Origin of the sequence: Paenibacillus dakarensis (genome assembly GCF_001373415.1) — a bacterium.
GTDB lineage: Bacteria > Bacillota > Bacilli > Paenibacillales > Paenibacillaceae > Paenibacillus_AQ > Paenibacillus_AQ dakarensis.
Genome location: NZ_CDSE01000007.1, coordinates 230,687 through 288,357 on the forward strand (window position 1 = coordinate 230,687; position 57,671 = coordinate 288,357).

Sequence of the window (57,671 nt, forward strand, 5' to 3'; positions counted from 1 at the left end):
CCAGCGAATCCGTATACGATCGACATCCAGGTTCCGCCCATGTTGGCCATATGAAGGCCGTCTTTTGTATTTCCATGCGTATTGTCCAGATCCAGGCGAGCTGTTTCGATGAAGTACTCATAAGCCTTGTCCATATTGCCGATCTTCGAAGCCATGATGCTGAAGATACAGGAGGACAGGGATGAGTCATGGGTTGTGATGCTCTCATAATAATCGTAAGAGCGTTTAATCGTTTCAAGGCTCTGCTCATCTTCCAGCAGGAAGTGTGCCAGAACGGTATCTGCCTGCTTGCACACCTGATAACGGTAAATAGTCAACGGGTGGTAGTTAAGCAGCAGCGGATATTTTTCCTCCGGCGTATTGTCGAAATCCCATACCGCTTTGCGAAGGAAGGTATCATCCTGCGGGTTGATGCCGAGTTCTTCATCATAAGGAAGCAGCATGGCATCCGCCGCTTTTGCCCAAGCTGATATTTCGTCCTCGGTTACGCCAAGGCGGTCACACAGAGACTTGAAGCCGGAAGCATTATAGGACTTCAGAATGGAGCAGCTCTTGGCAGCCCACTTCAAGTTATGTTTAGCCATCACGTTGGTGTAGTAGTTGTTGTTCACGCAGCAGGTATACTCATCGGGTCCTGTAACCTCATCAATATGGAATGCGCCATTGTAATAATGACCCATATCCGTCCATAGGCGCGCCGTCTCGATCAGCACCTCAGCGCCGTAGGATAAGAGGAATTCCTGATCCTGCTCAGCCAGGTAGTACTGAATATAGCTGTATGCGATATCCGCACTGATATGGTATTGAGCCGTTCCTGACGGGAAGAACGAAGAGCATTCCGTTCCGGAAATGGTCCGCCACGGGAATAGTGCGCCTTGGCTGTGACCCATCTCCCGTGCTCTTGCTCTGGCTTGATCCAGCTTGGAGTATCGGTACAGGAGGAGCTGGCGTGCAATGTCCGGCTGTGTCATCAGGAATACAGGGAACATATAAATTTCTGTGTCCCAGAAATAGTGGCCTTCATATCCTTCACCGCTAAGGCCTTTGGCGGCAATATTGCTGTGCTCGTCACGCCCTGCGGATTGAAGCAGCTGGAACAGATTGAACCGGATGCCTTCCTGCAGCTTGTCATCGTTCTGAATCATGACATCCGCCGATTTCCAGTACAGGTTCAAATATTCGGTCTGCTCGTTAACCAAATCCTCGAAGGAAAGGTCCTTCATGCGTTCTTGCAGCTGAATCCCCTGTTCAACTAACTCTTTTCCATGACGAAGGGTGTCCGTATACACATTGAATTTCGTGAAATGGATCGCTTCCGTTAATGAAAAAGCAGCGGTATAAGTCACTTCGCCGTCGCCAGCTTCGATCTGAATGTCTGCATCCGCAGTATCTACGCGATGACGGGATACACAAGCTGCCTGCAGCTTCGAAGCCATCGTCTCATCCATGACATATCCATCGTAGCCTTTCACGCCTGCGTCAACGACTGTCATTCGCTCAGCATGTCCTGCGGCAACCCGTGGGTCATTCGGATTGGTGTAGTTCTTCACTTTACCGTTAATGGTAGAAACGATACGCACTTTGCCATTGAAGTTGATCGGCTCGATCTGGACATCAATTGCGAACAACTCACGGTGCGTAAAGGAAACCAGGCGACGAAACGTCAATTTAATTTCTTTGCCTGCGGGCGATTTCCAATGTACAATTCTCTCGGAATAACCCTTGTCCATGTGCAGGTAACGTTCCTGTTTCGTAATGACGCCATGGTCCAGACGGAAAGGCTCCTGCTCACCCTCCAGGTAGATCAGGATCGTTTGGGCATCAATATTGTTAAGAAGTTTTTGCTGGGTATCAGGAAAGGCGAAGAGCTTCTCGCCGTAAGGGATCTCAATCACATCGTGAAAGGCATTCAGATAGGTGCCGCGAATCGAGGTCATGTTCTCGCCGTAGCCTTCCTCAAAGTTACCGCGAACGCCAAGGTAACCGTTTCCAAGCGCAAAGATACTTTCCATATTAAGTAAATCCTGCTGTGATAATTCAGGATTGGATAATTTCCAAGTCATGTCTTGTCTTCCCCCTTGATCATTATGCTTGAATTTTAGTGCCAAAAAGGGTTATCTTATACTAAAATATTAAGGTTTTTATCATTATTTTTAGGTGGTGCGGTAAAAATGAAACAATCTTCTCCGCCAGCGAATCAGGCTTATTATCTGAACTCACGTATGCAGTTTTTGCGAGAGAATTTTATCCATCCGCCGTTTGATTATGAACATGAGCTGCTTGAAGCGATAAGATATGGTGATGAGAGCAGGGCGATGGACATGCTGCGCAAGATTAACGAGCTGGAAGCGGCTGTGCTTGCGACATATCCCCTAAGGTCTAAAAAGAATGCGCTCATAGCATCATGCACCTTATTCACTCGTGCCATCATTAAGGGAGGGGTGGATGCGGAGTCTGCTTTTCACTTAAGTGATACACTCATTAATGAGATTGAGAAGATTGGGGATGTTGAGCGGCTCATTCATTTTGAATATGAAATGCTGGTTCAGTTTGTATCGATGATCCGCCGTGAGCGAGAGGAACTGTCCTATTCCCATATTGTGAATCTGGCTGTATTTTATATTCGGGAGCATATTTTTGAAGAGCTGACCTTGCAGAGGGTTGCTGAATATTTGAAGGTTCATCCAAGTTATCTATCTGACCGCTTTAAGCGCGAAACGGGTGTATGCATTACAACTTTCATTAACCGGCGTAAGATTGAGGAGTCCAAGCATCTGCTGATCAATACAAATCAGCCGATTTCTGAGATTGCCTTTACCTTCAAGTTCTGCAGCCAAAGTTATTATACGCAGTTGTTCAAAAATTTCACGGGAGTAACGCCGAGAAAATTTCGGATGACCAGAGGCACTTAAGATAACAACTTAGACGATAACAACTTAGAGATGAGAGACTGTTATGAACAGATTAAAACAAAGAATACTTCACTGGAGCCTTGAGAAAAAGCTGATTGCGGCATTTTCCGCTTTCATTGTTCTGCCTCTGATTTTGATCGCCGTTGTCGTATCCTCGATTTACGTGGAGAATTACCGGAGTACGATGGTCGATGCTGTGATCGAGAATAACAGGCAAATTATGAAGAATATCGACACCTCCCTTCAGCCGCTGCAGCAGATGTCGATGCTTCCGATTCAGGATGAAGCGGTGTATTCGATTATGCGAAAAGATTACAACAAGGTATCCTACCCATTGCTTGAGAAGGGACGGGATTTCGATAAAGTGAACAACCTGATCCAGAGCGGCATCATGCTGTACTCCGATTTGATTGATTCTGTTGTCATTTATCATGAGAAGAGCCAGTCGATTATTGGACGAAGCAACAGGGAATATATGAACTTTACCTATTTTGAGGAGGAGTTCATTCAAGAGCCGTTTATTAAAGTAATCAGGGAAGCCTCCGGCGGTTTTGTCGCGGCAGGAGTTCATGAAGAAAGACTTCTTTCAAGGAATGGGATTGAGGTCGTTTCTCTTGGGAGAGCTGTCATGGACCCGTATACGAAGGAAGATCTGGGCTTCATCCTTTTTAATATTTCGGTGGATAAGCTAAAGACACTCTGGAGCAATACGTCATTTTCAGAGAAGACGAAGTTTTATCTGATTGACGAGAACGATTATATCGTTCACAGCACCGAGCCGGAGGAAATAGACACTCCTGCCTCCGCTGTGCTGAGTGGTGAATTCCGATATGATCCTGCCAGCAAACTGCATACTACGGTCAACCGGGAAGCCTATATCATCTCTTCTTTCTCAGATATGGCGAACTGGAAGACGTTAACGATTATCCCGAGGAAAGACCTGTTCTTAATTGTGTACCAGATCATAGCTATTTTAGCGGTGAGTTTAATCCTTCTGCTTGTATTGTCCATTCTGATCTCCGCGAAGATTGCCAAAACCATCATGAAGCCGCTGGCTGTACTGAAACGCAAGATGAAGCTCGTCTCGCAAGGAAACCTGGACGTAACCTTCGATACGACAGTGCATGGAGAGATTGGTGTCATTAACACTGCCGTTGACCAAATGCTGCGGGATATCAGGAGCTTGATTGAACGGATCTACGTGGAAGAGGAAGAAAAACGGAATCTGGAGATGACTGCACTGCAATCCCAGATTCGTCCGCATTTTATATACAATACACTGAATGTTATCAAGTGGATGGCTAAAATTCAGGGAGCATCCGGAATTGAAGAAGCGCTGCAGGCCTTCTCTTCCGTCATGAAGTTCACAGCGAAGAAAGAAGGCGACTATGTAACCATTGCAGAGGAAGTCGAGTTTATAGAGAACTATACGAAAATTCTCGATTTCCGGTACTTCAATAAATTTGATGTCATTTATGATATCGATCCTGAAGTGATGCGTTATAAGACGCTGAAATTTTTACTTCAGCCGCTGGTTGAGAATTCCGTATTCCATGGGTTTGAAGGTATTGATTACAAGGGAACCCTCGTCATATCCATCCATAAGGAACAAGATTCACTGATCATGAAGGTTACGGATAATGGCCGCGGCTTTCCGGATGACGGACAAGCGAAGAAGGAAGCCGCCGGTGAACGGGATACCTTCAATTCCATAGGACTTAATAATATTCGAAGCCGGATCGACCTTCATTTTGGCCCTGAATACGGGCTCTGGATCGATAAGGGTGAGCAAGGCGGAACGGTAGCATGGATTAAAGTACCCATCATAGAAGAAACGGCAGGGTGATAGAAATTGCGAATACTCATAGTAGACGATGAACCTCTTGTTCGGATTGGTATCAAATCAGCCATTGATTGGGCAGCCCATGGCGTGGAGATTATAGGAGAGGCCGGGGACGGTGTAGAGGCTCTGCGAATGATTGCCGAAAGTCTTCCGGATGTCGTGCTATTAGATATAAAAATGCCAAAAATGGACGGCATCGAAGTGCTCACGGCGATTCGGGACAGACAGATCCCTGTGCAGACCGTAATCCTCAGCAGCTTCGATGATATGGCTTATGTGAAGAAGGCCTTGAAGCTGGGAGCAATCGATTATTTTCACAAGCCGGATATTAATGAGCATGAGCTGACAACGATGCTGAAGAACGTAAGGGAGCAGTTTGGTACGGGCCGAGTCCCTGTGGCTGCAGCATCTAATACACCAGGTAATCGGAAGGAGCAGATTTTATATGATGCCCTTCAAGGCACTGTCCACGATATGGTGGAAACGGATCTGAAAGAGGGAAATATGTATGTCGTGCTGTTCAAGATCAAAGGCTACAACACGGTTATTCAAAGGTATACGAAAGGAAAAGAAGCCATACTTCCGAGTACGGTTCAGAATGTGTTGACGGAGATTCTCTCAACAGAGAAGGAAATCGAATATTTACAGCTAAGTGAACAGCTGAATGCCGTCATCATCAGCAACAGTGAGCATAAGAGCCTGCTGGCCTCGTTAACCCGGGTGAATAAAATGGTTCAGACGATCAGTTCAGCACTTAAGCGGTTTGTAAATATTGATATTGTGCTGGGCATTAGCGACTGGTTCGAACATTACGAAGGGATTGCTGCTGGCTATGATCAAGCCTCCAAGGCTTTATCCCATGATTTTTATCATCCGGAGAGCTCCATATTTTATTATCAGCATTTGAAGCAGAAGAGCGAGGCCGTCTATAAACAATTGGATGACTATTTAACTCAGATGAAGGCTGCACTTCGGGAAGAAGCGAGTGAAAGGTTCATGGAGCTGCTGAAGAAGTGGGAACAGTTTCTTGAGCAGGAAGAGTGTATGGAGGAGAAGGAGGTTCGAAAGGTGTATGAAGGCCTCCTGTTTATGCTCGGTCATGGAGAGGACATTCAAGGGGAAGAGCAGGAGGATAGCCCTGATGTGCTTGAGATTCATGATTTTCAGCAATTGTCTGGTCATTACCGAAGCTTATTCGAAGAGCACTTCAAGAAGCGGCACCAAATGGAGAATAAGGGGTACAGCCAGCTGACGCGCAACATCATGGAATACACGAAGGCGCATTATAACGAGAGCCTCTCCTTGAAGCTGTTCGGGGAATTGTTTCATGTCAGCCCGAATTACGTCAGCCGGTTATTTAAGCAGGAGGTGGGGCAAGGACTGTTCGATTACATTAACGAGCTTCGAATTGAGAAGGCGAAGGAATATTTGAAGGATTATCGTTACAAAATTTATGATGTTGCTGAAATGGTCGGGTTCAGTAATCAAGCCCATTTTGCGATTGTATTCCAGAAATATACGGGCCTATCGCCTAAGCAATATAGAAAAGAAGAAGTTTGAGTGTGATTATATATAAAAAAGTGCAATATCGCATAAAAACTACTTTCTATAGCAAAATAGACAAAAAGATAATAGTCAATTTTAAAAAATTAATCATGATTTGATTAATTTTTTTTGTGGCCTTAATTCCTTATGATTTAGGAGCAGGATAAAACAATAATTTATTTAGGGGGTTACACCATGAGAAAAGTGAACAAGAAGATTACTTCCATGTTATTACTGTGTTTGGCCCTTGTTGTTGGTTTAACTGGGTGTGGCGGCAATGAAAGCGCTGACAGTGCTGAGGCAAAAACTGGAGAGAAGGTAACTATTAATTTCGGTTTTTGGGGTACGGCTCAGGACCTAGAAATTTATCAGAAAGCAGCGGATAACATTTCTAAACAATATCCAGAGATTGAACTGAAAATTAAACAATATCCAAGCAGTGAGCAGTTCTGGAACACGCTTCCTGGTGAAATTGCTGCTGGTGTTGCCCCTGATTTCATCAAGCTCTCTAACGAAGGTGCTTATGAGTATATTAACAAAGGGTTGTTCGCACCAATCGATGACTTGGTTAAGACAACTGGTGTAGACATGAATCGTTTCCCTGAAACTTCGAAGGAAATCTGGAATGTAGATGGCAAGCAGTATGGTATTCCGAACAGTGACATGCCTGCTATGTTCTTCATCAACGAGCAAATGTGGAAAGATGCCGGCCTTGGCGAATATCCAAAGACTTGGGATGAAGTTGTTGAAGCAGCGAAAGTGCTGAACAAAGGAAAAGTAAAAGGAATCATTATCAACCTGGATGCATTCCATATTACCAACTACGTGAAGAGCTTCGGCGGCGGCTGGGGTAACGGTAAGACAATCAACTCCCCAGAGAACGTAAAAGCATTGGAATTGATTGTTGACATGTATAAAGAAGGCCTTGCAGTAACACCGAAGTCCCTTGGATTTGGCTGGGATGGTGAAGTGTTCGGTAATGAGCAAGGAGCAATGAGTACTGGTGGTTACTGGTACAAAGGTTACTTGAAAGATGCAAACCCTGACTTGAAATATGTCGCTATTCCAGTTCCTAAAGGCACTACGAACGGAAGCACAATGAGCTCCGATGCTTACATGGTACTGAAAGATGCGAAGAACAAGGAAGCAGCACTGAAAGCGGCTTACTATATGACAAATGATGAAACACAAACCGCATTTATGGATCTTGGCTTCAACCCGGCAGTTACGGCTCTTTCCGAGCAGTATTTTGAGAAAAATCCTGAGTTTAAAGCAATTCAACCAGCACTCGAATACAGCTCCGACTATGGATATCCAACAGATACGAAGCGCTTCACTGATGAGCTTGTCAAGCAGCTTGAAGATTTGGTTCTTGGCGGTTCCGGTAAATCCGCTCAACAGATTCTCGACGATATTCAAAGCCAGTTTAAGTAAGATGTAAGACCACAAGTGCTCCCGCTCCTTGTTTCTAGGGGGGCGGGAGTCTTTGTTCTTCATCCAATCAATTTTACTATGGGAGCGGGGGATAGATTATGTCCGATTACAGCAGCAAGCCAGCAGACCTGAATGGAAAAAAGATCAGGCAATCGCGGTTTCGTTCATTGGCAGATTCCGACAAGACCCTGGGCTGGTTGTTTACACTGCCCTTTTTGATTCTGTGGGTATGGTGGTTTCTGTATCCATTTATCCAGTCTTTTGTAAGAAGCTTTCAGGATGCGAATTTCGCGGCCCTGGATCAGGCCAAATTTATCGGTCTGGACAACTACGTGAACATCCTTCATGATAAGGAATTTTTCCGTGCATTACTTCATTCCTTGCAGATTGTTGTTATTTCGATTCCAATTCAGACCGTGCTTGGTCTCCTTTTAGCTATCCTGGTTAACCAGAAGCTGAAGGGTAAAGGGATCTTCCGGACGGTATTCTTCCTTCCGTATATCACTTCACAGATCGCGATTACAACCGTGTTCATGATGCTCTTCAAGCAAGGGACCTTTTTAACTGAGTTTTTCGGCTGGTTTGGTTTTGGCGATGTTACCTGGTTTGCGGATACGAAATATGCGCTCTTGTTCGTATGTATCCTCTTTATATTCCAGCAAGCCGGATTTACGATGATTGTTTACTTGTCCGGTCTGCAGGAGATTCCGAATGATCTCTACGAAGCAGGCGAAATTGACGGTGCATCCAAGTGGAATAAATTCCGCTACATCACCGTGCCATATCTGAAGCCGATCACTTTCTTTATCGTGTCGGTATCTACCATTGCAGGGTTCCAGATCTATGACCAGATCGCGGCGATCTCCCGTTATGGTGCACTAGGTTCACCGGCTGGCGCTACCAACACGGTTGTAACTTACTTCTATCAGCATGGTATTCGTTATATGAATATCGGTTATGGTAGTGCGGCGGTTGTTATGTTCTTTATCATCATTATGTTGATAACGTACCTGCAAAAAAAATTCTTGGATGAGAAGGAGTGAGAGCAATGAAGACCCGTATGAAGCTAGGTCGACCGTTTCTGTATATCGGTACGATTATCCTTGGGCTTTTATTCGCCCTTCCTTTTCTCTTTACGATCTATACGTCGCTCATTACGATGCGGGATGTCAACACGCTGACATCACCAGCCAACTGGACGCTCGATAACTTTAAGATATTCTTTACGAATGATGCCTACAACGTGCCAAGATGGTTCATGAATACCGTCATTATGACGGGGGCCGTTGTACTTGGTAACTTGATTATTAACCCGATGGCCGGATTTGCGCTTGCCAAACTGAACTTCCGCGGAAAAGCAGTTATCTACTGGATTGTTGTTGCTACAATGATGGTCCCTTACCATATGATTCTGATCCCGGTTTATGTGAACGTTGCGCAGCTTGGATGGCTGAACACATTCTGGGGCTTGACCGTGCCATTCCTGTATCAAGGCCTGTATATCTTTATGCTTCGTCAGTTCTTTATTTCGGTACCGAATGAGTTTATGGAGGCAGCCCGTATTGACGGCTTGACCAAGATGGGCTCTTTCTGGCGGATTGTCTATCCACTGGCTCGTTCGTCTCTGATCACGATGTCTATCCTTGCCTTCGCAGGTACATGGAACAGTTACCTGATCCCGAGTACGCTTGCGAATACACCGGATATGTACGTACTCGTTGTTGGTCTGAACAGTGTGAAGGATATGTTCTTTGAGAATACACCGATGATTATGGCGGGGGTTGTGTTATCTACGCTGCCAATTATCCTGTTCTTCTTCATGTTCCAGCGCCAGTATATTGAAGGTATTTCGAACGCAGGCGTTAAGGGTTGATTTAAATACCTGGGGAGTGAGGGAGGGGGCCAGCGAGCTGTAGCGCTTGCCAAGGAGTGTGATGCTGCAAGCTCTACTCGTCCCGTCAAAGAGCTGAAAGGTCCAGAAGGTACAGCTTCAGCCAGGGGAAAGCAGGATCGTTCATTTTACAGTAAGACAAGAACAGCTGGGGCTTTTGGATGAAAGACTTCAGTTCACGGTAGAGCCCGGAAAGTTTCATTTATGTATTGGACCGCATTCAGAGGATGGGCTCTTAGCCGAACTGATCGTTGTTTAATCTGGATATTATGGGGGATTAAGATATGGACTATCGTGTCATTAAAGAGGGAAATTATTTCTTTCTGACAGGCCTGAATGGGGATATTGCTTTAAGTGATGATCAGGGTCATGGACTGTATACGAAGGATACGCGGTTTTTAAGCCGTATGGAGATATTCATCGATGGGAAGAAGCCGACGCTGCTAACCTCTGCGGGAGATAAGAGCTACTTTTCTACTTTCCGTCTGATTAAGGATACCAAGGATGAGGGTGCAATTGAGGTTGTTCGGGAGCGGTTTATTTACAATGGCATATTGTATGAGCGCTGCACACTAACCAATTATTTCATGAATGATTCAAACATCGAATTTTCTGTCGCTTTTGATGCCGATTTCCAGGATATGTTCGTGGTTCGTAAATACCGCAGCGGGAATGTCGGGAAGATGGAGGGTATCACTTTTGGAGCTCAGGATCTGACACTCAGTTATATCGGAGCGGATAACCTCAAGAGACAGACGCGTATTTCCTGGGATGCTCATGGAGGTAAAGCGGATGAATTCGGAATGGTATCTTTTTCCCTATCTCTGAAATCGAGGGAGCAGAAGGTCATCACATTCTTTGTTATACCGACTATAGACCAGAATTCGAAAGTGGAGCCGCTGACCTTTGAAGAAGGACTTAAACAGCTGGAGAACTCCTATGAGCAGTGGTATACGAATAACACCCGGATCGAGTCTGATTCCGCTCTGTTCAACGGACTATATGCTAGAGGAATGCAGGACCTGCGCATGATGACCATGGATGTGGGGTTCGGGGATACAACCGCGGCGGGATTGCCTTGGTTTGCCGTTCCATTCGGCAGAGACAGCCTAATCACCGCAGCCTTCATGCTTCCGGTGAACCCGCAGATCTCTAAGGGAACGCTGAGAACACTTGCTGCTTACCAAGGGGAAAAGGTCGATCCTTGGAGAGATGAAGAACCGGGTAAGATCATGCATGAAATCCGTTTCGGTGAGCTCGTAACGACAGGGCAATCGCCATTCTCGCCTTATTTTGGCACGATAGATTCAACACCGTTATTTCTGGATCTGATCGGCGAATATTATCGCTGGACAGGCGATCTTTCCTTAGCGGAAGAGCTTAAACCTAATATTCTTCGCGCGCTGGCGTATATCGATAGATCGCTTGAAGCAGGCTCCGGATTTATGGCATATAAGCAGGAAGCCGAGAAAGGCTTCCCGAATCAGGGCTGGAAGGATTCGGCCAACTCGGTTATCCATGAGTATGGTGAGTATGCGGAAACACCAATCGCGCTTGCCGAGGTTCAAGGGCATGCATACCAGGCAAAGAAAACACTCGTCCCGGTATTCAACGCAATGGGAGAAGCCGAGCTTGCCCGTAAACTGGATGAAGAAGCTGAAGCGCTGAGAGCCAGATTCGAAGCGGCATTCTGGATGGAAGATGAGCAGTGCTATGCGATCGCGCTGGATAAGGATCTGCGTCAAGTGCGCAGCGTTACCTCGAACCCAGGGCATCTTCTCATGACCGGATTGCCTGAAGCTGCCCGGGCCAAGGCGCAGGCGGAGCGAATGATGAAGCCAGATATGTTCAACGGGTATGGTATTCGCACGATGAGCACAGGCTCTACAGGTTACTACCCGATGAGTTATCATAACGGTAGTGTGTGGCCGCATGATAATGCAATGATCCTGCTGGGCCTTGGCAAGATGGGATTCAAAGAGGAAGCAGGCAAGGTCATTTCCGGACTGCTGAAGGCCTCGGAGCACTTTGAATATCAGCGGCTTCCGGAACTGTTCTGCGGGTATGACGCGGAACTGGGTTATCCGGTTCCATATCCGACAACATGCTCTCCGCAGGCGTGGGCAGCGGCAACGTCGATTGTATTCGTTCAAGCGATGCTCGGATTGTATCCGAATGCAGCGAATAAGGAAATTGTGTTGTCTCCATTCCTTATTGAGGGTATGAATGAGCTGAAGGCAGAGCATATTGCGATCGGAGAGGGACATTTGTCCGTTCGGGTTGTACGTGTTGGTTCTGCCGGAGACAATACGTTTAACGTGGAAGTGCTTGAGAACACGACCGGATTTGTGTTGAAATCCAGGGACAAAGGCGTTCTCCAGAATAATTCCGCCTTCTCCGTTGCAGCAATAGGATCTTAAGTTCAAAGCTTTCTAATAGCGATAACAGGGTATTCCAAAGGTCTGAGGATCTGAGGGTTACCCTGTTTTTGTGATTTTATTAACGAATATGGCGGACTGTAAATTGTCCGGTTTAATATGTTTATTCCTTTACAATAATAGAAAATGAGGTACCGTTTGCAGCGGAAGGTTACTCATCATAAACACAGCTTAGTTGGTTTCATGCAACATCCTGAGAGAACGATGCGTCAATAGACAAGAAGCAACCAAGAAAGGATGATGAACATGAAGAAACGATTGAAGAAGTCGGCTGCAGCACTTCTGGTCTCTGCGATGGCCGTGTCCGGAGGTGCAGCATATGCAGCACCTAATGCGGATGTGCAGCAGGATCAGGAGATCCAAGCGGAGCTGATTTCAGCTATTACGAATTATGGTGTAACCATTAACGGTGAGAATGCAAAAAACAACGGGTTCATGAACCAGGAGAGCAAGCAGGTCATGCTTCCACTGCGTGAAATTGCAGAAGCTTTGGGATATGACCTCAAGTGGAATAAGGAAGCGCGTTCCACAGAGCTGACGAAACCGAATACACCCGTATGGAGTCTCGTACAGACGGACAAAGACGAGTATAATGAGAATAAAATGCTCGTGAAACTCGGAGCGGCCCCCGTAAATATTCTGGGCACTTTGTATGTACCTGCACAATACTTCAGTGACGTGCTTCACCATGGTGTTGTTATTGAAGGTGCGCAAGTATCCGTTACAACCGGGGAATCGGAAGCAGAGGATGCGAAGACCGTGAAAGCTAGTGGTGTAATTACAGCTGTCTATAATGAAGAGGACCGCAAGGCTGCACATATCAATGGTGCAGGCCCAGACGGTATTATTCTGAATGTGGACGAGAATACCGTTATTTTGAATGCAGCCGGCGAGAAGATTGAGCTTAAAGATCTGTCTCTTGGTCTGGATATCAATGTTGTACACAGTTTAGCGATGACGATGAGTCTGCCGGGGCAAACGTACGCTTATGAAATCAAAGTAAAGCAGGATTCTGATCGGAAAGACTTGCTTGGGACGTCAGGCACCATTACTCCGAATGAGGATGGGTCGAGAATTAAGGTGACAGGCATAGGGATGACAGAGGCTTCTCCAAAAGAAGTTGTGCTTAACCTGTCTGCTGATACCGTGATCGTAGACCAAGATGGTAAAGACGTGAAGGCAACCGACCTGAAAAAAGATGACAAAGTGCTTGCATTCTATGGCCCGATGCTGACCAAGAGCCTGCCGCCCATCGGCGGCGCTGTTAAAATCGTTGTCATGAAGTAATCATAAGCAGGACAAGCCAGAAGCCTTACCGCATGCGGTAAGGCTTTATTTATCGTCTGGAGGGTTAGAACTTTCTTCGTGTGCGTTTACAAAAAGGAATAAACTGGATGCGGGGCGAATACTGTACACCATTATTAATCATCGATATTACCGTTAGGGGGAAGTCGCATGAAGCGCAGCTGGATTAATTCGCCGTATGCATATTCACTCGGCATGTTCGCTATGATGGTTCCCAGTCAGGCATTCAGTTCGTTTTACAGTTATTTTTATGTGGATAAGCTGGGGCTCGGCATCGGTCTGGCTACGCTGGCAAGAACGATTTTTCTCATCTGGGATGCCCTTAACAACCCTCTATTCGGATATTGGTCGGATCGGACCAAGACGCGCCTTGGAAGACGCAGGCCTTGGGTGTTTGGTGCGATTCCGCTGTTTATGATTTCATTTGTAATTATTTTTTCACCGCCGGAGAGCCTTTCGGAGAACGGATTATTTATCTGGTTTCTTGCAGCGCTCATTCTGTATGAAGCTGTGGCAACGGTGCTGTGGGTTAATTACGGTGCGCTATTTCCAGAGTTATACCGCGGTGATCGCGTCCGTGCTAAAGCATCGGCAATCCAGCAAGGCTATCAGGTTGTTGCCCTGCTGATCGGAACAGCACTGACACCGATATTGTTTGGCTTGATGGGTTTCTCTAATATGTCGATCCTGTATGCACTGATCTTTGGTGTTTTTATGTTTCTATGCATGATGAGCGTGAGAGAGCAGCCAGATCTGTCCCAGAGTGAGCCGTTAAAGCTCGTCGTGGCTTTTCGCGAGACGCTGAAGAACAAGAAATTTTGGGTTTTTAATATTTCAAATTCGTTTGCCCAGACGGTCAATGGATTGATCAGCTCCATCATCCCGTTCTATGCGAAGTATGTGCTGAGAATTCCGGAGGAGCAGGTGTCGATTCTGCTTGCCTCCGTATTCGTGTCAGTTATTCCGCTTGTATTTGTCTGGTACTGGATCATCCGCAGAATGGACGGGGTAAAGGCGTGGCGTCTTTCACTTGCCGTGTATGGCTTGTCTGTTATTCCGCTGTGGTTCGGCTATGATCTGGCCAGCGGCGTGGCTGCCGGAGTTGCTGTAGGCTTCGGACTCGCGGGATTTCTGGTGACACCGGCAATGGTGAGCGGCAGCATCATCGATGAGGATGCGGAGAGAACAGGACAGCGAAGAGAAGGAATCTATACGGCGGTCAGCGGTTTTATTACCCGCTCCAGCGGGCTGATCTCGGCGCTTGCTTTTTCGTGGTCGGCATTATCTTTGGCTATGAGAGCGGAGAAAACCCGGGATCTGATCCTGAATCGACGTTCCGGTATTTGATGAGTGTGGTCCCGCTGGGTCTTCTGGTCATTTCATTCCTGATCTCTTTTGCCGCTAAAATCGGATTTCATACCAAGACAGGAGGTGTATCAGGTAATGGGCAAAAGGTTGATTATAAACTGTGATGACTTCGGTCAGAGTGCGGCGACGAACAAGGCGATCATGCATATCCTGGGGGAGGGCAAGGCATCGTCCGCGACGATTATGGCTCCTGCTCCCGGGTTCGAAGAGGCAGCAGCATGGAGTGCCAGGAGGAAGCAGCCGAATGTGGGGCTTCATCTTACATTGACAAGTGAGTTTGAGGCTTTGCGGTGGAGCAGCTTGACTGGGCATCCTTCGCTTCACGATGATGCAGGATTTCAGTATCGTACGGTCAAGGAGTTTGAACAGGGGTCCGAGACGAGGGCGGTCATGAAGGAGATTGATGCCCAGTATCGGCTTGTGCAAAAGGCCGGCATCCGGATAAGTCATGTCGATAACCATATGGGCAGCTTGTACGGTATGGAAACGGGGCGAAGCTTCCTTCCCCGGACGTTTTGGAAAATATCGAGGTGGGGTCTGCCATCACGCTTTTTCCGCTACATCGATAAGGAGGACCCTCTCCTCAGCACGCTGTCTGATATCGAACGGCCGGTAGCTCTTGCATCCGGGCTCGCAGATACATTTGGCGTACCGATTCCGGATTACCTGCTGTCCCATCCCTTTGTTAAACTGGAGGGAGAAACCTATGAGAGTTTTAAACAGAGCATCCTTGCGAAGCTGTATAGGCTTCCGGAGGGGGTTAGCGAAACCTACGTTCATCCCGGCGCTGACGATCTGTGGAGCTTTACGAACATTCCGAATTGGGAAAAAAGAGTATGGGAGTACCGGCTTCTGTTCGATGAGGACTTCGGGTATACGCTGCGTGATGCCAAGGTCATTCTGACCGATTACCGTTATGTGCAGGAGCATCTAAATCGCCCGCGTGTACGGTCGGCACTGAGGCTGGTAAGGGAGCTTTTGAGGAAGTAGATGAATAGTGTGATCTGCCTATAGAAGCAAAGCCCGATTAGTTATTTCGAATATGACAATAAAACTTGTTTGAATTTTAAATATATACATTGACCCGCGGACAATTGTCCGTTAGAATAAAAAACGCACTTGCGGACAATTGTCCGCAGGTTACATAGATACAAGGGAGGATAAGGTCTTGGATATGGGAGTGGGGCCAGGTTCGGCCAAAATGGATTTAAGCAAGATAAAGAGAGGGCCGATTGTAGCCGCACTGATTATTGGCGCATTCGTTTCCATCTTGAACGAGACGCTGCTAAACATCGCTTTTCCAAGTTTAATGGAACAGTTCGGCATCGTGGAGTCGACGGTTCAGTGGTTATCAACATCGTATATGCTCGTTGTCGGAATACTGGTTCCGATAACAGCGATGCTTCAACTGTGGTTTACAACGAGGCAGATGTTTATCGGTGCAATGGTGCTATTTTTAGCAGGTACGATTATATGCGGGTTCGCACCGACATTTGGAGTTCTGTTGACCGGTCGTATACTGCAGGCTTTCGGAACAGGCTTGATGATTCCGGTTCTGATGAACACCATTCTAAGTATTTACCCGCCGCAGAATCGGGGAGCTGCGATGGGGATGATCGGACTCGTTATGATGACCGCACCGGCAATCGGGCCAACATTGTCCGGGTTGATTGTGGATTCACTGAGCTGGCGCTGGTTGTTCTACCTCGTGATTCCGCTGGCGGTGTTCTCCATCGTATTTGCTGCGATATACTTGAAGAATGTGTCTGAGTTAACCAAACCAAAGGTTGATTTCATCTCGATTATTCTTTCAACGATTGGTTTTGGCGGAATTGTATATGGATTCAGCAGTGCCGGAGAAGGCACTTGGTCTGATCCTAAAGTGGTATGGTGCATTACCGCAGGAGCGATCAGCTTATTGCTCTTTGTATGGCGCCAATTACGTATGAAAGAGCCAATGCTCGATCTGCGTACCTTTAAATACCCGATGTTTTCACTCGTAACGGTGCTGATGCTGGTGCTGATGATGAGTATGTTCTCAACAATGATCATGCTGCCTCTGTTCCTGCAAAACGCACTTGGGCTAACCGCACTGTCAGCAGGACTTGTGATGATGCCAGGCAGTATTATCAACGGACTGATGGCGCCAATTACAGGCAGACTGTTTGATAAATTCGGACCCAGGGTCTTAATCATTCCCGGGCTCGTCATTCTATGTATTTCTATCTTCCTGTTCTCACGTGTTGAAGCTTCATGGACAGGTGGTTATGTGATCTTCCTTCATGTTATGATGATGATTGGAATCTCGATGGTGATGATGCCAGCCCAGACAACAGCTTTAAACCAGCTGCCGCGCTTGATGTACCCTCACGGTACAGCGATTATGAATACCTTGCAGCAGGTAGCCGGGGCGGTAGGCATGGCGCTCTTCATTAGTATCATGACTGCAGGCTCTAAGAATTATGTACTGTCAACGGGCGATATGAACCCGGTCGAGGGCATGATTGCAGGCCTGCACAACGCATTTATCACCGGCTTTGTTCTTGCTGTTGCTGCATTAGTACTAGGTTTCTTCGTTAAACGGTCAGCTGCACCTGCTGAACAGCAAAAATCAGCAGCATAACAGCTTTCGTGTTCTAAGAGAAGGGATGCACGCTAGATGAGCATAAAAGAAAATGATGCATTAGGGCAAAAGATTTTGGACACAGCGCAATCTTTATTTAACCAATATGGAGTTGAGGATGTCTCCATGCATCAGGTCGCGAAGACGGCAGGGATTGGTCAAGGCACCCTGTACCGGCGTTTTTCAAGCAAGGGGAAAATCTGCTTTACCTTAATGGAAGCGAAGATCGATCGGTTTATTGAGGAAGTGGATGACTATCTCCAATCCAGTGGTGAAGAGCGGATTGCCGTGCGCCTCCGAACGATTATGTATAAAGTAGTCCTTCTATTGAATGAAGATATGGAATGGCTGCGCGTCATGCTGACCTCCGATCGACTGGAGGACACCAAGAATACACTGTGTGAGAATCCGCCATTTATTTATTTTCGAACACAGATACAAAGTCTTCTGGAACATGCATCCGAGCAAGGAGAGCTGAGACCAATGGATCCGGTCTTCACATCCATATTACTCGCTGCACTTCCACGTGCGGATATTATTCTCTATCTGCATGATATGGGTTACAGCGCTGAGCAGATTGCAGATCAGTACTGCCGAAGTTTTGTGGATACTCTGTTTGTGGATCCATAAGCACTTAACGACTAATAATGAATAGGCTGTAAAGCCGCTTCGTGCCGGATGGAGTTCTGGTTGAAGCGGTTTTTTTGTATATAAGAATGTTGCTGCACAGGTCACCCAAAGGTTTGGACAGGAACTTCCGCCGGGGAGGGCTTCTTGGCACAACTCTTGGGGTAAACTAGGTGGGAAGGGAGGAGTTTCTTCTCCCTGATCTACAACTAGACTGGATGAGCAGGTGATGGTTTTTGAAAATCATGACGTTAAATACGCATGCATGGCAGGAAGAGAATCAGATGGACAAGATCAAACAGCTGGCTGACTTTATAAATAAGCACCAGATTGATGTGATATCCCTGCAGGAGGTCAATCAGTCGATGGACGAAGAACCGGTGTCTTTACCTGAGTTATCTCATTATTATAGTGCTGACCCTAACACGGTTATTAAACGGGATAACTATGCTTATGTGCTGCAAAAAGAATTAAAGGCATCTTATTACTGGACCTGGATTCCGACTCATGTTGGTTTTGTCACTTATGACGAGGGTCTTGCGATCCTGTCGAGAACACCCATTTCGAATTCGATTAATGAATATGTATCCCGATTGAGGGACTATAGGAATTACCGAACCCGAAAAATACTAGGCATTCAAACGGAGATTCAGGGGCGGGCAGCCTGGTTCGTGAACGGCCACTATAACTGGTGGAATGATGAGGATCCCTTTAAGGGACAGTGGGATGAAACGGAGCGGATTCTTAAGGATCTTAAACATACGCCGCTGTTCATTATGGGCGATTTGAACAATGTAGCTGAAATCCGGGATGAGGGCTATGATTACGTCATCAGTAAGGGCTGGCATGACTTGTATATGAACGCTGAGTCGCGGGATGAAGGAGCAACGGTGGTCAAGGCGATTGCAGGCTGGGAAGATAATAAGCGGCCGCTGCGCATTGATTATATTTTCTCCAGCCACCCGGTACAGGTGAAATCTTCAGCGGTGGTCATGAACGGGAAGAATGGACCGGTGGTATCGGATCATTTTGGCGTAATGGCTCATATATCCAATGGTTGACTAGACTTATAATACAATACCAATGGAAAGCACCCATAGAATAGACACTTCAAGCGTCTATATTCTACAGGGTGCATTTTTCATGCTACATAGCTGCGCGCACCTTCTCGAACAATACGTTATTCTCCAGATGAATATGCTCGAAGGTATCCTTTTCAAGCTGTGCCAGCCGTTGATATACCAAGCGGTACGTACCGCATGCTCCAGCAGGAGGTTCAAAGTCGCAGGTAATCTTGCGCAGCTCCTTGAGGAGATCACCGGCGTGTTCATGCTCTCCCTCGAGCTCCATGACATGCGGTTTAAGCGCTTCGGCGGCCTCAGCCGTAGGGTGATCAGCGAAATGCATAATCAGCGGGAACACGATCTGATCCTCATCCTCTGTATGCTCCAGCAGCTCGCGTTTCAAAAGCCCGTAAATTTCCTGGACACGCAGCAGGTGCGGATGATTCTCTCCGTGAACACGAGCCACCTTGGTGATGTATGGTGTAAGCTGAGGCAGCTCCTCTCTCAGATATGCATGATGCTTCTGCTGAATGTGGTTGATAAGTTCTTTTTCATCGAGTTCTGCGGCAGGTTGGTGTTCAGCATAATCCTTATGCTTCTGCTCTATATATAATATTTTAGAGAGAACCTGCTCTCCATCCAGATTTAGGTTTCGGGCGGCTTCTTCCAGCGGGATCTTTCCTCCGCAGCAAAAATCAATCCGCAGCTTACGGAACAGATCGGCTGTTTCAGGTATCGCTGTAACGATATCGGCAACAAGGGTATGCAGTGTAATTTGGCTCATGATAGGAACCTCCTGTTATTGAGTGGGAATTCGAATCGTAATATGCTGAACATGAAGAGTAAGAACTGTTTTATACGGTTAAGTATAGGGAACGGGAATGCGTGGCCGGGTGATTCCCGTCACTTGAAAAGTGTGGAAATGATGACGGATACAGCAGGGAAAATAACATGTACTCGGCATATTACAAAATTCGGACTCCTATGCAAAAAAAATGTTTAAATTAGAGGATAATTGTTGTCAGGAACGAATGAGTACAGTACCAGAAGGTGACTTACTGGAATTCGAAAGGTAATGGTGATGAAGACATGGACGTGAACTACCGGGTTGAAAAAGACTTCCTTGGCGAGAAGCAGCTTCCTGCTAATGCCTATTACGGAATCAATACAGTCAGGGCAGTCGAGAATTTTCCCATCAGTGGAGTTCCTATACATGCGGAGTTAATCTCTGCGCTTGCTGAGGTAAAGAAAGCCGCAGCTCTTGCCAATATGCAGCTCAGCCTGCTCCCGAAGGGGATCGGAAAGGCCATCGTCGAGGCAGCTCAAGAGGTGATTGAGGGGCAGTTCCGTTCGGAGTTTATTGTGGACTCGATCCAGGGCGGAGCGGGAACCTCCATTAATATGAATATGAACGAAGTGCTGGCAAACCGGGCACTGGAGCTGCTAGGCAAGGGAAAAGCCGAATACTTCTACTGCAACCCTAACAATCATGTGAATATGTCCCAGTCCACGAATGATGCCATTCCAACCGCAATTCGCATTGCGGCTTATCGTCTAACTCAGGATTTGCTGGTTGTATTCCGGAAGCTTGTAAGTGGCATTGAGGATAAAGCGAAGGAGTTTGACAATGTAATCAAAATGGGCCGCACCCACCTTCAGGATGCTGTGCCGATCCGCTTAGGCCAGGAATTCAACGCTTACGCCAAGGTACTCGGCAGGGATATTGGACGTATTGAACGCGCAGCCCAGGGCCTGCTCAAAATAAATATGGGCGCAACGGCCGTTGGCACAGGCCTTAATGCGCCGCTCGAATATATGGAAAGTGTGGTTAGCCTGCTGAAAGAACAGACCCAAACGGATCTGGTGCAGGCAGATGATCTTGTGGATGCTACGCAGAATACTGATGCATATCTGGAATTGTCGGCTGCGATGAAGGTATGCGCGGTCAACATATCCAAGATGTGCAACGATATTCGCATGATGGCCTCCGGTCCGAAGGCAGGCTTCAGCGAGCTGATCGTGCCGGCAAGACAACCGGGCTCCTCCATCATGCCGGGCAAGGTGAATCCGGTTATGGCGGAAGTCATGAACCAAATCGCTTTCCAGGTGATAGGCAATGACCATACGATCTGTCTGGCTTGTGAAGCAGGCCAGTTCGAGCTCAATGTGATGGTACCCGTGGCCGCGAACAATCTTATGCATTCCATCAAGATTTTGAAGAATGGCATGGAAGTGTTCCATAAGAACCTCATTGCAGATCTTCAGGCTAATATCGACAGATGTAAGCATTATGTGGATACAAGCTACGGTATCATCACTGCCCTGAATCCGCATCTGGGATATGATGTGGCTTCAAGACTGGTGAAAGAAGCGCAGCAGACCGGACAGAATGTAAAAGAGATCATTCTTGAAAAGGGACTGTTAACCGAGGAACAGATTCGTGTCATTCTCGACCCGTATCATATGACTTCACCTGGTATTGCCGGTGAGGAATTCTTGCTCAATCAATAAATTTTGAACAAGGGAAATTAATTCTTTTACCATATGGGGAATCCTTTTGCTACAAAGTTACAGCAGATGGGTTCCTTTCTTATTCTTCTTTTCTTATCTTTGAAACAGATAAAATATGCTAAAACTGGTTCGCTTATGCACAGGATGTTTAGTAGGTTAAAAGGTCTCTTTTGCATAAAATAGGAAGTTGCGTATAGGAGGTTTCTGCATGGTAGAAGTACAGGAACGTCGGCATCTTGTGCTGATTGGCAACGGGATGGCCGGAATAAACACGGTGGAACAGATCTTAAAGCTGGCACCCGCCACCTACAGGATTACCGTATTTGGGAGCGAGCCTTACCCCAATTACAATCGTATTCAATTATCGTATGTGTTAGAGAAGAGTAAAGCGGTAGAGGACATTATTCTGAATGATTGGGATTGGTATCTGGAGAACGGCATAGAGCTGTATACAGGAACGAGTGTAACGCATATTGATACGGAGCATAAGACCGTGAAGGCAGACAACGGGATGGAAGTTCCGTATGACACACTTATTATTGCAACCGGTTCCAATCCATTTATACTTCCGGTTCCGGGAGCAGATAAAGAAGGAATTGTAGGCTTCAGGGACATCGCGGATTGTGAACATATGCTGCATGCGGCTGATCAGTACAAGAGGGCTGCCGTTATCGGCGGGGGTCTGCTCGGACTGGAGGCAGCCAAGGGACTGCTTAAACTGGGGATGGATGTTACGGTGGTCCATCTGTTCGAGGAGATCATGGAACGCCAGCTGGATCATACCGCCTCCCTGATGCTTCAGGCAGAGCTGGAAAGCCAGGGTTTGAAATTTGCCACCGGCAAGCAGACCGAGGAGTTTCTGGGAGATGAGCGAGTCAGCGGCATTCGTTTTACCGATGGAACGACATTGGATACCGAATTTGTAGTCATGGCAGTTGGAATTCGCCCGAATATCGCTCTAGCCAAGGAGAGCGGTATTGCGGTTAACCGGGGCATTCTTGTGGATGATTATATGCGCACTTCCGTCCCGGATGTATATGCGGTAGGGGAGTGTAACGAGCATCGGGGTATCAATTACGGACTCGTGGCTCCGCTGTTTGAGCAGGGGGCTGTACTTGCGAAGCATCTGTGCGGAGTGGAAACGAAGCCATATGAGGGGTCGGTTGTATCGACTCAGCTGAAAATATCAGGCGTAGATGTATTCTCTGCCGGAGAGTTTATGGACGCTGAGGGACTTTCCATCGTGCGGATGCATGATGACTGGAGACGTATTTACAAAAAAGTGCTGCTGCGCGGCGGTCGGATCGTCGGCGGTGTTCTGGTTGGTGACGGGAAGGAATCGTCCAGACTGCAGCAGTGGATTCGGACAGGCACCGTTATGACAGAAGCGATCCATGATGCGATTGTGGGACAAGCCTCCGTGGAGTCCGGCAATACGGCTGCAGAGCTGGCGGACGAGGAAATTGTATGCGGCTGTAATGGTGTCACGAAGAAGCATATTGTGGATGCCATTAACGAAAAGGGATTAACCACCGTGGGAGAGATCAAGGCGGCAACGAGTGCGACACGTTCATGCGGAGGCTGCCGGCCTGTTGTCGAGCAGATTCTTCAATATGTGCTTGGAGATAAATATGATTCGGCGGCGGCGAAGCAGGAGGCGATCTGCAGCTGCACCACGCTGAGCAGAGACGAAGTCGTGACGGCTATAAAAGAAAAGGGGCTAATCACCTCCAAAGAAGTAAGGTATGCGCTTGAATGGGATAATCCTGAAGGCTGCTCCAAGTGCCGGCCGGCACTGAATTACTATCTGGGCATGATCTGGCCGACAGAGCATGTGGACGAGAAGGATTCCCGTTTTGTTAATGAACGGATGCATGCCAACATTCAGAAGGACGGAACCTTTGGCGTTGTGCCGCGGATGTACGGCGGGGTAACCACACCGGAGGATCTCAGGCTTATTGCGGATATTGCAGTGAAATATAACGTCAAGCTGGTTAAGGTAACCGGCGGTCAGCGGCTGGACCTGCTCGGAGTTAAAAAGGAGGACCTGCCAAAGATCTGGAAGGACCTTGGTATGCCATCAGGCTATGCCTATGCGAAGGCTCTGCGTACGGTCAAGACTTGTGTGGGATCGCAGTTCTGCCGTTTCGGCACGAAGGACTCAATGGGTATGGGCATCATGCTTGAGAAGAAGTTCGAGCGGCTGGATATGCCGGCCAAGTTCAAGCTGGCAGTAAACGGCTGTCCGCGTAACTGTGCGGAGTCCTCAACCAAGGATATAGGTATCGTCGGTAATGAAGGAGCGTGGGAAATTTACGTCGGCGGCAATGGCGGTATTAAAGCCCGGCTTGCTGAGCTGCTGTGCAAGGTACGAACGGATGAAGAGCTTCTGGAGATTGTCTCTGCGTTCATGCAGCACTACCGGGAAACCGGCAAGTATCTGGAGCGGACCTCGGATTGGATCGAGCGTGTAGGACTCTCGTCCGTTATAGATGCCGTTGTGAATGATCTGGATAACCGCCGTGCGCTGGCTGAACGAATGGAAATCGCTTTAAGTCAAGTCAGGGAGCCTTGGAATGAAATTCTGAACAATTCGAATTTGCGTGAACGAATGTTTGAAGAAATCAGTGTCTCAACAAACCAGGACTAAAATTGGAAGGGGCTGCATGATGGAACCGATATTGAACAGAAATGAATACACCTATTATCTAGTAGGTACCGTAGATGATTTCACGGAGAGACTGGGCCGGGTCGTACGGTTAGGCAAGGAAGAGATTGCGGTATTCAAGACGACAGACGGCACAATCCATGCACTGGAAAACAAAAGCCCTGGTCCCCGGGGAGGCACGATCGCAGAAGGAATCATTTCCGGCGAGATTCTGTTCGATCCTATATGCGATTGGAGAATATCACTGACGGATGGTCAGGTGCTCGATCCCGACACGGGGCAGGTGCAGACATACCCGGTTCATGTTCTCGGAAACGAGGTACGGATTGGATTGCCTAAGAATGGAGGAGGGGTGTTCCATGGCTAAAGATCTTCAGGATAAAAGAATTGTTATTGCCGGATCACAAAAGAAAGAAGAGATGGCTGAGATTATTGAACGAAGAGGCGGAATACCTATTGTCCGGTCGCTTCAAGGACTAACCGATTCGGATCCGGTTGAAGTAGAAGAGGATGTAAAGCGTTTCATCGAGCAGGGTGCCGACTGGTTTATTTTCACAACAGGGACGGGATTTGAAGCCATGCACCAGGCTGCAGAAAGGCTTAATGCTGTACCCGCATTTGAAGAAAGGTTGAAAGAAACCAAGATTGCCTGCCGCGGTTACAAAACGAACGCCTTTTTAAAAAAATCAGGTATTCATCCGGTTGTCTGTGATGACGATGGAACGATCGCCAGTATGATCGATAAGCTGGAGGTGTTTGATTTTACGAATCAGCGGGTGTGGATTCAGCTTCATGGCGAGCTGTCTTCACAGATATTCCGGTTTATCGAGAGCAGGGGCGGCATGGATGTGCAGGCAGTGCTGCCATACCGTTATCATGCACCCGAACGCGAGACGCTTGCCGCGATTACAAATGAACTGCTTCAGCAGGAAGTGGATGCCGTCTGTTTCACGACAAGGGTTCAAGTCGGATACTTATTCGATTATGCGAGAGAAACCGGACGTGAGGCTGAGGTGAAATCCGCTTTTGAACAGAGGGTTCTGGCTGCTGCTGTCGGCAAGGTAACAGCTGAAGCGCTTCGGGAAGTAGGAATAGGCCGCATTATCGTGCCGGAAACAGAAAGAATGGGTGCCATGATCGTTGAGCTTGGTCATCATTATGAAGGCCAGAGAGACAGATAAAGCGCGGATCAAGCAAAGAGAAATAGAAAATATGTCGATGAACTAACAAAGGTTTTCCCGCCCGCCTGTTTGCGCGTGGTGACAGCCTTTGTTTTTTTCATAAATATGTATTCTTTCCAAGGAGAGAGGTGCCTGGCCTGCAAGGGAATCAGTGGGTATGTCCCATCCATATGTATACTGCTCCTTAACAAATAGATGCGAATAAGTTACATGGATTGGAATCAATAAATGTGCAATAGTGTGATGGAGATCAGGGGTTAAATGGAACGAAGTAAAATTAAACTAAATTTTGGTAATGTATAGTCGCTTGATATGAAGCTCGGGAGGCGTTGACTCACATGAATGATGAGCTGCAGGATGAGCTTACGACAAATACGGCATCAAACATCACCATCAGCCTATGTATGATCGTTCGCCAAGAGGAGGAGGCACTGGGGAAATTGCTCCAATCGGTTAAGGATCTGGTGGATGAAATCAATATTTAAGATTACCCCCGAAGTATAATCATAGTGAAGTGTGGACAGTGGGGTGTTAGAATAAATATTAACGAGCTTAATCAATACAGCATGATAAATGAGGTATGCCATCATGGAAAGTCCATACACAGATTTAACCGATGAAGAGATGATCCTGGAATCCAAACGGATATGCAAAGAGCGTGGGATAGAGAAGGATAAGCTTCCTGTATTTACGGAAAGATTTACAAATGCCGAATTGGCTGATCGGCAGAAGTTATATATGGAGTGCATTGAAGTCATCCGCTTTTTTGTTGATCAATTTCTTGCCTCGGCTTCGAATACGCCTATTTTAATAACCGTTACAGATTATGAGGCCCACATTCTTGAAGTCATGGGCAGTCCTGAGATTGCCAATACGGTAAAGCAGCTTGGAATTGAAGCAGGAATTGGATTCAATGAGGATACTGGAACCAATTCGATAGACTTATGCATTCACAGCAATCGGCCGGTGCAAGTAATCGGATCCGATCATTATCATGTTTGTCTTCAGAATCTTGCTTGTTATTCGACCCCTTTTTATTGGGAAGGGAAGGTAGCGGGAACGATCTCCATGATGACTGAGGTCGGTTTCGCACACCCCCATCTCATGTCATTATTGCGTACCTTCGCGGACTCTGTTGAAAGAGAATTAATGCTGCGTAAACAGAACAGCCAGCTTCATATGCTGAATCATCTTCTGATCGAGAAGAACTATTATGGCGTGCTGGTTACGGATTCCAAGGGCAACATTCTTCAGATGAATGAGGTCTGCGTGAATATATTGGATCTCAGTCCGAAGGATCTAAAAGCTCACTACGGCTCCCCTGTCTTTGAAATACAGGAGGTCGGTTCTTATTTTCGCCAAGCCATTGAACATCAGATGGAGTACATGGGTGAAGAGATATCGATTCCTTCAGATGGGTCGATGCGCTACTATATGCTTGATGTGTTTCCTGTCTATGATCGTAAAGGTGTCCTGGCCCGTGTGGCAGGAAATCTGCGTGATATAACTGAGATGAAGAGAACAGAAGAAGTGCTGAGAAATACAGAAAAGCTGGTATTTGCCGGACAGGTTGCCGTAAGCATCGCGCATGAGGTTCGGAATCCGCTCACGACCGTAAAGGGAATGCTCCAACTGGCCAACAAAGAATCGAATTTACGTCATTATGAACTGATTATGTCTGAAATCGAGCGAATGAACCTCATCGTCGGGGAGTTTTTAATTTTGGGGAAACCGCAGGCGATCCATTTTAAGCAGGATAAGTGTGAGACAATACTCACAGAGGTGCTGAATGTCTTTGGAATCCAGGCAGCATTGAATGAAGTGGAGATTCAAATGGAGTGTGTTCAAAGTCCGGTTATCACTTGTGATCGCAACCAGATCAAGCAGGTGTTTTTGAATATATTACGAAATTCGATGGAGGCACTCCCTTTTGGAGGGGATATTGATATCCTTCTGAGTGTCGAGGAGGGTTACCAGGTTATTTCCTTCACGGATAATGGAACAGGAATGACCGAAGAGGTGCTGCAGCGGATTGGTGAACCGTTCCATACCACCAAACCGGAAGGCAACGGACTAGGAATGATGATCGTTCAGAGAATACTGAATACGCACAAGGGACATATGTCTATTACAAGCAAAGAGGGGACAGGCACCACCGTAAAAATTTATCTGCCCATGGATGAAAAGATTTCACAGCCATAAATCCATACTACAACAAAAATGAGCGCCGGCTTAAACATATGCCCGGCGCTTATTTCATTTCAGTGAACATCAACCTTGTTTCGGACTATGGGTTCCCCGCATATACTCTTCCGGCGTCTTACCTACGATGGATTTAAAATCTTTAATGAAATGGGACTGGTCATAATACCCCAGATCAACCGACAGCTTTAGCAAATCCTCATGGGTCCTGTAATCCATTCTCTCCGCAGCATGTTGAAGCCGATAGAGCTTAATCACCCATTTGGGGTGAACACCAACATACTGACTGAACATGCGCTGGAGCGTTCGTTTATTTAAATGAGCCCACTCGCATAATTGTTCCACGGTGGTGAGGGCGGGATTCTGAATAATGTGGTCGATGATCTGGTTGATATGATTTACCGTCTGATCAGGTGGGGGTAAGCACGGAAGGAGCAGCTGTTCTATGCAGGCCACCTGCTGCTCCGGCTTTTGCTTAGACAAAATAAGCTGCTCCATGTCAGCGGGACTGATGCCCAGAACATCTGCGGTTCCGATTGATTGATCGGTAAGGGCCGATAAAGGCTTTTTAATAAAAGGATAAAACCCGCCGGGTTTGAATTTGATGCCGAATACGGAGCCACTTCCCTCCAGGTGGTGGGAGTGTACGCTTTTGGATACACCGTAAATGGCTGTTTTGCCGGATTCGACAACGAGGTTGACGCAGGGATTGGGGACGACATCCTGGTGATGTGCGGGCTTTCCGGTCAGATCCCAGTGAATCATCCAGTAATGCTTAATAAAAGGGCGAAAGGCCGCAGATGGCTCGCACCGGATAAGACTGAATTGGCTGCTGTTCTCTGCCAGATGCAGAACACCCATACTGGGTTTGGGGGGATGAGGTTTCATATCCAAGGATTCTCCTATCCTAGTGGTATGGAAGCGGACTGATTTGGTCGCGTTTTTACAATACTTGGTTTATTTAACGGGATATACTCAATCATACCAACGCCATTAGAGTCTAGCAAACCTTATCTTCTATAAATAAGGAGCGAATGTTATGGAGCTGAAATATGATTTTTACATTCATGCAAATCAAGAGCGGGTGTGGAATACACTTACGTTACTTGCTTATGAACCGCAGCAGAAGCTGAGTCTTATCGAGCATCCCGGGCCTGCGTATTATTCGAACCATGCAGAGCTGGAATCCAGAATCACATTCACCCTTGAAAAGGTTGGGAGCTGCACGAAACTCACGCTCGTGAATGATCAGTTTACAGAAAACCATCCATCCTATGAGAAAGCGGCGGACTCCTGGTGGATGATCCTCAGCAGTATTAAGACGTATGCCGAAACCGGACAAGTGCTCGATTTTGGCTGGTAGAAGAAGCGGGAGAATGAAGTGGACTAAGCTATGAAACAAGGAGCTATCGCAATAGTAGATTTTCACTACTAATGTGATAGCTCCTTGCTTTGTTTTACGGATATGCACGGATCAGCGGTCACTTGCTTTATAACCCTTGCCGATGAGCTCATGCACATTGTGTATCGTCACATACGCCTGCTCGTCTATTTCGCAGACGATGTTCTTCAATTGAACGACCTCCTGCTTGCTGATGACAATATAGAGCACCTCTTTACTTGAGCCCGTATATCCTCCGCGTCCTTCAAGGACCGTCAAACCCCGGGACATCGCTGTAGTGACGCTCTGTAATACTTCGTTTGGCTGGTTGGAGATAATCAGCACTGCAACGCGTTCATTCATTCCCTCTACCATGAAATCGATAATCTTAGCCCCAACATAGACGGCAATAAGCGTGTACATGGCCTTTTCCTGGCCGATAATGAACACGGAGCCAAGGATTACGATGATGTCGATGATGAGCATTCCTTTTCCCAGACTCCAGCCCCAGAAAGAATTGGCCAGCCGCGCTAAAATTGCGGATCCTCCTGAAGTGCCGCCTGAACGAAAGATCAGCCCCAGCCCGATACCAACAAACACGCCTGCAAACAGTGCGGCAAGAAGCGTATCCGGATGCGGGGGAATATTCAGTTCTGTCACACGCAGAAAGATCGAGGTTAGAACGATTGAGATAAGGGTATAAATCGTAGTCTTCTTATCAAAATAACGGTAGCCAATGGTGAGCAGAATACCGTTCAATACGAAATTGACTATACCGGGTGACCATTCGAACAAATAATATGTAACAACGGTTATTCCAATAATTCCGCCTTCGGACAGACGGTTCGGTATAGAGAAATAATTGATTCCGATCGCAAATAGTAAAGAGCCGATGATGATGAACAAGGCATCCTTAACATGCTGTTTAGTCATAAGTTAGCGCCTCCTGTTTGACATTGTACACCAGTTTTGCACATGGGAGCACTGCAGCAAAATAAAGAGTGGCAACTTCAATTTCTCTATGGTTTGGTTGTTTCTCTTGTCAAATCCCGATGAAGCGTTATGATTTAGGTAGAAGTGACCGATACCTTTATTGTTGCTGCCACCGCTACTGAAGTTGAACTAATCGGGTAAGAAGCAGGAGTGAGATTAGATGACAGATAGAAATAAGGCGAATGTTGAGCATATTCGCATCGGTATTATTGGCCCTGAAGTGATCGTGGACAAGATCATGAAGGTTATTGAGACGTTTCCTTCCTTTGCTCCAGTGCCGCTCGTGTTCCGGAATGAGGACGAAGCTCCGCTTCTTGCAGAGCAAATCTGTAATGATGTGGAAGTGCTGATCCTTTCGGACCCGCTATCCTACCGCAAAGTAAAAGAGCATATGATGCTGGATATGCCTGTTCTTCATGTACCGATTACAGACGCCGGATTATATAAAGCACTCTTTTACGCGCAGCAAAAGGATAAGCTCAACGGTGGCATTTCCGTGGATACGCTGACTGAAGTCATGGTAAGACGGACGTTTAAGGATATGGATATTATGGACATCAAGAGCATCATTTATGATGGTCCGGTTTATGCATCCACTACCGAGCTTGCCTCTTTTCACGAAAACAGCATGATTTCGGGTCAGAGCACTCTTGCACTTACCGGTGTAGGGTCTGTTGCGCAGGAGCTGAGCCGCAGAGAGATTCCGAATGTATGGCTGCTTCCATCGGATCAGGATATCGTGGTCTCCTTGGAAAGAGCCCTGTTGTCTACCGCCTCACGCCGCAGCAAGGAAGGCCAGATTGTTGTAGGCATGATTAACGTGGATGACTTCGACAGACAAGCCCTGAAGCGGAATAATGAGCATGAAGTACAGAAGCTGAAGCTGGATATCCACCGTATGGTGCTGGATTATGTAGAATCGCTGGACGGATATCTCAACCATATGGGCGGAGATGAGTATTTGTTCTTTACAACGCGGGGGATCTTCGAGAGGGAATCCGGCGGATACAAGACGATACCTTTCGCGAAGGATATGAACAAGACGCATGGCATATCGCTAAGTATCGGCATGGGCTTTGGACGTACGGCCAGCGCTGCCGGAACAAGTGCACGAATCGCTATGAGGAAAGCGAAGGAAGCAGGGGGGAATGCCTGTTTTATTGTTCGTGAGGATGGAACGCTGATTGGCCCGCTGGAGATGGCAGACCCTGTTCAGGAGGTGTTATCCTCAACCGATGCAGCTCTGATCAAACGTGCAGAAGATGCCGGGATGACAAGTGCTTATCTCAGTAAACTGTTGAACCAACGCGCCAGGTTCGGTAAATATGAATATAAAGTGCATGAGCTGGCAAATCTGCTGGACATTACGGTTAGGAGCACGCATCGTTTGCTTCTGCACTGGATGGACAACGGCCTGGTAGAAATAACAGGGCTGGAGAAGGTTCCGCGCGGTAGACCAAGACAAATATTCCGATTTACTTTCCTGGAGTAAGCTGCTTTAATCCACTCATTCATCCTTGTCTCTAACCCTCTATTTAAAGACGATTTAAAGATTTGTCTTTATATTTGTTCAGTCGTTATGATGAAGAGGAAACGTATTCCAAAGGAGATGAATGGATATGAAGACTGTTGCGGAACTAGAAGCAAAGCTTGCAGAACCATCAGAACAATTAATTGCAGATTTGAGTTCCATCGAAGGAGATATTCTGATTCTAGGCGTTGGCGGAAAGATGGGTCCGAGTCTGGCCAGACTTGCTGCCAATGCTGTGAAAAAAGGTGGATTAAATAAACGAATTATTGGCGTATCACGGTTTTCGAATGAAGAAGCAAGACGTGAACTGGATGAGGCAGGAATTGAGACTATTTCATGCGACCTGTTGAATGATGAAGAGCTCCAGAAGCTCCCGCATGTAGACAATGTAATCTATATGGCAGGGAATAAGTTCGGTACAACCGGCAGAGAGCATTTTACATGGGCTATGAATTCATATCTCCCGGGCCGTGTTGCTGAGAAATATAAGAATTCCCGAATTGTCGTGTTCTCATCAGGGAATGTGTATCCGTTTTCACCTGTTGGAAGCGGCGGTGTCAATGAATCGGTGTCGCCTGAGCCGCTGGGCGAATATGCTCAGTCTTGTCTTGGCAGAGAGCGCGTATTCGAATATTTCTCCCATCAGAATAAGACGCCAATGACGATCTACCGTTTGAATTATGCGATCGACATGCGCTATGGTGTACTTCTGGAGCTGGCTAAATCCATCAATGAGGGACGTCCGATTGATCTGACCATGGGTCATGCGAATATTATATGGCAGGGAGATGCGAACGAGATGGCACTGCGCTGCCTGAAGCATACCAGCAACCCGCCGGAAATTATAAATATTACAGGTCCGGAGACGATGTCGATCCGCTGGGCTGCCCAGGAGCTGGCTAAACGGATGGATAAAGAGGTGCAATTTACGGGAGTTGAATCCGAAACGGCACTGCTGAACAATGCGACCAAATCACATCAGCTGTTCGGTTACCCGAAGGTATCCCTGCTGCAGATGATTGACTGGACTGCAGAGTGGGTTATGGCGGGTGGAGACACCTGGAATAAGCCGACACATTTCCAAGAGAGAAAGGGGAAATTCTAAGTGAGCGGTACAAATCGATTGTCGAACGAAAAAGCAAAGGCACTAGCTGAAGGTCTTGTTATTCCGGCACATCCGCTAGCCCTGAATGCGGAACGCAAGCTGGATGAGAGACGCCAGCGGGCGCTGACACGCTATTACGCAGCATCCGGCGCAGGCGGCATCGCGGTTGGTGTACACTCTACCCAGTTCGAAATTCGCGACAAAGGCGTGGACCTATACGAGCCGGTACTGCGTATGGCAGCAGAAGAAATTCAGCGTGCTAAGCTTGATCGGCCGTTTATCATGGTAGCTGGTGTATGCGGGCCGACCGAACAAGCAGTGAATGAAGCTACGCTTGCCCTGGGACTGGGCTATGACGCTGCACTGCTCAGTATGGGCGGGCTTGCTGACTTAAGTGAGCAGGATATTCTGGAGAGAACGAAGCGTATTGCTGAAATTATGCCGGTTATCGGGTTTTATCTGCAGCCTTCTGTAGGCGGTAAAATATTCAGCTTTGATTTCTGGCGTCAATTTGCCGAGATTCCGAATATTGTAGCGATCAAAATGGCACCATTTAACCGTTACCAGACAATTGATGTAGTGCGGGCAGTGTGCTATTCCAGCAGACGGGATGAAATTTCCCTTTATACGGGTAATGATGATAATATCATCAATGATCTGCTTACAACGTATCGCTTCAATGTAGATGGCCAGATCGTAGAGAAGCCGATTATTGGCGGCCTGCTCGGTCACTGGGCGGTGTGGACACGTAAAGCAGTGGAATTGCTGGAGGAAATCAAGCAGGTTCGCGGTGGCGGTGCCATTTCGCCGGACTGGCTGACCAGAAATGTTGAAGTTACCGATAGCAACGCAGCTTTCTTTGATCCGGCGCACCAGTTCCACGGTTGTATTCCGGGTATCCATGAGGTTCTTCGCCGGCAGGGCCTGTTAGAAGGCACATGGTGTCTGAATCCGAAGGAAACCTTATCTCCGGGGCAGTCTGAAGAAATAGATCGTGTGTATAGAGATTATCCTCATCTGAACGATGATGATTTTGTAAAAGAGCATTTGCAAGATTGGTTGGCTGAATAGCCATATATCAAGTTAATGTAACAACAAGATGAACGGGGGAAACGCTATGCGTTTTAAAGATGTGTTTTCAATAATTGGACCCAGTATGGTGGGTCCGTCCAGCTCACATACAGCGGGGGCTGTTCGAATAGGCAGGGCAGCCCGGCGCATTTTTGGAGCGTTTCCCGAAGAAGTGGAAATCGTGTTCTACGGTTCTTTTGCTGATACGTATCGTGGGCATGGTACGGATCTGGCGGTAGTTGGCGGTTTAATGGACTTTGCTACGGATGATATCCGTATCCGTAATTCCATCACCCTTGCGGAAGAGGCAGGGATGAAGCTGACTTTCAAGACAGCTCAGAATGCAGCCTTTCATCCCAATACAGTCCTGCTAAAGCTCAAAGATGAGAACGGGCGGGAGGATATTATCGTTGGCGCTTCGATCGGAGGCGGCAATGTTGAAATCCTGGGCGTGAATGGCTTTGATGTGAAATTTACGATGAACTATCCGGTTCTGATGGTGTTTCATCAAGACACACATGGAATGGTCGCTCATATCACCAAAATATTACATGACGGCGGGGTCAACATTGGATATATGGATGTGGACCGAAAAGGCCGGGGTAGGGAAGCTGTAACGGTTGTGGAGACAGACGAGGCGGTGCCTCGTCTTCTCATGGAGCATATTCGGAACTTGGAGCACGTTCATCGGGTTGTATTTGCGGATTTGTCAGCAGAGGAGGGGGCAGAATGAAGTTCTCTACACTACAGCAGCTGATAGAATGCTGCCGTGAGGACGGGGTTACGATCGGCCAGTTAATGCTGAGTGAGCAGGCCAAGGAATCCGGAAAGAGCGAAGATGAAGTTTATAAGCAGATGGCAGATTATTATAACATTATGAAAGAAGCTGTCCATCGCGGAATCCATGAGCCTGTTCCTTCCCGGAGCGGGCTTACTGGCGGTGACGCTGTACGTATTAGTGAGTATATGCAGAACGGCACAACCTCTCTCGGTACAGAAGCTTGTTCTGCGCTAGCCTATGCTCTGTCTGTATCTGAAGTTAATGCTTCAATGGGAAGAATTATCGCGACACCTACGGCTGGCTCGTGCGGCATTATTCCGGGCGTCTTCGTCAGCTCGCAGGAGAGATTCGGCTGGGATGATGAGCATCTTGTGATGGGATTGTTCTGCGCAGGTGCGATCGGTTATGTCATCGCCAATAATTCGTTCATCTCCGGAGCTGAGGGCGGTTGTCAGGCCGAGGTCGGTTCAGCTATTGGGATGGCAGCAGGCGCACTTACGGAACTAAGAGGCGGGACACCGGAGCAGGCGGTTCATGCAGTTGGTCTCGCACTTAAGAATTCCCTGGGATTAATATGCGATCCAGTCGGAGGACTTGTGGAAATTCCGTGTATTGTCCGAAACGGATTTGGTGCCGTGACAGCACTGGCTGCAGCCGATATGGCGCTTGCCGGAGTCCGGAGTGCCATACCATCGGATGAAGTGGTTGGTGTTATGCTCGAGGTTGGAACGGCAATGCCTGCGAAGCATAGGGAAACCGCGAAAGGCGGACTTGCCCAGACGCCTACAGGAAAGAGGATTCTGAAGGAACTGTATGGTAAAGGAAGCAAGGCTGCAAAGGAAAAGAGTACTGAGGAAAAAAATGAAGCGAGCACCGATAAAAAGGAGGATTGAACGAAGTGACCATTCTTCGAATTGGATTGATTGGACTGGATACCTCCCATTGTATCGCTTTTACAAGACTGCTGCATGATACGTCGGATGCTTATCATGTTCCGGGAGCGCGGGTGGTTGCGGCGTATCCGGGAGGTTCACCGGATTTTCATCTGAGTATCTCACGTGTAGATGGATTTACGAACGATATCCAGCAAAAGTTCGGTGTTCAGATTATGGCCTCACCGGAAGAGGTGGCACAGCAGAGTGATGCTCTTATGCTGCTGGCTGCCGATGGAAGGGTTCACCTGGAGCTGTTTCGCAGAATAGCTCCTTTTGGCAAGCCTGTATTTATTGATAAACCGCTCGCCCTCAATTCATCCGATGCGGAAGAGATTGGGAAGATTGCGGCAAGTCACGGTATTTCTGTCATGAGCTCGTCATCGCTTCGTTATGCGGTCAGTTTGATCGAGGAGCTTGGCCGGGAAGAGAAGGGAAAAGTGACAGGTGCTGATGTTCAGGGACCTATGGAGATTCAGCCTACTCAATCACGTTATTTCTGGTACGTCATTCATGCGGCAGAGATGCTTTACGCCATAATGGGCCCAGGCTGCAGGGAAGTGGCCGTAAGCTCGACGGAAGAACACGACCTGATAACGGGAACATGGGATGATGGACGGATTGGAACGGTGCGCGGCAACCGGGTTGGAAACAGCAAGTTTGGTGCCTTGATTCATCGCACAAGTGGAAGCGACTACATTGATGCCTCCAGCTCAGGTAAACCCTTTTATGCAGATCTTCTGGAACAGGTCCTCTTCATGTTTTCTACAGGTCAGACTGTCCTGCCATTTGAACAATCGGTAGAGGTCATTCGATTCCTGGAAGCGGTGGAGGAGAGTCTAGCAAGCGGAAAAAAGGTAAGCATGTTTGCAAATAGATAATCTTGATGAAACATCTTGTTTTACCTTTGCTTAATGAGGAAGCGTGAGACAGTATATTGACTCGGAAAAATAAATAATTCAGGAGCGATTTCATGAAGGATTCGCTCTTCTTTTTTTCTCTATTTCTATCTCTTTAGCATTTTCTACATGCCATAAACCCTTGATTTGTAAGGGTTTCTGGACTTCCAGGTGTAAATTGAGCCCTGAAATCACAGACGGGTGAAATTCCGTTGTTTACCAAATCTGAAAGCGCTTTTATCATGTGGGTGAGTAGAAATACTGAATTTGCAAGACCGGAATAAGACGTCTTGCACTTGATGAATTTCAATCTCGAATCAAGCAGGATCTTTCCACTGGGGGGGAGGCATCTCGGTAAAATTCAAGAGATTCTATTAAAGAGGTTCTAGCTAAGTTTCATGAGTTGCTGAGTGTCGATTGAAATGATGGGGGTTCATCAAGCTTTTTTTTTCAATTTCAAGGTTCACTACTTTAATATGTACGAACATGAGGGAGGAACAACAATGTCAAAAAAATGGTTCAGTATGGCAATCGTTTTAACCATGTTTGCATCACTTCTCGCTGCTTGCGGCGGAGGCGGAGGAAGTAAAGAGCCTGCTCCTGAAGCAGGAGGCAACAGCACTACACCTAAAGAAAACACAGCACCTGCAGATCCGAATCAATATGGAGATACTGGCGGATTAACACTGCCGCTGGTTGACAAGCCAACAACAATTACTTGGATGGTGCCAAGCGACAAGACAGATCTCAATGATTCGCTTATGGCAAAAGAAATAGAGAAGCGCACAGGCATTAAAGTTAATTTCCAGGCGTATTCGAAAGCTACCTACCAGGATAAGTTGAGAGTTATTGTTGCTTCTGGTAAACTCCCGGACATCTTCCATGGTCTGAAGTCGAACGAATTGAAGAAAATCGGACAGCAAAAGGCAGTTGTACCTATCAATGAATATGCCGATATGCTGCCGAACTTCAAAAAGCTGTATATGGAAGAGAACCCATGGGTTATTACCTCTTACGGCGATGAGAAGGGCAACTTGTATACCTGGCCGATTCATAACCTGAACCGTGACGTAAACCATGGCTTCATGTACCGTAAGGATGTATTTGATGAGCTGGGCATTAAAGAGTGGACAAATACGGATGAATTCTACGAGGCATTGAAGAAGCTGAAAGAGAAGTATCCGAATTCCTACCCTTACGCTTCCAAGAATAAGGAATATATTTTCCGTGACTGGTCTTATGGCTGGGGAATTGGCGGTGCAAGTTATCCGGTTTATTACAATGAATCCGAGAAGCTGTGGAAATTTGCCAGCACTTCTCCAGAGCATAAAGATATGCTGGACTTTATGAAGAAGCTTTACAATGAAGGTCTAATGGATCCGGAATTCCTGACAGATACACAGGAAAGCTGGACAGCTAAAATGACGACTGGCAACAAGGCATTTGTTACTTGGGACTGGATCGGACGTCTGGATATGTTCTATAACCAGGTTAAGGACAGCAACCCTAATTTTGATTTGAGATATGCTAATCCGGTTGGTCCGACTGGCAATGGCGCAACACTTCCAAAAGTTGATGCAAACTTTGGTATCACTGTAGCTAACAAAGAAAATAAAGAAGCTGCTCTGAAGCTGCTTGACTATTTGACAAGTCCATCAGGTGCAACCCTGATCACAATGGGTGTTGAAGGCGAAACGTTCACGATGGAAAACGATAAGCCGGTTTATCCGGAATTGAAAGACGTTCCTTTGGTTGATATCAGTGTGCTGGAAGACAAATATGGCTTGTGGATTGAAGGTATGTATCTGAACCCTGACAGACGCAGTGTATATTACAGCTTCACTGAGAAAGAGCAGGAAGCTCAAGACAAGCGCTTGAAGGCGAACAGCTTTGAGCCATTGGATCCGGTATTGAACTTCACGGATGCTGAAACTGCGCAGCTGGCGGAACTTCAAGTGAATATTGAGAAAGCTGCAAATGAGTTCAATTCCAAGTACGTCCTGAACAAGAACTACGGAGACAAAGAGTGGGAAGCATGGCAGAAGACAGCTGCAGCTCAAGGCTCCGAAAAAATGGTTGAAATCTTTAACGCTGCTCAAAAGCGCTTTGAAGAAGCTTCCAAATAATTAGTCATTACCAAGTCTGTTAATCATTTTAAAAAGGCAATTATTGGATGATGGCAGCATTCGGTTTAAACCGGATGCTGCTCCTCATCTAAAGGAGGAAACATCATGGCACATGCCGGCATCGAAGCAGGCAACCCATCACCAAAGAAAAATGCTGTCAAACGCAAAATGTCAGCTTTCCAGCATATGAAACGCGACAGACAACTGCTGATCCTGTTCCTTCCAGGTTTTCTGTTCTATCTGATTTTCCGTTACGGTCCTTTGTATGGGATGCTTATTGCGTTTAAGGACTATAGCGTATTTACAGGCATTATAGATAGCCCATGGGTAGGTCTTAAGCATTTTATTAACTTTTTCACCGGTCCTGATTTCTGGCTTTTGTTCAAGAACACGCTCTCACTTGGCTTGTTATCACTCATATTCTCATTTCCTTTCCCGATTATTCTGGCGGTCCTGCTGAATGAAGTACGGGTTAGATGGTTCAAGAAATCGATACAGACAATCAGTTACCTGCCGTCCTTCTTGTCCGTCGTTATCATCAGCAGTATGCTGATCGATTTCTTGTCACCAAACAACGGTATCATTAACCAGATTATTTCGGCCCTTGGGTTCGAATCGAAGTATTTCCTGATCGATCCTGCCTGGTTCCGTCCAATCTACATTTCTTCCGACATCTGGACGCATACCGGTTATGAAGCAATTATCTACATGGCGGCGATTGCAGGCATCAGCCCGTCGCTTTATGAAGCGGCTAAGGTGGATGGTGCGAAGAGACACCACATGATCTTTAAAATTACGATTCCTTCTCTGATGCCGACCATTATCATCATGTTTATTCTGAAGACTGGACAGCTGCTTCGCATTGGTTATGAGAAGGTCCTTCTCCTTTATAATCCGATGACGTATGAAGTAGCGGACGTGTTCTCCACCTTCGTATACCGTAAGGGTCTGCTGGAGGCGAATTACAGCTATGCGGCTGCCGTCGGTATTTTTGAAGCCGTCGTAGCGATGATCCTTCTGTTGTCCTCTAACTTCATGAGTAAAAAGATGGGAGGGAATGGCCTGTGGTAAGTCAAAAGTTAAGAAACATCTCGCTGTTCTCTGTTGTTAATACGATTATCATGCTCTGTCTCGCTGTTGTTATCTTGTATCCGATCATATATATTACGTCCGTTTCCCTAAGTGATACATCAGCAGTAATACAGGGACAGGTAAGTCTGCTGCCGGTGGGCTTTAACCTGGATGCCTATGCGCAGGTACTTCAGGATGCACGAATTCCGCGTGCATATATGAACACGATTTTTTATACAGCGCTTGGAACCACGGTCAACCTGCTGTTAACGGCGATCTGTGCTTATCCGCTCTCTCGTAAGGACTTTTTCGGTCGTAAATTCTTTATGCTGGCAATCATTTTGACTATGTTCCTGAATCCCGGCATCATCCCGAACTATTTGATCGTTCAGGAGCTGGGGCTGATTGATTCGGTATGGGCTCTCGTTCTTCCGAACGCCATCTGGACGTTTGAGCTGATCATTCTGAAGAGCTTTTATGAGAGTATGTCAGAGGGTCTTCGCGAAGCTGCTGTTGTAGACGGTGCATCGGAATTCCGTATTTTGTTCCAGATTATGATCCCGCTCTCGAAACCGGCGCTCGCTTCTATCGGCTTGTTTTATTTCATGGGACACTGGAACAGCTTCTTCATTCCGCTCATTTACTTGAACGATGCCACCATGTATCCGCTTCAAGTCGTTTTGCGAGACATGCTGATCTTTGCTGACAGCGGTAATAACCAGAATCTCGTAGATGCATCCGCCCTTGCTCCGCAAGCGATGAAGAACGCAACCATCGTATTGTCGATGATTCCGGTACTGCTTATTTATCCTTTTGCGCAGAAGTATTTTGCCCAAGGTGTAATGCTTGGTTCCGAAAAAGGGTGACGTAATGCTCTGTTGGGTATAACATGGTGTTAATGAAGGGATGACATCAAGAGAGGTGATCCAATTTTGAATCGATTGATCGCTAACAGGGGGCTTTTACAAATCTTCTTCGCTCTGCAGTTGGTCGTCGGCATCATGTTTATATTCAACTATATCGTATATAAGAACTCCATTTCCGGAATATACGAGAAGGTAACAGAGAACAACCGGATGGTTATCAAAAATATCATCCAGTCGTTCGACAGCAGCTTTACTTCAATTAACAACCTTATGTTCAATATTCACGCTCTGCCTTATGATCAGATCGCGGATGGTGACGGCAAGCCGGATATGGAGAAGGTTCTGGACTTGCAGGACAGCTTAAGCCGGATGGTATCCACTATGGATTTCGTAGAGGATGCGGTGATCACTTATGACTATAAGCTCGCAATCACTCCGCATGGAACGAGCAGCATGGAGTCATTATTCGACAGGAAATACATATCGGATAAATACAATTCGGTATTTTGGGATAATTTTATCCGTTCGAAGCATGACTCTACTGTCTTCCCTGCTGAAACCTACACAGAAATGAATTCAGGGCGTAAGAAGAATTTAATGGTCATGGTTGATAGCAGCAATATCAGAATGTCGAACAAGAAGCTGATGGTTCTGATTGATGTGAACAAGCTGCTGAACAGCATTGATTTAAAAGGGATGATTCCGGGTGCATCTCTTATGGTGCTGGATGATAAACGGAATGTCATACTCAGCACGGAGAAGGACCTGGATCTTGTAAATATTCTGAATGACGTCTATTTTAACCCTTCAAGCGAGGCGTCGTTAACGCATGATAACTTTGAATACAATTTTTATAAATCGGACTATAACGGCTTTATTTATATTAATAAACTACCGTACAAGTTCCAAAACATTCACTCGGTAACGAATGCCAACCTATGGATTATGTATGGGGCGATTTTGCTGGCGGTTATCTTGTCTGTATTACTGAGCATTTATTTATATAGACCAGTTAAGAACATTATGGGCGTTCTTGGAAGTTCTAATGTAAAGGGCAATGACTTCGTTAAAATTCAGAGCGGAATCATCAAAATGCAGCGTGAGAACGAGTCGCTCAAAAGTCAGATGGGTCTCGTGGACTCGGAAATGAGAAGAGGCGTGTTCTTACAGGCTCTCGACGGATATCAGCATTCAAGGGAATATGAATCGCAGATGCAGAATCATTACTCCTATTTGTTTCAAAACAGACATTTTGTTATGGCGGCAATCCATCTGCAGCCGGAGAATGGTGACGAGCAGCTGGAGTTGTCGGTAGAAGAACTGACGGAACAAATTCAGCATGGTCTGCAGGAGGTTTTGGATAATGTAATTGTCTTCCATGAGGACCATCTTAAATTTCTTATGCTCATTGGCATGGATCATACGTCAGATCGAAAGAAAATATTGAAGCAGTTCGAACAATACATTCGCCAGGCTGAAAATACCACATTTAAATCCTTAAAGGTATGGGGTTGTATCAGTCGGGTCTTTGAATCGAAGATCAGCAGCTGCCAGGAAGCATATCAGGATATCCAGCGCGGCTTCCTGTACAGGAACATTAATAAGAAAGAATGGGTAACGGATACAGAATCGATCCGCTTTGTTCCAGGCATTCATTTTCCTGTTCAACAAATTGAGAAGCTATCCAATTGTCTGATGACCGGAAAAACAGATGAAGCAATAGAGATTGTGGATAAGATCATTGAGGAAAATACCTCCTTGAATATTCATTATCACCAGATGCTCCATATCGCACAGACGATATTCTTGATTATGCTTAAACAGGTTAATGCATCAGAGGAAAGCCGCCAGGATTTATTCCGACTGGAAGCTGATATCATAGAAAAATTGCAGCGTGCTTATAGTCATCAGGAGATTCGTGAGGCCTTAATGGAAGGCATCAGGCGAGTGGCTGCCATGCATAATTATGACTCGAAGAGCAAGCTGAACCCGGCCTTTATCTCACAGTATATTGAGCTTCATTACATGGAGAATCTGTACCTGGATCATATGGCTGAGGTGCTTGATACGAGTTCTAAGTATTTCTCTAACTATTTCAAGAAGACATTTGGTGTGAACTATGTAGAGTATCTGAACAAGGTACGGCTATCCCACGCCAGAGAATTTCTGAAGAATACGGACCTCAGTATAGCTGAAATCGGTGAAAAGACAGGGTATTCGAATTCCTCAACGTTTACCACAACGTTTAAGAAGTACTGTGGAGTTTCGCCCAGCGAATATCGGAAAAATAATGGGAGATAGGTTGGACCAAGGAGGAACTGTATATTATGAAGGCGGTTATTGCACAGCATGGAAAGGCATCGGTTGCAGATATTGAAAGACCTAGTCTAGAGCCGGGGCATGTGCGTATACGTACAGAATATTCGGCGATTAGCCCTGGTACGGAAATGACAGTTATTAAGAACTCTGAAGAGCATAAGTCTGTTCTCGGTTACAGCGCGGTCGGTATCATTACAGAGCTTGGCAATCAGGTGGAGGGACTTGCAGTCGGTCAGAGGGTCGCCGTCTATGGAGCACCTTATGTTCGCCATGCTGAAGAGCTGGCAGTTCCGTCCAACTTAACTGCTGTTGTACCGGATCATGTCGCTCCGGAAGAAGCTGCGTTTGCGGGACTGGGCGCGATTGCCATTCATGCACTGCGTATAGCGGATCTTCGTTTCGGGGAATCTGCCGTCGTGGTAGGGCTTGGTATATTGGGCCAGATCATTGCACAAATCTCTTCAGCTGCTGCGAATCAGGTGATCGCGTATGACCTCAATAAAGTTCGCGCTGACAGCATGCGGAAGTATATCACTCATGTGTACGACACTGAAGCAGAGCTGGAGAAGCAGATTCTTGCTGTCACCGGTGGTCATGGTGCCGATAGTGTGATTCTCTGCGCAGGCGGACCAGGCGAACCTCTGATTAATTCTTCATTGAAATGGATCCGCGACAAAGGAAAAATTGTGATCGTTGGAGATCTTGCAATGAATTTCGATCGCGGGCTCATGTTCAGTAAAGAGGCACAGGTGCTTATCTCACGGGCCGGTGGTCCGGGACGCTATGACAAAGGCTATGAACTCGAAAATAAGGATTACCCGATTGGATTCGTCCGTTGGACGGAAGGCCGTAATACGGCTGAATATATTCGACTGCTGGCAGAACAGCGGATTTCGGTTCAACCGCTCATTTCAAGGGTTGTTCCGTTTGAAAGCGCAGCCGAGGCTTATGAGCATTATGGACCTGGCTCGACCATTATGGGTACGATCTTCAAATACGATTAAATTCTTGTCTGTCATCTCTCCGAATACGGATCATTCTTCCGATCGCTGTTGTCCCCGGATTTCTTCTGAATTGTGTAATTAATGTTGAAATCCGGGGACAAAGGCGAGCGTTTCACTTCTCCAGAATGATTCCGTCTTCTCCGTTGAAGCAGGAAAAATTAAACCTACAATAGGAATGTGGAGGTGTCCGCGTTAATGGAACATCGCAGCGCAGATATTGTTATTATAGGCGGCGGGCTTGGCGGCAGTTCGGCTGCACTCGCAGCAGCTAAATCCGGGAAGCGCGTCATTCTGACGGAAGAAACCGATTGGCTTGGCGGACAGATTACGAGTCAGATCGTACCGCCTGATGAGCACCCTTGGATTGAGAAGTTCGGCTCCACCGCAAGTTATCGGGAATACCGGGATCGTGTGCGGAATTATTATAAGGATAACTTTCCGGTAACGCCGGAGTCCCGGAATGCGAGATATTTCAACCCGGGCAGCGCCATGGTCAGCGCGATTGCTCATGAACCAAGAGCTGCATTGGCCGTGCTGCGGGACATGATGGCTCCCTACATTCACAGCGGAAAGCTGATTGTAATGACGGAGCATGTGCCTGTACAGGCAGAGACGGACGGTGATGATATTACAGCTGTTCATGTCCTGAATAAAAACACGGGGGAAACGCTCATTCTGACAGGTGCCTATATTATTGATGCCACTGAAGAAGGGGATCTGCTTCCGCTCGCAGGAGTTGAATATGTAACAGGCTCGGAATCCATTAAAGAGACGGGTGAGCCGCATGCACTGCCTGGGGACGCCGACCCGCAGGATATGCAGGCCTTCACGTGGTGCTTCGTCATGGATTACTGCGAGGGTGAGGACCATACGATTGAGAAGCCTGAAACTTATGACTTCTGGAGAGAGTATCAGGCCGATTTCTGGCCGGATAAACAGCTGAGCTGGGCAGGGCTTGTACCGCACACCTTGGAGCCGGTTACCTATAGTCTGTTCCCGGACGGGAAGTCATTCTCGCTGTGGAAATACAGACAATTGGTGGACCGTGAGAACTTCGTAGAGGGAACCTTTGATACCAATGTGACGGTGGTGAACTGGCCGGCTAACGATTACTGGCTGGGCTCTATTATCGATGTCCCTGAAGAAGAGCGAAAGCTGCATCTTGAGCGGTCGAAGGAACTTAGTCGCTCACTGATGTACTGGATGCAGACAGAGGCGCCGCGCCCTGATGGCGGCAAGGGCTATCCTGGCCTTCGTTTGCGGCCGGATATCGCCGGTACGCCGGACGGCTTTGCCAAAATGCCGTATATCCGCGAGTCCCGCAGAATCAAGGCAGAGTTTACCGTGCTGGAGCAGCACGTCGCAGCAGCCTCCCGTCCAGACGGGAAAGCTGAGGATTTCTTCGACTCTGTAGGCGTCGGCTGTTACCGGATCGACTTGCATCCGAGCACGGCTCTGCGGACATATGTCGATTTCTCCGCTCTGCCATTTGAAATTCCGCTGGGCAGCTTGATCCCGATTCGGGTCAACAACCTGATTGCGGCTTGCAAAAATATCGGAACGACCCATATCACAAACGGCTGCTACAGACTTCATCCGGTCGAATGGAATATCGGTGAATCGGCTGGCTATCTTGCCGCCTACTGTGTAGAGCATGGGGTGAAACCAAGAGATGTCCGTAATACACCAGAGCATCTGGAAGCACTGCAGCGCAACCTTGTAAATGCAGGCGTCGAGCTGAAATGGCCTGTCATTCACGAAGTGTAGATTAAGGTGAATTCAAATGTTGAAGTGCCCCCTGTCCTTTTTAGGAACAGGGGGTTTCTTTGTATACACTGAAGGGTTTTCCCGGAGTCGGTAAAGAGCCATGCTGCGGGTATGCTATAATCAAAGCAGTCAATCTAGGATAAGAAGGAGGTGAAGCTCATGGAAGTGACAGCACAGGAAGTTGCGGAGTGGATGGTGAAGGAAATAAAGTTCACAGGAACACTGCGACAAGAAGATGCGATCGAGTATGTCAGGACTCACTTTGGTGAGCAGTTTGTTTTTGTAAATGAGAACGGCAATCTGTCTCTATCCAAAGAGGTGAAAAAAGCCTTCCGGAAGCTTCACGGCGGCCGGATTGCATGGGACCGTGACGGTTTTATGTGGGCTTGGACGTAAAGTATTGGACTTAACGAATTAGCATGAACCGGTGGCAGGATGCCATCGGTTTTTTAGGCTGTAACTTAAACGCTTCATGTATATTCGCATTACGGTATACGGACGCATCAATATAAACTGATCTACTATTATGCTGAAGCACTGGGTACCGCAGGTTCGAAGGATGAGAACAGACCACTGAAGCAGATTGACTAAAGATACAATACGAAGGCATAGAGACAGTGCTCTGGAACATGAAAAAGGCGATCAGGCGACTATCTGGTCGCCTTTTTCACTTTTGAAATAAGTGACCATGAAGAGGAAGCTGTGAAAGTAAAACGTTAAAGTTGATAATTGGATAGAGATAAGGAAACTTTTTTGTTAAGTAACAACCTGCTTGTTAGAGGGTTTAAACTTCTGTGGAATGTGATTTAATAACTTCTGTACCAAACTCCAAGCATTCAATGCATATAGAAACTCCTGGCCCTATAGCTAATTCTCCGACTTCTTCTTTGCTTCTACGACAAAAAGAACAAGTTGCAACGTGTTCTATATTGCTTATACTATTTTGATTTGTAGTTTTTTCTAAAGTATTGTACAGTTCATCAATTACTTTCGGCTCAATATAATCGAAGTCTCCTTTTAATTTCACCGCAATAGTTGTATAAGCAATAGCCATACCTTCATAGAAACGTTGTCTTTCTAATTGGTCACTACTTTTAGATTTCTCTTCACATAACTTGCTAAGTTTCTCTAATTCTAAGATCATATCTTCAATTTTTGCACCTCGAAATGTTTTTTTACGAAAATCTTGATCCATCACTTATACCTCCTTTATTGTATGTACACATTTGTATACATAATGAGATATATTCTTCAGAGCTATAGATTGTTCCTTCAATTTTTAGTGTTTTGGAGCCATTTTGACATCACAGGTCTTGAGGCTAAACTGTTTGAGTTGGTTCAGCCCAAGGAACACGGGGAGTACTTTGTATGTTTTCCTGTCGGCATGGAAACGGGCAGCTTCACTTATGTAGCTGCAGTCAAGGGAGATAAGCAGCCGCCTGGAGGGGTATCTCTGTTCCAGGGAGAGGTGCCTGAGGCAATGTATGCGGTGTTCACAACACCCCCGGCAGATTATGCCGATCAAGGATTTGTACAGACGGTGGCTGGAACATGGAGATATATTTTAGAAGATTGGTTCCCGCGTTCTGGATATGAGTACGCACCAGATAAAGTGGAGGTTGAATTCTACGATGAGCGATGCCATGAGCAGACTGGAGCCGTTATGGAAATCTATATTCCTGTTATGAAGCAGGTGTAATGTTAGTGCAGACGAAGTCTGTACGCCTGTTCACATGCGGTTACTGAAGATGCTTATACACGGGAGTCAAAAAAGTTTTAGTGCGATGGTTGACAAATAATATGAATTAAAGTATCTTATAAACAAGTTGATATTAACTAAATAAAAGTTAGTGAAATTCGAAAGTGTTAGTTAGAGAGGGGTAAATTAAGAAATGTTTAAATTGTAGCTAAGGAATAACCGCATTTTTTTTGAGTATATATCTTAATGTAAAGATTTTTGAAAAAGAAATAATATCATAAATTTAAATGGAGGAATTTATAATGAATTTTGAATTGGGTTTACTTATTCTTCGTCTGGTTGTTGGTCTGTCATTTGCTGCGCATGGTGCTCAGAAATTATTCGGTTGGTTTGGCGGTTATGGTCCGAAAGGAACAGGGGGCTGGCTGGAATCCGTGGGAATTAAGCCTGGTGTAACCATGGCTGTGGTTGTGGGCTTGATGGAGTTCGTCGGCGGACTGCTGTTTGCTGCGGGATTCCTGACAATCGTGGGTGCTGCACTGATTATCCTTGCGATGCTTGGAGCAATTGTGAAGGTTCACGCCAAGAATGGTTATTGGGCAACGGCTAACGGATATGAACTGAATCTGCTGATCATTGCGGTGGCGCTGGCTGTAGCCTTGATGGGTGCGGGTGCATACTCACTGGATGCTGTTGTGTTCAACTAAGCAGTTCAAGTTTTACTTGCAGGAGGCAAAAGAAACCCGTGTTAATCGGGGCTTCTTTTTCCTTTGTATTTATTAGAGATGGTCATAAGGATCAGTCCAGCGATCAAAAAGATATAACGCCATACTATATAGGGAGCAAGCGTTTCTATAATCATGAAGGCCAGTCCTACTGCGAATAACAAACTTCCAACAAACATAAGCCATTTCCGAATGGCTGGTCTGCTCATCGTAATCATCCTCTCATACTGTGCATCTATCTTCTGAAACTATGAATTCGAAAAGTATAACAGTTTAAGTGTAATTGACTAACCGCGGAAAAGTCCACCCTCCTTGAGCCGGAAAGTGGACTTTTTGTTATGGAGTTGAAGAAAGGGGGAGGGCTTTCTTCTGTAAGCGATTGAGCTTGTGGACGTGAGAAACCCTGACTAGGGCGGGATGAGGGCTGGTCATGGAAGGGGTACCGCTTGGAAATACTCTGTAGTATCTATAGATAAAGGAGCGAACCCGAACATGTATGAACCCAAAACCAAACCAACGGATAACAGTGTGCTGGAGTTTATTGAGAACGTGGATAGTCCGGGCAAACGCGAGGATGCGTATAAGCTGCTGGATATTTTTACGGAAACGACAGGTTATGAGGCGAAGATGTGGGGGCCGAGCATCATCGGCTTCGGTTCCTATCATTACAAATACAAGACCAAGCACGAGGGGGATGCGCCGCTGGTCGGCTTTTCTCCCCGTAAAGCCAAGATCAGCCTGTATTTTGCAACGGGTGACACGAAGAGGGACGAACTGTTAAAAGACTTCGGGAAGCATACAGCAGGCAAAGGCTGCGTGTACATTAACAAGGTAGCTGATGTGAATACAGACGTGTTGAAGGCGCTTATTAACCAGTCCGTGCATTTCTTGAAGGAACAATATCCGAATAAATGAATAAATAGAGCTACATAACCAAAAGACGGGATAGAGGGCAGATTTAGAAAATCCGCCTCTATCCCGTCTTATTTATTTATGGGGTCAGGTTCTTGATCTGATCCATGGTGTCCTGAATTTTACTGATTGTTTGAGCCATTTCTGTGTTCTTAAAGTCTGTGACTCCGTTCTCGATCTGAGTTCGATATTCATCGATCTGTCCGCTTAAGGTTTCGTTATACTGGCTGATCGTCTCGTGAATACTCTGTGCAAATGCAGGAGCCTCCAGACCATTAAACTCTGAAATCTTTGTCTTCATGCTATCCAACTGCTCAGTCAGTTTCTCCTTGGCATCGATATTGTTCGCAGCTTCTTGTGCCAGATCCGGAATGGTACCGGCGAACTGGGCTGCCTCGTTCACAAACGAAGTTGCCTGTTCCGTGTAATCCAGAGATTTTCCTGCTTCCTCCACTATAGAGCAGCCTGATAAGAATAGGAGCACAAGCGTAATTCCAAGCCAGCTTCTTAACTTCATTCAACAACCTCCTGTAACTGAAATGAATGTCCTTTTTATATCTACTACGCAAGAGCGAAGCATTGGTTCGATAAAAAAGTTCATCATCCGTTACCCGACATGAGGGTTTGTTGAAAATGACATAGGAAGTTGACAGCATTTTGAGTATCAGATAAATCTGCGAATCACACCGATGGCACTCATCACAGTTATGATAATGCTCCCCAATACAGCAGCTTCAAACCTGGAATTATTAATCTCCAAAGGTACTGCGGCATTCGTACCAGGACCAAGCGGCTCAGTATCAACGTTCTGGATCGGTCCTGTATTACCACACAAATTCGGTCTTAGCTTACCGTCTCGATCGCCAGCAAATACAAGATATTCTTCACCTTGCTCAAATTCAGTCCAAAAATTCTGGTGCAGCGTAACCGTTGATTTAGTGGAGGCTCCTTTCCACCATGTAGTTACCTGAAAGGTCAATGAATCGTTTGATTCAGCAATAAGTGTTCCCTTGAAGGCGAGTTTAGAATATTCTAATTCCTCTACCAAAGGCCTTGGTGGTTCTACGCATTTCAATGCGTAAGCATCGAGTACAGGGAACCCTAATATAAAGCTGAGGGCAAATACAGCAGCAGAGAGCGATTTGATAAGCCGGTTCATCATTAAACTCCCCTTATTAATCGTATAAGTGTTTGACGAACCCCTTACTCTAAAGGTTGCAGTACATGGCTATCCATATCGTAACCGTTCTTCGAATACCACTAGTTCGCCCTCACAGTCCTAATTCATCCTCAATCCCCATCATCATTCGATAAGCCCCAATGGAGATATTAGCACACACCGCAAGGGTAATATCAGTCTCCGGATAATACGCAGAATGAAAGCATATCCCCGGGTCATAGCCCATCACATGATATTTGTATATCTCTTTGTTCTTCATGCCAATCCACACACCGTATCCATAATAATCATCACCCTCGCCCTCGGTATGAGGGGTAAGCAGCTTCATAGTCATCGCCTGACTTAACAGCTTGAAATTCATAAGTGAATCCCAGAACCTGATCATATCCGGCGCCGTTACAAAGGCTCCGCCATCGGGGCCGCCCTTGGCCGGCAGGGAGTAAATATTTGTCCTCCACGTACCATCTTCGCGATCAATGTATCCAGTGGCCGTGCCGCCAGGCAGCGCATCAAGCTCGAAATAACCGGAATCCCTCATGCCAGCCTTTTCAAAGATCCGCGATTGTACATAATCTGAATAGTTCATGCCGCTAATCTTTTCGATGATTAATCCAAGCAGGATAAACCCGGCGTTGTTGTATTCGAAGCGTTCGCCCGGAGCGAACTTCATCTGTTCATGCTGAAACAGTGGCAGGAAATCCTGAGGAGTGCGCATATGGTACATCGGCCGGTCAATCCATAATTGTTCAAAGTCGCCCATGGCATCTTCGTCAAAATAATCAGGCACCCCTGATGTATGTGTCAGAAGCTGATGCACGGTGATGTTGTGATCAAAATGCGGGAATTTAACGTCCAGACATTCATGCAGTTTCGTATCCGCAGAAAGTTTGCCTTCTTCAATGAGCTGGCAGATGGCAACAGCCGTAAAGATTTTGCAGCCTGAAGCAATACCAAAGCGTGTTCCCGTATGGTTTAGCAGACGATCTGCACGATTGGCATATCCATAGCTGATATTGGCTAGAACTGCGTCCTTCTTCTGTACCAGAATTGTTCCCGAGAATGTACCGCTGTCTTGGATTTGCTCGATATGAGTTATTAATTGATTAGTCATGAAAACTCCTCCTAATGTAGAAAAAAAGAGCAGCACTCTCCTGCTCGGTGCTTCTCTGCTGACTATACTGCTGCCGGATCCTTTAATGTGGTAATGGTCTGGTTCTTGCCGCTTCGCTTGGCTGTATACAGCATAGCGTCAGCTTCCGCGAATATCGCGGCTTTTCCGGTTCTGTAACGATAGGATGCAAGCCCGATGCTGACCGTTACGTTTCTGCTGTTCATTTCGGGATGGTGCATCCGTTCAATTTCTAACCGGATACGTTCGATTGTATCGAACGCTTGTGCCAGTGTTTTATCGGTAAAGATCACGGCGAATTCTTCACCGCCGAACCGGGCTGTAATATCATCCGGAGAAGGCATGGACTGCTTCACGACCTGCGACACACGCTGAAGGATAAGGTCGCCGACAGCATGACCGAACGTATCATTTACTTTTTTGAAGTTATCAATGTCGATAATGGCCAGCTGTAATGGCAGCCCGTATTTATCGCTCTGGACAATCAGATTGTCCAGGTATTCATGGAAGGTCTTATGATTATATAAATCCGTTAGCGCATCAAATTTGATCTGCCGATCCATAATGACGGACCGTATGAGCAGATCCTGTGCGGATTGAATAGACTTGTTCAAATAAGCAAGCAGCTCTCTTCGCTGCTTTATTAACGCGCAAAATATGATGAAAACACCCAGCATAGTAAAAAGGTAAGTAATAAGTTCGCTCGTGGGGGCGTATTTAAACAGCGTTGGGGAAGTGAAGGATAAGATCGTGAGAAGCATCGCAGCTGAGGAAAAGGCAAAGATCAGTTTGCGGTACTCATCATAAAAGAGCGACACGATGATAGGAAGGACCATTAAATATTCAATTCCCTCGACGGCCGGGTAATCGGCAATCAGAATGGAAGCAAGCAAGGTTCCGGTAAGAATCATAAGATAAGGACTTTCCCTGTCCAGCCACCGGATAATTATTTCAATGCTTGTCATGAGAGAAAGCTGCAGAGCGAAAAGAAACAGCATCGGATAAATGCTTTGTGCATCTAAACCGGGTGGGGAGTTACCATTGATTATGAACAAGGCTGTGAACTGAGTTATCAGCGAAATCAGGATAACAATCCAATAGCTGTTCATAATTTTCCGGTTCCATGGCCTGCGATGGATTTCAATCCATTGCAGCTTGTTCATAGCGATCTCACCACCCTTGTAAATTTCTAAACATACAATAAAGGTAAAATATTACTGCATCAAATCCATTTTAATATATGTCCAATGAATAATCTATGGGATTTGTTAATCGTTCTTTTTGTACGACAATGCGTTCTTTTTGCCCCGCAAAATAATGGAACAGAAGATGTATAATGATATTGCCGCCTCTCATTCAGCATGGGATCGGAATCGGATCGGTTTTTTTAGATGAGGCAGCTAAAGTGCTGGAAGGGGAGGTTCTGTATGGCTGAACAAGGACAAATTTCTTATGCATTATTTGAGCTGCTGAACGGACTAAATCTGGAGAGCAAGCAGCATGAAGCCATGATGCTTCTAACGGTAACAGAGGATCACTGGCCGCATACAGCCATGATCAGTGTTGGCGAGGTTGTAGCACTGAACCCACATTTGCTGCGCCTGGCATTATGGCCCGGAACACAAACGACCCGAAATATGATCCGCAGCGGACAAGCTACACTCGTTGCCTTTTATGCAGGGTCTGCCCATTATGTGCGGCTCAGGTTATCCCGGTTGGCTGAGCTTCCCGAAGCCCGGCATCCGCGGGAACGGTTCGCGGCAGAAGTGATGTCGGTTCGAGAGGATACAGCTAAGTATGCAGAGATTGATTCGGGGGTGAGAATTACCCTGAAAGAGCCGTCAGATGTGCTCCAGCGCTGGAGAGAGACGATTCAGGAGCTGCTGGAATAAATGCGAAGATACCGGTTGGACACTTAAGTGAGGAAATTTTTTAAATAATTTTGTTATATTTTTAATAAAATCGCATATGATGATAAAAAGATTATTCGCTAAAAATAACTTCAACATTTGCCATCTTACATTAAGTGTGATATTATAGGACTATCGAAATCGACCTGAATTCACATATTGTAGAGGGTTGTAATTTCAGGTAACCTTGTACAATATGTGAATTTTTTTATTCGTCTACGAAGTAAAAAAGGTCATGTAAATAATCTTCAAGGAGGTACACCCCATGCAAACAGGTACTGTTAAATGGTTTAATGCAGAAAAGGGCTTCGGCTTTATCGAAGTTGAAGGCGGAAACGATGTATTCGTACACTTCAGCGCGATTCAAGGCGATGGCTTCAAAACGTTGGACGAAGGACAACGCGTTGAATTCAACATTGTTGAAGGAAACCGTGGACCACAAGCTGAAAACGTTGTAAAACTGTAAGACCTACAAGGCAGGCTGCCCTTAATGTGTGACATTAAGGGCAGTTTTGTTTTATTATTCTGCGACGAGGACAAGGAGGAGTGTTCATGTATTCGCGTAAGAACGCAATGGAAAACATCCCTGAAGAAATGACAGAAGTATGGTCGTGCACGAAGGATGATTGTAAAGGATGGATACGGGATGATTTTGCATTTGAAACAGAACCGGTCTGTTTACTGTGCCAATCTCCTATGATCAAGGAAACGAGAAAGCTGCCCTTGCTCGTCAACACGAATAAGAAGCAAAAATCCCTGAGCAAGGGTATCCTGATCGATCGGAAGTAGCGGCTAAGACCACCAGCAGCGATGGGTACGGTCGGTATCTTTTCGAAAATGTACGAACTTCCGCAGCGCCTAACCGTTCTGTTTGAATAAAACAGAGGTGGTTAGTAATATATGAGTCCACTTTAAGACGCAGGAGCATATAGAAGATGCGGAAAGCGCATAAATTCCAAAGGAGTGAACCGTATGAATACGCAAAACGAGGTTCTGAAACGCTGTATTGATAACATGATCATACAGGAGAATCAGGAAGGCCTGAATCACCAGGAAAAATTCATCATGCAGAAGCTGATGAGAGATAAGTTTCAAATGGAGCATGAGAGCAAGCTGGAGAACAGTGAAGATTAATTAGGCGAGTAGGAAAGAATTTACTCAATCCGCTAACGAATGACTGTTTCATATAAAAGGCGTGAACAGGCAGATTAAGTTCTGCAGTTCGCGCCTTTTTATGTTATCTTGGAAATATGAGGATGATGGCGGATTTTGTCGAGATGAAGTTTATAGCCGAGATTCCTTTTACATATATTGGTCTTCCGTTTGGAGGATAAAACATATAGTCTATGAAAAAGTTAACTAATAACACATATGCGAAGAATACTGCATTTCATCATTCAATGATGACTTTAGATCGCCAGTGTACATACTATTGAAGACTGGAGTTAAAAGGCAGCAGCATTCTGATATTTGGATCTCCTGAGAAAAGGACGTGATGGTATGGAAGTGGAATCCCTGCTCCAGGTGGAGAAGCTGGCTCAAAAGAAGATGAAGATTTTCAGACAAAGCAAGCTGCGTTACTTGGCGAGGTCTGCACTGGCCAGTATGTTTATCGGATTTGGTGTTATCGTAGCATTTAAGACAGGAAGCTTTTTCTATGCCGAGCACTCACCGTTTACCTACCCGATGGCGGCCCTGACCTTCGGCTCGGCTATTATTCTGATCGCTTACGGAGGCGGTGACCTGTTTACGGGCAATACGTTTTATTACTCGTATTCAGCTATTCGCAAAACGCTGAAGTGGATAGAGGTAATAAAGCTATGGGTTACAAGCTACATCGGGAATATTATTGGGGCTTGTGCGTTTGCATTACTGATTTATTTAACGGGGCTGTTCGCCGACCCGTCTGTGAACGGTTTTCTGATGGGCGTTGTAGAGAAAAAGATGAATGCCCCGTTAATCGAGCTCTTTTTCCGGGCGATTCTGTGTAACTGGTTGGTCTGTCTGGCCTTCTTCATTCCGATGGCGCTGAAGGGTGATGGTCCGAAGCTGTTCGCGATGATGCTGTTTGTGTTCTGCTTCTTCATCTCGGGTTATGAGCATAGTATTGCTAACATGTGTACCTTTGCGATCGCGCTGGTGGTGGAGCATCCTGAGACGATCTCGCTTGCGGGCGTATGGTACAACCTTGTGCCTGTTACCATCGGCAATATGATAGGCGGCGGCGTATTTATGGCGTTCATGTATAACTATGTGAACAAGCCGTTTATGAATGAACCCTTGGAATAAGGGGTTGTAATACATGTAAAAAAGACACCCTGACTTTCATACGCCAAGATTCATTTCATTGGCATGTATGACGGCGGGGTGTCTTTATATATGAGGAGGTACGTTACAGTACCTTATTCTTATATTTACAAGCAAACGTCCTATTGTGCAGGCTCCAGAGAAGACAGTGTCATTTCAATCTTGCGGGTAATTTCCTTCTGCCATTTCATGTCGCCAAGCTGAAGGGCCAGATTAAACAAGTCAAGGTAATCGTCAACCTGCAGGTCGCTGCGTTGAAGGTTAGAATTCATAGGGCGCGTGTCTCCTTTTATATGGTATTTCATTATAATTCTCATTTCATTCTCATTTGCATGGTAATGATAATCATTATCATAAATCCTAATTCTTATTATAAGGTGTTTCGATTGGATTGCAAGCACTATTATGAAAATTGCTGACGAAATTTTCGTGGAGAGATTCCTTCCTGCCTGGAGAAACAGGAGGTGAAATATGCAGCATGATTAAAGCCGACATCTTCAGCAATGCGGCTTATGGTTTGATCCGTCTGAATCAGCAGCAGCTTTGCCTGTTCAATGCGATAGCGTATCAAGTACTCTACTGGAGAACAGCCGAACTCCTTCTGCATACACCGGGATATATAGACAGGATGAAAATTAATACTAGCCCCGAGAGCCTGAGCCTTAAATTCCTCCTGGTAGTGTTCACGCAAATACGCAGCCGCCTGCTCAGCGCAAGAAGAGAAGGGGGATGGCATCGGGGGATTCATAGCAGCTGCAAGCTGCTCGATCAGCTCTTGAAACAGGACCTGCTGCCTCCATAACGACTGAACGCGGTGCCCATTTTGAACCAGTGCAGCGAGACTTTCCAGCAGATCAAATGCCTTTTGGGGCTGCAGCAGATGGCCGAACTGAGGTACATTCACCTTGAAGTAGTTCGGAGAGAACGGTTGAAGCTCAGTGAAATCCGGCTTGGGCGGACTGCCATTATTATTGATATTCCATCCGCCAGATGTATGGAAATGCAGCCAATAATAGAACGTATCCTCGGTACATCCTTGTGTTGGATAATGGTGGGCATCAGGCCGCAATATAAGAAATGATCCAGGGGTGATTTCATATGCTTGTTCATTCTCGGATACGTACAAGCATCCCTTGCGAACGACAAGCAGGTCAAAGACGCCAATATTCCGGCGGTTAGGGTGCTTGCTCCCTTCGGGATATATCATCGACCCGCTAATGATGTATTCCGGAAGCGGAGGAACAGTGAAATGAAGAACGTTCATATATTGAACTCCTCCCGTATTTTGAGGTTTGAATATTTATAGTTTACGTTCATAAAATGATACTTTCTAACCAGTATAGCATCTATAATTAGAAGCTGTTACTAGAGATTATGCTGAATCATAATTCAGCTCGCAGAGAAGGTTGGAGGTTTCAATGTTGGATAAAGGAAAGAATAATTTCACATTTTGGGTTCTGGTGTGGCCGATATTTATAGAGCTGTTTCTTCAGTTTCTGTTAGGTGCGGTAGATACGCTGATGGTCAGCCGGATTTCAGACGATGCCGTTGCTGTAGTCGGCTTCTCAAATCAGCTCTTCCAGGCCATGACCACGCTATTCATGACCGTGGCGAGCGGCGCGGGTATACTGATTGCGCAGAAGCTGGGATCGCAGCAAAATCTGGATGCTCGCAAAATCGGGATTATGGCACTTAGCGTCAGTACCGTCATCGGTATGATACTGAGTGCGGTATTGTTTACAATGCCGACCCAGATTGCTTCTGTACTCCACCTGCCGGAACGTTTGCTGCCCCTTGCAGGAATATATATTTCCATTGTCGGCGGAGGCATGGTGCTGGTCGCTATGATGTCGACGATGAGTACAGTTATTCGAAATACGGGCAACACCAGAGGACCGATGTATACGGCAGTGGGAATGAACATTATCCATGTATTTCTGAACTATGGTTTCATTTTCGGTGCATTCGGATTGCCGCAGTGGGGGCTAATGGGTGTAGCCATTTCAACGGTTGTCAGCAGGTTATTGGCTGTCATTCTGCTTATGTTCATGTTCCTGCGTTCATTCGAATATCGAATCCGTCTGCGTGAATTCCGCCTGTTCGAAAAACCACTGTTCAAGGAGATTATAAATATCGGCTGGCCGCTTGGCGTAAATATGTCCTGCTGGGTATTCTCCCAGCTCATTATTTATGCGTTCATTGCCCAGCTGGGTCCGACGGATCTGGCTGCCCGTACGTATATGAACACGCTGGAGTCGATGTGCTTCCTGCTGGGAATGTCCATCGCGACAGGAGTCCAGATTCAAATTGCACATTTGTTTGGAGCAGGGCAAACGAGGCAGGCTTACAAG

At 46.4% G+C, this 57,671-nt stretch carries 54 protein-coding genes and 1 pseudogene (2 of these 55 running past the window's edge); 43 read left to right on the top strand and 12 right to left on the bottom strand.

Annotated features, from left to right (window positions below; translation table 11 throughout):
- Positions 1–2,063: the 5' portion of a glycoside hydrolase family 65 protein gene (locus BN1234_RS01515; protein ID WP_054954894.1), read on the bottom strand. The gene continues 226 nt to the left of window position 1, outside the view; only the first 2,063 of its 2,289 coding nucleotides appear in the window; it begins with the start codon at positions 2,061–2,063; its stop codon lies beyond the left edge, outside the window.
- Positions 2,064–2,171: 108 nt separating this feature from the next.
- Between BN1234_RS01515 and BN1234_RS01520 the strand changes: the two genes are divergently transcribed.
- From BN1234_RS01520 to BN1234_RS01580, 14 genes and pseudogenes are all read left to right on the top strand, one after another.
- Entirely contained in the window at positions 2,172–2,912 is a 741-nt protein-coding gene (locus BN1234_RS01520) for a helix-turn-helix domain-containing protein (RefSeq protein ID WP_054954895.1), read from the top strand.
- Positions 2,913–2,955: 43 nt separating this feature from the next.
- Positions 2,956–4,758, top strand: a complete 1,803-nt coding sequence (locus tag BN1234_RS01525) for a cache domain-containing sensor histidine kinase (RefSeq protein WP_054954896.1) — start codon at positions 2,956–2,958, stop codon at positions 4,756–4,758.
- A gap of 6 nt (positions 4,759–4,764) precedes the next feature.
- Entirely contained in the window at positions 4,765–6,315 is a 1,551-nt protein-coding gene (locus tag BN1234_RS01530; protein WP_054954897.1) for a response regulator transcription factor, read from the top strand.
- 180 nt (positions 6,316–6,495) lie between these two features.
- The gene (locus BN1234_RS01535; RefSeq protein WP_054954898.1) at positions 6,496–7,734 is read left to right on the top strand and encodes an ABC transporter substrate-binding protein; all 1,239 of its coding nucleotides are present in this window, start codon (positions 6,496–6,498) and stop codon (positions 7,732–7,734) included.
- Positions 7,735–7,832: 98 nt separating this feature from the next.
- Positions 7,833–8,777 carry a carbohydrate ABC transporter permease gene (locus tag BN1234_RS01540; protein WP_054954899.1) on the top strand — a complete coding sequence of 315 codons (945 nt, stop codon included), beginning with the start codon at positions 7,833–7,835 and terminating at the stop codon, positions 8,775–8,777.
- Between the two features lie 5 nt (positions 8,778–8,782).
- The gene (locus BN1234_RS01545; RefSeq protein WP_054954900.1) at positions 8,783–9,607 is read left to right on the top strand and encodes a carbohydrate ABC transporter permease; all 825 of its coding nucleotides are present in this window, start codon (positions 8,783–8,785) and stop codon (positions 9,605–9,607) included.
- 136 nt (positions 9,608–9,743) lie between these two features.
- Positions 9,744–9,884 (top strand): hypothetical protein, encoded by a 141-nt coding sequence (locus BN1234_RS22665; RefSeq protein ID WP_245640055.1) that lies wholly within the window; start codon positions 9,744–9,746, stop codon positions 9,882–9,884.
- 25 nt (positions 9,885–9,909) lie between these two features.
- Positions 9,910–12,045, top strand: a complete 2,136-nt coding sequence (locus BN1234_RS01550) for an amylo-alpha-1,6-glucosidase (RefSeq protein WP_054954901.1) — start codon at positions 9,910–9,912, stop codon at positions 12,043–12,045.
- Between the two features lie 264 nt (positions 12,046–12,309).
- Entirely contained in the window at positions 12,310–13,350 is a 1,041-nt protein-coding gene (locus BN1234_RS01555; RefSeq protein ID WP_054954902.1) for a copper amine oxidase N-terminal domain-containing protein, read from the top strand.
- A 168-nt stretch (positions 13,351–13,518) separates the two neighbouring features.
- Positions 13,519–14,840, top strand: a pseudogene (locus BN1234_RS01560) (MFS transporter).
- Positions 14,812–15,726 carry a polysaccharide deacetylase family protein gene (locus tag BN1234_RS01565; protein ID WP_054954903.1) on the top strand — a complete coding sequence of 305 codons (915 nt, stop codon included), beginning with the start codon at positions 14,812–14,814 and terminating at the stop codon, positions 15,724–15,726. The pseudogene BN1234_RS01560 and the gene BN1234_RS01565 overlap by 29 nt, the downstream one beginning before the upstream one ends.
- 211 nt (positions 15,727–15,937) lie before the next feature.
- Positions 15,938–17,359, top strand: coding sequence for an MDR family MFS transporter (locus BN1234_RS01570; RefSeq protein WP_370733777.1), 1,422 nt, complete (start codon positions 15,938–15,940; stop codon positions 17,357–17,359).
- Positions 17,360–17,395: 36 nt separating this feature from the next.
- The gene (locus tag BN1234_RS01575; RefSeq protein WP_054954905.1) at positions 17,396–17,989 is read left to right on the top strand and encodes a TetR/AcrR family transcriptional regulator; all 594 of its coding nucleotides are present in this window, start codon (positions 17,396–17,398) and stop codon (positions 17,987–17,989) included.
- A 233-nt stretch (positions 17,990–18,222) separates the two neighbouring features.
- Positions 18,223–19,047: an endonuclease/exonuclease/phosphatase family protein gene (locus BN1234_RS01580; RefSeq protein ID WP_054954906.1), complete on the top strand. Its 825-nt coding sequence runs from the start codon at positions 18,223–18,225 to the stop codon at positions 19,045–19,047.
- Positions 19,048–19,132: 85 nt separating this feature from the next.
- Here the strand turns inward: BN1234_RS01580 and ric are convergent, their stop codons facing one another.
- The gene (gene ric / locus BN1234_RS01585) at positions 19,133–19,834 is read right to left on the bottom strand and encodes an iron-sulfur cluster repair di-iron protein (RefSeq protein WP_054954907.1); all 702 of its coding nucleotides are present in this window, start codon (positions 19,832–19,834) and stop codon (positions 19,133–19,135) included.
- A 305-nt stretch (positions 19,835–20,139) separates the two neighbouring features.
- On the opposite strand from ric, the gene BN1234_RS01590 reads away from it, so the two are divergent.
- The 6 genes from BN1234_RS01590 to BN1234_RS01610 all read left to right on the top strand — a co-directional run bounded on the left by BN1234_RS01590 (position 20,140) and on the right by BN1234_RS01610 (position 27,612).
- Positions 20,140–21,561: an aspartate ammonia-lyase gene (locus tag BN1234_RS01590; protein ID WP_054954959.1), complete on the top strand. Its 1,422-nt coding sequence runs from the start codon at positions 20,140–20,142 to the stop codon at positions 21,559–21,561.
- Positions 21,562–21,769: 208 nt separating this feature from the next.
- Positions 21,770–24,211 carry a nitrite reductase large subunit NirB gene (gene nirB / locus BN1234_RS01595; RefSeq protein ID WP_054954908.1) on the top strand — a complete coding sequence of 814 codons (2,442 nt, stop codon included), beginning with the start codon at positions 21,770–21,772 and terminating at the stop codon, positions 24,209–24,211.
- 19 nt (positions 24,212–24,230) lie between these two features.
- A complete protein-coding gene (locus BN1234_RS01600; protein WP_054954960.1) occupies positions 24,231–24,596 on the top strand; it encodes a nitrite reductase (NAD(P)H) small subunit in 366 nt (121 codons plus the stop codon).
- Positions 24,589–25,410, top strand: a complete 822-nt coding sequence (locus BN1234_RS01605; RefSeq protein ID WP_054954909.1) for a uroporphyrinogen-III synthase — start codon at positions 24,589–24,591, stop codon at positions 25,408–25,410. Before BN1234_RS01600 ends, BN1234_RS01605 begins: the two co-directional genes overlap by 8 nt.
- A gap of 338 nt (positions 25,411–25,748) precedes the next feature.
- The gene (locus BN1234_RS22115; protein WP_156337101.1) at positions 25,749–25,895 is read left to right on the top strand and encodes a hypothetical protein; all 147 of its coding nucleotides are present in this window, start codon (positions 25,749–25,751) and stop codon (positions 25,893–25,895) included.
- A gap of 103 nt (positions 25,896–25,998) precedes the next feature.
- Complete coding sequence (locus BN1234_RS01610) at positions 25,999–27,612, top strand: ATP-binding protein (RefSeq protein WP_082423057.1); 1,614 nt, start codon at positions 25,999–26,001, stop codon at positions 27,610–27,612.
- Between the two features lie 69 nt (positions 27,613–27,681).
- On the opposite strand, the gene BN1234_RS01615 is transcribed toward BN1234_RS01610, so the two are convergent.
- The gene (locus tag BN1234_RS01615) at positions 27,682–28,500 is read right to left on the bottom strand and encodes a helix-turn-helix domain-containing protein (protein WP_054954911.1); all 819 of its coding nucleotides are present in this window, start codon (positions 28,498–28,500) and stop codon (positions 27,682–27,684) included.
- 151 nt (positions 28,501–28,651) lie between these two features.
- Between BN1234_RS01615 and BN1234_RS01620 the strand changes: the two genes are divergently transcribed.
- Positions 28,652–28,975: an SRPBCC domain-containing protein gene (locus BN1234_RS01620; RefSeq protein WP_054954912.1), complete on the top strand. Its 324-nt coding sequence runs from the start codon at positions 28,652–28,654 to the stop codon at positions 28,973–28,975.
- 111 nt (positions 28,976–29,086) lie between these two features.
- Here BN1234_RS01620 and BN1234_RS01625 read toward each other — a convergent pair whose 3' ends face one another.
- On the bottom strand, positions 29,087–29,926 hold the full coding sequence (locus BN1234_RS01625; RefSeq protein WP_054954913.1) for a YitT family protein: 840 nt from the start codon (positions 29,924–29,926) through the stop codon (positions 29,087–29,089).
- Positions 29,927–30,146: 220 nt separating this feature from the next.
- On the opposite strand from BN1234_RS01625, the gene BN1234_RS01630 reads away from it, so the two are divergent.
- The 13 genes from BN1234_RS01630 (at position 30,147) to BN1234_RS01690 (ending at position 45,854) form a co-directional block, all read left to right on the top strand.
- Positions 30,147–31,478 (top strand): hypothetical protein, encoded by a 1,332-nt coding sequence (locus BN1234_RS01630; protein ID WP_054954914.1) that lies wholly within the window; start codon positions 30,147–30,149, stop codon positions 31,476–31,478.
- Positions 31,479–31,605: 127 nt separating this feature from the next.
- Positions 31,606–32,622 carry an NAD-dependent epimerase/dehydratase family protein gene (locus BN1234_RS01635; protein ID WP_054954915.1) on the top strand — a complete coding sequence of 339 codons (1,017 nt, stop codon included), beginning with the start codon at positions 31,606–31,608 and terminating at the stop codon, positions 32,620–32,622.
- Positions 32,623–33,693, top strand: coding sequence for a dihydrodipicolinate synthase family protein (locus BN1234_RS01640; protein ID WP_054954916.1), 1,071 nt, complete (start codon positions 32,623–32,625; stop codon positions 33,691–33,693).
- A 46-nt stretch (positions 33,694–33,739) separates the two neighbouring features.
- Positions 33,740–34,426, top strand: a complete 687-nt coding sequence (gene sdaAB, locus BN1234_RS01645) for an L-serine ammonia-lyase, iron-sulfur-dependent subunit beta (RefSeq protein ID WP_054954917.1) — start codon at positions 33,740–33,742, stop codon at positions 34,424–34,426.
- Positions 34,423–35,367, top strand: coding sequence for an L-serine ammonia-lyase, iron-sulfur-dependent, subunit alpha (sdaAA, locus tag BN1234_RS01650; RefSeq protein WP_054954918.1), 945 nt, complete (start codon positions 34,423–34,425; stop codon positions 35,365–35,367). The genes sdaAB and sdaAA overlap by 4 nt, the downstream gene beginning before the upstream one ends.
- A gap of 5 nt (positions 35,368–35,372) precedes the next feature.
- Positions 35,373–36,287, top strand: a complete 915-nt coding sequence (locus BN1234_RS01655) for a Gfo/Idh/MocA family protein (RefSeq protein ID WP_054954919.1) — start codon at positions 35,373–35,375, stop codon at positions 36,285–36,287.
- Positions 36,288–36,808: 521 nt separating this feature from the next.
- Entirely contained in the window at positions 36,809–38,431 is a 1,623-nt protein-coding gene (locus tag BN1234_RS01660; protein ID WP_054954920.1) for an extracellular solute-binding protein, read from the top strand.
- 105 nt (positions 38,432–38,536) lie between these two features.
- Positions 38,537–39,502, top strand: coding sequence for an ABC transporter permease (locus BN1234_RS01665; RefSeq protein ID WP_054954921.1), 966 nt, complete (start codon positions 38,537–38,539; stop codon positions 39,500–39,502).
- 50 nt (positions 39,503–39,552) lie between these two features.
- Entirely contained in the window at positions 39,553–40,368 is an 816-nt protein-coding gene (locus BN1234_RS01670) for a carbohydrate ABC transporter permease (RefSeq protein WP_370733778.1), read from the top strand.
- A 66-nt stretch (positions 40,369–40,434) separates the two neighbouring features.
- The gene (locus tag BN1234_RS01675; RefSeq protein ID WP_054954923.1) at positions 40,435–42,669 is read left to right on the top strand and encodes a helix-turn-helix domain-containing protein; all 2,235 of its coding nucleotides are present in this window, start codon (positions 40,435–40,437) and stop codon (positions 42,667–42,669) included.
- Positions 42,670–42,695: 26 nt separating this feature from the next.
- Positions 42,696–43,691 carry a zinc-dependent alcohol dehydrogenase gene (locus tag BN1234_RS01680; protein ID WP_054954924.1) on the top strand — a complete coding sequence of 332 codons (996 nt, stop codon included), beginning with the start codon at positions 42,696–42,698 and terminating at the stop codon, positions 43,689–43,691.
- Positions 43,692–43,886: 195 nt separating this feature from the next.
- Positions 43,887–45,458, top strand: coding sequence for an FAD-dependent oxidoreductase (locus BN1234_RS01685; RefSeq protein WP_054954925.1), 1,572 nt, complete (start codon positions 43,887–43,889; stop codon positions 45,456–45,458).
- Between the two features lie 159 nt (positions 45,459–45,617).
- The gene (locus BN1234_RS01690; protein ID WP_054954926.1) at positions 45,618–45,854 is read left to right on the top strand and encodes a DUF6953 family protein; all 237 of its coding nucleotides are present in this window, start codon (positions 45,618–45,620) and stop codon (positions 45,852–45,854) included.
- A gap of 388 nt (positions 45,855–46,242) precedes the next feature.
- Here BN1234_RS01690 and BN1234_RS01695 read toward each other — a convergent pair whose 3' ends face one another.
- On the bottom strand, positions 46,243–46,653 hold the full coding sequence (locus BN1234_RS01695; protein ID WP_054954927.1) for a ClpX C4-type zinc finger protein: 411 nt from the start codon (positions 46,651–46,653) through the stop codon (positions 46,243–46,245).
- Positions 46,654–46,722: 69 nt separating this feature from the next.
- On the opposite strand from BN1234_RS01695, the gene BN1234_RS01700 reads away from it, so the two are divergent.
- The gene (locus tag BN1234_RS01700) at positions 46,723–47,157 is read left to right on the top strand and encodes a GyrI-like domain-containing protein (protein ID WP_054954928.1); all 435 of its coding nucleotides are present in this window, start codon (positions 46,723–46,725) and stop codon (positions 47,155–47,157) included.
- Between the two features lie 302 nt (positions 47,158–47,459).
- Entirely contained in the window at positions 47,460–47,864 is a 405-nt protein-coding gene (locus BN1234_RS01705; protein ID WP_054954929.1) for a DoxX family protein, read from the top strand.
- A 41-nt stretch (positions 47,865–47,905) separates the two neighbouring features.
- On the opposite strand, the gene BN1234_RS01710 is transcribed toward BN1234_RS01705, so the two are convergent.
- The gene (locus BN1234_RS01710; RefSeq protein WP_054954930.1) at positions 47,906–48,091 is read right to left on the bottom strand and encodes a hypothetical protein; all 186 of its coding nucleotides are present in this window, start codon (positions 48,089–48,091) and stop codon (positions 47,906–47,908) included.
- Positions 48,092–48,374: 283 nt separating this feature from the next.
- On the opposite strand from BN1234_RS01710, the gene BN1234_RS01715 reads away from it, so the two are divergent.
- Positions 48,375–48,797 (top strand): DUF1801 domain-containing protein, encoded by a 423-nt coding sequence (locus BN1234_RS01715; RefSeq protein WP_054954931.1) that lies wholly within the window; start codon positions 48,375–48,377, stop codon positions 48,795–48,797.
- A 76-nt stretch (positions 48,798–48,873) separates the two neighbouring features.
- On the opposite strand, the gene BN1234_RS01720 is transcribed toward BN1234_RS01715, so the two are convergent.
- From BN1234_RS01720 to BN1234_RS01735, 4 genes are all read right to left on the bottom strand, one after another.
- A complete protein-coding gene (locus tag BN1234_RS01720; protein ID WP_054954932.1) occupies positions 48,874–49,311 on the bottom strand; it encodes a DUF6376 family protein in 438 nt (145 codons plus the stop codon).
- 147 nt (positions 49,312–49,458) lie between these two features.
- Positions 49,459–49,956, bottom strand: coding sequence for a hypothetical protein (locus tag BN1234_RS01725; RefSeq protein ID WP_156337102.1), 498 nt, complete (start codon positions 49,954–49,956; stop codon positions 49,459–49,461).
- Positions 49,957–50,065: 109 nt separating this feature from the next.
- Complete coding sequence (locus tag BN1234_RS01730) at positions 50,066–51,085, bottom strand: serine hydrolase domain-containing protein (RefSeq protein ID WP_054954934.1); 1,020 nt, start codon at positions 51,083–51,085, stop codon at positions 50,066–50,068.
- A 62-nt stretch (positions 51,086–51,147) separates the two neighbouring features.
- On the bottom strand, positions 51,148–52,266 hold the full coding sequence (locus tag BN1234_RS01735) for a GGDEF domain-containing protein (RefSeq protein ID WP_054954935.1): 1,119 nt from the start codon (positions 52,264–52,266) through the stop codon (positions 51,148–51,150).
- A 264-nt stretch (positions 52,267–52,530) separates the two neighbouring features.
- On the opposite strand from BN1234_RS01735, the gene BN1234_RS01740 reads away from it, so the two are divergent.
- The 5 genes from BN1234_RS01740 (at position 52,531) to BN1234_RS01755 (ending at position 55,302) form a co-directional block, all read left to right on the top strand.
- Positions 52,531–52,995 (top strand): hypothetical protein, encoded by a 465-nt coding sequence (locus BN1234_RS01740; protein ID WP_054954936.1) that lies wholly within the window; start codon positions 52,531–52,533, stop codon positions 52,993–52,995.
- Positions 52,996–53,278: 283 nt separating this feature from the next.
- The gene (gene cspD / locus BN1234_RS01745; protein ID WP_006207896.1) at positions 53,279–53,479 is read left to right on the top strand and encodes a cold-shock protein CspD; all 201 of its coding nucleotides are present in this window, start codon (positions 53,279–53,281) and stop codon (positions 53,477–53,479) included.
- A gap of 86 nt (positions 53,480–53,565) precedes the next feature.
- On the top strand, positions 53,566–53,802 hold the full coding sequence (locus tag BN1234_RS01750; RefSeq protein WP_054954937.1) for a cold-shock protein: 237 nt from the start codon (positions 53,566–53,568) through the stop codon (positions 53,800–53,802).
- Between the two features lie 183 nt (positions 53,803–53,985).
- Positions 53,986–54,147: a hypothetical protein gene (locus BN1234_RS22395; RefSeq protein ID WP_170307959.1), complete on the top strand. Its 162-nt coding sequence runs from the start codon at positions 53,986–53,988 to the stop codon at positions 54,145–54,147.
- Between the two features lie 366 nt (positions 54,148–54,513).
- Positions 54,514–55,302 carry a formate/nitrite transporter family protein gene (locus tag BN1234_RS01755; RefSeq protein WP_054954938.1) on the top strand — a complete coding sequence of 263 codons (789 nt, stop codon included), beginning with the start codon at positions 54,514–54,516 and terminating at the stop codon, positions 55,300–55,302.
- A 140-nt stretch (positions 55,303–55,442) separates the two neighbouring features.
- Here BN1234_RS01755 and BN1234_RS22400 read toward each other — a convergent pair whose 3' ends face one another.
- Both BN1234_RS22400 and BN1234_RS01760 read right to left on the bottom strand, forming a co-directional pair.
- A complete protein-coding gene (locus BN1234_RS22400; RefSeq protein WP_170307960.1) occupies positions 55,443–55,592 on the bottom strand; it encodes a hypothetical protein in 150 nt (49 codons plus the stop codon).
- A gap of 131 nt (positions 55,593–55,723) precedes the next feature.
- Positions 55,724–56,584, bottom strand: coding sequence for an AraC family transcriptional regulator (locus BN1234_RS01760; protein WP_054954939.1), 861 nt, complete (start codon positions 56,582–56,584; stop codon positions 55,724–55,726).
- Positions 56,585–56,738: 154 nt separating this feature from the next.
- On the opposite strand from BN1234_RS01760, the gene BN1234_RS01765 reads away from it, so the two are divergent.
- Positions 56,739–57,671, top strand: partial view of an MATE family efflux transporter gene (locus tag BN1234_RS01765; protein ID WP_054954940.1) — the 5' portion only. 468 nt of this gene lie beyond the right edge of the window; the window shows 933 of its 1,401 coding nt (coding positions 1–933); the start codon lies at positions 56,739–56,741; its stop codon lies beyond the right edge, outside the window.

What these genes read in the sequence shown, in the direction of transcription:
- ric (WP_054954907.1), bottom strand. Translation starts at nt 19,834, where the DNA reads ATGAGCCAAATTACACTGCATACCCTTGTTGCCGATATCGTTACAGCG.
- BN1234_RS22115 (WP_156337101.1), top strand. Translation starts at nt 25,749, where the DNA reads ATGAATGATGAGCTGCAGGATGAGCTTACGACAAATACGGCATCAAAC.
- BN1234_RS01695 (WP_054954927.1), bottom strand. Translation starts at nt 46,653, where the DNA reads ATGGATCAAGATTTTCGTAAAAAAACATTTCGAGGTGCAAAAATTGAA.
- sdaAA (WP_054954918.1), top strand. Translation starts at nt 34,423, where the DNA reads ATGAAGTTCTCTACACTACAGCAGCTGATAGAATGCTGCCGTGAGGAC.
- BN1234_RS01545 (WP_054954900.1), top strand. Translation starts at nt 8,783, where the DNA reads ATGAAGACCCGTATGAAGCTAGGTCGACCGTTTCTGTATATCGGTACG.
- BN1234_RS01520 (WP_054954895.1), top strand. Translation starts at nt 2,172, where the DNA reads ATGAAACAATCTTCTCCGCCAGCGAATCAGGCTTATTATCTGAACTCA.
- BN1234_RS22400 (WP_170307960.1), bottom strand. Translation starts at nt 55,592, where the DNA reads ATGAATTCTAACCTTCAACGCAGCGACCTGCAGGTTGACGATTACCTT.
- BN1234_RS01665 (WP_054954921.1), top strand. Translation starts at nt 38,537, where the DNA reads ATGGCACATGCCGGCATCGAAGCAGGCAACCCATCACCAAAGAAAAAT.
- BN1234_RS01755 (WP_054954938.1), top strand. Translation starts at nt 54,514, where the DNA reads ATGGAAGTGGAATCCCTGCTCCAGGTGGAGAAGCTGGCTCAAAAGAAG.
- BN1234_RS01525 (WP_054954896.1), top strand. Translation starts at nt 2,956, where the DNA reads ATGAACAGATTAAAACAAAGAATACTTCACTGGAGCCTTGAGAAAAAG.
- BN1234_RS01670 (WP_370733778.1), top strand. Translation starts at nt 39,553, where the DNA reads ATGCTCTGTCTCGCTGTTGTTATCTTGTATCCGATCATATATATTACG.
- BN1234_RS01760 (WP_054954939.1), bottom strand. Translation starts at nt 56,584, where the DNA reads ATGAACGTTCTTCATTTCACTGTTCCTCCGCTTCCGGAATACATCATT.
- BN1234_RS01740 (WP_054954936.1), top strand. Translation starts at nt 52,531, where the DNA reads ATGGCTGAACAAGGACAAATTTCTTATGCATTATTTGAGCTGCTGAAC.
- BN1234_RS01690 (WP_054954926.1), top strand. Translation starts at nt 45,618, where the DNA reads ATGGAAGTGACAGCACAGGAAGTTGCGGAGTGGATGGTGAAGGAAATA.
- BN1234_RS01660 (WP_054954920.1), top strand. Translation starts at nt 36,809, where the DNA reads ATGTCAAAAAAATGGTTCAGTATGGCAATCGTTTTAACCATGTTTGCA.
- BN1234_RS01575 (WP_054954905.1), top strand. Translation starts at nt 17,396, where the DNA reads ATGAGCATAAAAGAAAATGATGCATTAGGGCAAAAGATTTTGGACACA.
- BN1234_RS01620 (WP_054954912.1), top strand. Translation starts at nt 28,652, where the DNA reads ATGGAGCTGAAATATGATTTTTACATTCATGCAAATCAAGAGCGGGTG.
- BN1234_RS01625 (WP_054954913.1), bottom strand. Translation starts at nt 29,926, where the DNA reads ATGACTAAACAGCATGTTAAGGATGCCTTGTTCATCATCATCGGCTCT.
- cspD (WP_006207896.1), top strand. Translation starts at nt 53,279, where the DNA reads ATGCAAACAGGTACTGTTAAATGGTTTAATGCAGAAAAGGGCTTCGGC.
- BN1234_RS01720 (WP_054954932.1), bottom strand. Translation starts at nt 49,311, where the DNA reads ATGAAGTTAAGAAGCTGGCTTGGAATTACGCTTGTGCTCCTATTCTTA.
- BN1234_RS01685 (WP_054954925.1), top strand. Translation starts at nt 43,887, where the DNA reads ATGGAACATCGCAGCGCAGATATTGTTATTATAGGCGGCGGGCTTGGC.
- BN1234_RS01630 (WP_054954914.1), top strand. Translation starts at nt 30,147, where the DNA reads ATGACAGATAGAAATAAGGCGAATGTTGAGCATATTCGCATCGGTATT.
- BN1234_RS01750 (WP_054954937.1), top strand. Translation starts at nt 53,566, where the DNA reads ATGTATTCGCGTAAGAACGCAATGGAAAACATCCCTGAAGAAATGACA.
- BN1234_RS01600 (WP_054954960.1), top strand. Translation starts at nt 24,231, where the DNA reads ATGGAACCGATATTGAACAGAAATGAATACACCTATTATCTAGTAGGT.
- BN1234_RS01680 (WP_054954924.1), top strand. Translation starts at nt 42,696, where the DNA reads ATGAAGGCGGTTATTGCACAGCATGGAAAGGCATCGGTTGCAGATATT.
- BN1234_RS01550 (WP_054954901.1), top strand. Translation starts at nt 9,910, where the DNA reads ATGGACTATCGTGTCATTAAAGAGGGAAATTATTTCTTTCTGACAGGC.
- BN1234_RS01615 (WP_054954911.1), bottom strand. Translation starts at nt 28,500, where the DNA reads ATGAAACCTCATCCCCCCAAACCCAGTATGGGTGTTCTGCATCTGGCA.
- BN1234_RS01540 (WP_054954899.1), top strand. Translation starts at nt 7,833, where the DNA reads ATGTCCGATTACAGCAGCAAGCCAGCAGACCTGAATGGAAAAAAGATC.
- BN1234_RS01730 (WP_054954934.1), bottom strand. Translation starts at nt 51,085, where the DNA reads ATGACTAATCAATTAATAACTCATATCGAGCAAATCCAAGACAGCGGT.
- BN1234_RS01705 (WP_054954929.1), top strand. Translation starts at nt 47,460, where the DNA reads ATGAATTTTGAATTGGGTTTACTTATTCTTCGTCTGGTTGTTGGTCTG.
- BN1234_RS01535 (WP_054954898.1), top strand. Translation starts at nt 6,496, where the DNA reads ATGAGAAAAGTGAACAAGAAGATTACTTCCATGTTATTACTGTGTTTG.
- BN1234_RS01635 (WP_054954915.1), top strand. Translation starts at nt 31,606, where the DNA reads ATGAAGACTGTTGCGGAACTAGAAGCAAAGCTTGCAGAACCATCAGAA.
- BN1234_RS01710 (WP_054954930.1), bottom strand. Translation starts at nt 48,091, where the DNA reads ATGAGCAGACCAGCCATTCGGAAATGGCTTATGTTTGTTGGAAGTTTG.
- BN1234_RS01725 (WP_156337102.1), bottom strand. Translation starts at nt 49,956, where the DNA reads ATGATGAACCGGCTTATCAAATCGCTCTCTGCTGCTGTATTTGCCCTC.
- BN1234_RS01555 (WP_054954902.1), top strand. Translation starts at nt 12,310, where the DNA reads ATGAAGAAACGATTGAAGAAGTCGGCTGCAGCACTTCTGGTCTCTGCG.
- BN1234_RS01590 (WP_054954959.1), top strand. Translation starts at nt 20,140, where the DNA reads ATGGACGTGAACTACCGGGTTGAAAAAGACTTCCTTGGCGAGAAGCAG.
- BN1234_RS01605 (WP_054954909.1), top strand. Translation starts at nt 24,589, where the DNA reads ATGGCTAAAGATCTTCAGGATAAAAGAATTGTTATTGCCGGATCACAA.
- BN1234_RS01715 (WP_054954931.1), top strand. Translation starts at nt 48,375, where the DNA reads ATGTATGAACCCAAAACCAAACCAACGGATAACAGTGTGCTGGAGTTT.
- BN1234_RS01735 (WP_054954935.1), bottom strand. Translation starts at nt 52,266, where the DNA reads ATGAACAAGCTGCAATGGATTGAAATCCATCGCAGGCCATGGAACCGG.
- BN1234_RS01570 (WP_370733777.1), top strand. Translation starts at nt 15,938, where the DNA reads ATGGATTTAAGCAAGATAAAGAGAGGGCCGATTGTAGCCGCACTGATT.
- BN1234_RS01610 (WP_082423057.1), top strand. Translation starts at nt 25,999, where the DNA reads ATGGAAAGTCCATACACAGATTTAACCGATGAAGAGATGATCCTGGAA.
- BN1234_RS22395 (WP_170307959.1), top strand. Translation starts at nt 53,986, where the DNA reads ATGAATACGCAAAACGAGGTTCTGAAACGCTGTATTGATAACATGATC.
- BN1234_RS01565 (WP_054954903.1), top strand. Translation starts at nt 14,812, where the DNA reads ATGGGCAAAAGGTTGATTATAAACTGTGATGACTTCGGTCAGAGTGCG.
- nirB (WP_054954908.1), top strand. Translation starts at nt 21,770, where the DNA reads ATGGTAGAAGTACAGGAACGTCGGCATCTTGTGCTGATTGGCAACGGG.
- sdaAB (WP_054954917.1), top strand. Translation starts at nt 33,740, where the DNA reads ATGCGTTTTAAAGATGTGTTTTCAATAATTGGACCCAGTATGGTGGGT.